The sequence below is a fragment of the Bradyrhizobium sp. Ec3.3 genome (assembly GCF_000472925.1).
Lineage (GTDB): Bacteria > Pseudomonadota > Alphaproteobacteria > Rhizobiales > Xanthobacteraceae > Bradyrhizobium.
The window spans coordinates 110,293-165,926 of sequence record NZ_AXAS01000013.1 but is presented as its reverse complement, the minus strand read 5'-3'; the positions used below and the strand labels follow the sequence as shown (position 1 = coordinate 165,926).

56 protein-coding genes and 1 pseudogene (2 of these 57 only partly in view) are annotated in these 55,634 nt (G+C 64.3%); 29 read left to right on the top strand and 28 right to left on the bottom strand.

The features are described from left to right. The 7 genes from fliG to YUU_RS0115390 all read left to right on the top strand — a co-directional run. On the top strand, window positions 1-306 hold the 3' end of the coding sequence (gene fliG, locus YUU_RS0115420) for a flagellar motor switch protein FliG (RefSeq protein WP_027523200.1). 789 nt of this gene lie to the left of the window's left edge; the window shows 306 of its 1,095 coding nt (coding positions 790-1,095); the start codon falls outside the window, past its left edge; the stop codon is at window positions 304-306. Further along, window positions 306-926, top strand: a complete 621-nt coding sequence (locus tag YUU_RS0115415; RefSeq protein WP_027523199.1) for a FliH/SctL family protein — start codon at window positions 306-308, stop codon at window positions 924-926. The genes fliG and YUU_RS0115415 overlap by 1 nt, the downstream gene beginning before the upstream one ends. 3 nt (window positions 927-929) lie before the next feature. Next, complete coding sequence (fliN, locus tag YUU_RS0115410) at window positions 930-1,280, top strand: flagellar motor switch protein FliN (protein WP_027523198.1); 351 nt, start codon at window positions 930-932, stop codon at window positions 1,278-1,280. Between the two features lie 108 nt (window positions 1,281-1,388). Then, window positions 1,389-2,774: a sigma-54-dependent Fis family transcriptional regulator gene (locus YUU_RS0115405; protein WP_027523197.1), complete on the top strand. Its 1,386-nt coding sequence runs from the start codon at window positions 1,389-1,391 to the stop codon at window positions 2,772-2,774. A 352-nt stretch (window positions 2,775-3,126) separates the two neighbouring features. Further along, window positions 3,127-3,819, top strand: coding sequence for a hypothetical protein (locus tag YUU_RS0115400; RefSeq protein ID WP_027523196.1), 693 nt, complete (start codon window positions 3,127-3,129; stop codon window positions 3,817-3,819). Window positions 3,820-3,821: 2 nt separating this feature from the next. Further along, window positions 3,822-4,910, top strand: a complete 1,089-nt coding sequence (locus YUU_RS50935; protein WP_051389753.1) for a hypothetical protein — start codon at window positions 3,822-3,824, stop codon at window positions 4,908-4,910. A gap of 116 nt (window positions 4,911-5,026) precedes the next feature. After that, window positions 5,027-6,175 carry a M20 family metallopeptidase gene (locus tag YUU_RS0115390; protein ID WP_027523195.1) on the top strand — a complete coding sequence of 383 codons (1,149 nt, stop codon included), beginning with the start codon at window positions 5,027-5,029 and terminating at the stop codon, window positions 6,173-6,175. A gap of 103 nt (window positions 6,176-6,278) precedes the next feature. On the opposite strand, the gene YUU_RS60240 is transcribed toward YUU_RS0115390, so the two are convergent. The 11 genes from YUU_RS60240 to YUU_RS0115335 all read right to left on the bottom strand — a co-directional run bounded on the left by YUU_RS60240 (window position 6,279) and on the right by YUU_RS0115335 (window position 16,098). Further along, window positions 6,279-6,434, bottom strand: coding sequence for a hypothetical protein (locus YUU_RS60240; RefSeq protein ID WP_027523194.1), 156 nt, complete (start codon window positions 6,432-6,434; stop codon window positions 6,279-6,281). Window positions 6,435-6,522: 88 nt separating this feature from the next. Continuing rightward, a complete protein-coding gene (locus tag YUU_RS0115380; protein WP_027523193.1) occupies window positions 6,523-7,104 on the bottom strand; it encodes a flavin reductase family protein in 582 nt (193 codons plus the stop codon). A 32-nt stretch (window positions 7,105-7,136) separates the two neighbouring features. Then, entirely contained in the window at window positions 7,137-7,961 is an 825-nt protein-coding gene (locus YUU_RS0115375) for an ATP-binding cassette domain-containing protein (RefSeq protein WP_027523192.1), read from the bottom strand. A 7-nt stretch (window positions 7,962-7,968) separates the two neighbouring features. Continuing rightward, window positions 7,969-8,775, bottom strand: a complete 807-nt coding sequence (gene ssuC / locus YUU_RS0115370) for an aliphatic sulfonate ABC transporter permease SsuC (RefSeq protein WP_027523191.1) — start codon at window positions 8,773-8,775, stop codon at window positions 7,969-7,971. Further along, entirely contained in the window at window positions 8,772-9,938 is a 1,167-nt protein-coding gene (gene ssuD, locus YUU_RS0115365; RefSeq protein ID WP_027523190.1) for an FMNH2-dependent alkanesulfonate monooxygenase, read from the bottom strand. Before ssuD ends, ssuC begins: the two co-directional genes overlap by 4 nt. Next, window positions 9,935-10,888 carry a sulfonate ABC transporter substrate-binding protein gene (locus YUU_RS0115360; protein WP_027523189.1) on the bottom strand — a complete coding sequence of 318 codons (954 nt, stop codon included), beginning with the start codon at window positions 10,886-10,888 and terminating at the stop codon, window positions 9,935-9,937. Before YUU_RS0115360 ends, ssuD begins: the two co-directional genes overlap by 4 nt. A 38-nt stretch (window positions 10,889-10,926) precedes the next feature. Then, window positions 10,927-11,877: a sulfonate ABC transporter substrate-binding protein gene (locus tag YUU_RS0115355; RefSeq protein WP_027523188.1), complete on the bottom strand. Its 951-nt coding sequence runs from the start codon at window positions 11,875-11,877 to the stop codon at window positions 10,927-10,929. A 221-nt stretch (window positions 11,878-12,098) separates the two neighbouring features. Continuing rightward, a complete protein-coding gene (locus YUU_RS50930; RefSeq protein WP_051389751.1) occupies window positions 12,099-12,593 on the bottom strand; it encodes a hypothetical protein in 495 nt (164 codons plus the stop codon). A 9-nt stretch (window positions 12,594-12,602) separates the two neighbouring features. After that, entirely contained in the window at window positions 12,603-13,772 is a 1,170-nt protein-coding gene (locus tag YUU_RS0115345) for a cytochrome P450 (protein WP_027523187.1), read from the bottom strand. 87 nt (window positions 13,773-13,859) lie between these two features. Beyond that, on the bottom strand, window positions 13,860-14,651 hold the full coding sequence (locus YUU_RS0115340) for a helix-turn-helix transcriptional regulator (RefSeq protein WP_027523186.1): 792 nt from the start codon (window positions 14,649-14,651) through the stop codon (window positions 13,860-13,862). A gap of 241 nt (window positions 14,652-14,892) precedes the next feature. Continuing rightward, complete coding sequence (locus YUU_RS0115335) at window positions 14,893-16,098, bottom strand: LLM class flavin-dependent oxidoreductase (RefSeq protein ID WP_027523185.1); 1,206 nt, start codon at window positions 16,096-16,098, stop codon at window positions 14,893-14,895. A gap of 322 nt (window positions 16,099-16,420) precedes the next feature. Between YUU_RS0115335 and napE the strand changes: the two genes are divergently transcribed. The 6 genes from napE (at window position 16,421) to YUU_RS0115305 (ending at window position 21,894) form a co-directional block, all read left to right on the top strand. Further along, window positions 16,421-16,603, top strand: a complete 183-nt coding sequence (gene napE, locus YUU_RS0115330; protein ID WP_027523184.1) for a periplasmic nitrate reductase, NapE protein — start codon at window positions 16,421-16,423, stop codon at window positions 16,601-16,603. Window positions 16,604-16,628: 25 nt separating this feature from the next. Further along, complete coding sequence (locus YUU_RS0115325) at window positions 16,629-16,943, top strand: chaperone NapD (RefSeq protein WP_027523183.1); 315 nt, start codon at window positions 16,629-16,631, stop codon at window positions 16,941-16,943. A gap of 30 nt (window positions 16,944-16,973) precedes the next feature. Then, complete coding sequence (gene napA / locus YUU_RS0115320) at window positions 16,974-19,478, top strand: nitrate reductase catalytic subunit NapA (protein ID WP_027523182.1); 2,505 nt, start codon at window positions 16,974-16,976, stop codon at window positions 19,476-19,478. A 2-nt stretch (window positions 19,479-19,480) separates the two neighbouring features. Beyond that, complete coding sequence (locus tag YUU_RS0115315; RefSeq protein WP_027523181.1) at window positions 19,481-19,951, top strand: nitrate reductase cytochrome c-type subunit; 471 nt, start codon at window positions 19,481-19,483, stop codon at window positions 19,949-19,951. Beyond that, window positions 19,948-20,613: a NapC/NirT family cytochrome c gene (locus tag YUU_RS0115310; protein WP_027523180.1), complete on the top strand. Its 666-nt coding sequence runs from the start codon at window positions 19,948-19,950 to the stop codon at window positions 20,611-20,613. The genes YUU_RS0115315 and YUU_RS0115310 overlap by 4 nt, the downstream gene beginning before the upstream one ends. A gap of 165 nt (window positions 20,614-20,778) precedes the next feature. Further along, window positions 20,779-21,894, top strand: coding sequence for an ATP-dependent RecD-like DNA helicase (locus YUU_RS0115305; RefSeq protein WP_027523179.1), 1,116 nt, complete (start codon window positions 20,779-20,781; stop codon window positions 21,892-21,894). Window positions 21,895-21,996: 102 nt separating this feature from the next. Here the strand turns inward: YUU_RS0115305 and YUU_RS0115300 are convergent, their stop codons facing one another. Further along, window positions 21,997-23,682 carry a caspase family protein gene (locus tag YUU_RS0115300; protein ID WP_027523178.1) on the bottom strand — a complete coding sequence of 562 codons (1,686 nt, stop codon included), beginning with the start codon at window positions 23,680-23,682 and terminating at the stop codon, window positions 21,997-21,999. A gap of 246 nt (window positions 23,683-23,928) precedes the next feature. Between YUU_RS0115300 and msrA the strand changes: the two genes are divergently transcribed. The 4 genes from msrA (at window position 23,929) to YUU_RS0115280 (ending at window position 25,834) form a co-directional block, all read left to right on the top strand. Beyond that, a complete protein-coding gene (gene msrA / locus YUU_RS0115295) occupies window positions 23,929-24,639 on the top strand; it encodes a peptide-methionine (S)-S-oxide reductase MsrA (protein WP_027523177.1) in 711 nt (236 codons plus the stop codon). Window positions 24,640-24,653: 14 nt separating this feature from the next. Continuing rightward, complete coding sequence (gene msrB / locus YUU_RS0115290) at window positions 24,654-25,073, top strand: peptide-methionine (R)-S-oxide reductase MsrB (protein ID WP_027523176.1); 420 nt, start codon at window positions 24,654-24,656, stop codon at window positions 25,071-25,073. A gap of 104 nt (window positions 25,074-25,177) precedes the next feature. After that, window positions 25,178-25,342, top strand: a complete 165-nt coding sequence (locus YUU_RS56375) for a DUF3309 family protein (RefSeq protein WP_080586674.1) — start codon at window positions 25,178-25,180, stop codon at window positions 25,340-25,342. A 204-nt stretch (window positions 25,343-25,546) separates the two neighbouring features. After that, window positions 25,547-25,834 carry a hypothetical protein gene (locus YUU_RS0115280; RefSeq protein WP_027523175.1) on the top strand — a complete coding sequence of 96 codons (288 nt, stop codon included), beginning with the start codon at window positions 25,547-25,549 and terminating at the stop codon, window positions 25,832-25,834. Window positions 25,835-26,045: 211 nt separating this feature from the next. Here YUU_RS0115280 and YUU_RS0115275 read toward each other — a convergent pair whose 3' ends face one another. Both YUU_RS0115275 and YUU_RS0115270 read right to left on the bottom strand, forming a co-directional pair. Next, a complete protein-coding gene (locus tag YUU_RS0115275) occupies window positions 26,046-26,597 on the bottom strand; it encodes a DUF4112 domain-containing protein (RefSeq protein WP_027523174.1) in 552 nt (183 codons plus the stop codon). A 78-nt stretch (window positions 26,598-26,675) separates the two neighbouring features. Then, window positions 26,676-27,101: a DUF5413 family protein gene (locus tag YUU_RS0115270; RefSeq protein ID WP_027523173.1), complete on the bottom strand. Its 426-nt coding sequence runs from the start codon at window positions 27,099-27,101 to the stop codon at window positions 26,676-26,678. Between the two features lie 150 nt (window positions 27,102-27,251). Between YUU_RS0115270 and YUU_RS0115265 the strand changes: the two genes are divergently transcribed. The 4 genes from YUU_RS0115265 to YUU_RS0115250 all read left to right on the top strand — a co-directional run bounded on the left by YUU_RS0115265 (window position 27,252) and on the right by YUU_RS0115250 (window position 29,666). Next, window positions 27,252-27,494, top strand: coding sequence for a hypothetical protein (locus YUU_RS0115265; RefSeq protein WP_035662404.1), 243 nt, complete (start codon window positions 27,252-27,254; stop codon window positions 27,492-27,494). 72 nt (window positions 27,495-27,566) lie between these two features. After that, complete coding sequence (locus YUU_RS0115260) at window positions 27,567-27,773, top strand: hypothetical protein (protein WP_027523171.1); 207 nt, start codon at window positions 27,567-27,569, stop codon at window positions 27,771-27,773. Window positions 27,774-28,026: 253 nt separating this feature from the next. Further along, on the top strand, window positions 28,027-28,299 hold the full coding sequence (locus YUU_RS50925; protein WP_035662401.1) for a hypothetical protein: 273 nt from the start codon (window positions 28,027-28,029) through the stop codon (window positions 28,297-28,299). Between the two features lie 86 nt (window positions 28,300-28,385). Continuing rightward, window positions 28,386-29,666, top strand: coding sequence for a hypothetical protein (locus YUU_RS0115250; RefSeq protein ID WP_051389750.1), 1,281 nt, complete (start codon window positions 28,386-28,388; stop codon window positions 29,664-29,666). A gap of 66 nt (window positions 29,667-29,732) precedes the next feature. On the opposite strand, the gene YUU_RS0115245 is transcribed toward YUU_RS0115250, so the two are convergent. Both YUU_RS0115245 and YUU_RS0115240 read right to left on the bottom strand, forming a co-directional pair. Beyond that, window positions 29,733-31,346 carry a hypothetical protein gene (locus YUU_RS0115245; protein WP_027523168.1) on the bottom strand — a complete coding sequence of 538 codons (1,614 nt, stop codon included), beginning with the start codon at window positions 31,344-31,346 and terminating at the stop codon, window positions 29,733-29,735. A gap of 37 nt (window positions 31,347-31,383) precedes the next feature. Beyond that, the gene (locus YUU_RS0115240) at window positions 31,384-32,676 is read right to left on the bottom strand and encodes an adenylosuccinate synthase (RefSeq protein WP_027523167.1); all 1,293 of its coding nucleotides are present in this window, start codon (window positions 32,674-32,676) and stop codon (window positions 31,384-31,386) included. 317 nt (window positions 32,677-32,993) lie between these two features. On the opposite strand from YUU_RS0115240, the pseudogene YUU_RS56370 reads away from it, so the two are divergent. The 3 genes and pseudogenes from YUU_RS56370 to YUU_RS0115220 form a co-directional block, all read left to right on the top strand. Beyond that, window positions 32,994-33,946: pseudogene (locus YUU_RS56370) on the top strand (cation-transporting P-type ATPase); the annotation flags it as partial. 367 nt (window positions 33,947-34,313) lie between these two features. Beyond that, window positions 34,314-35,246: a DMT family transporter gene (locus YUU_RS0115225; RefSeq protein ID WP_027523164.1), complete on the top strand. Its 933-nt coding sequence runs from the start codon at window positions 34,314-34,316 to the stop codon at window positions 35,244-35,246. A 348-nt stretch (window positions 35,247-35,594) separates the two neighbouring features. Further along, complete coding sequence (locus tag YUU_RS0115220) at window positions 35,595-36,530, top strand: DMT family transporter (RefSeq protein ID WP_027523163.1); 936 nt, start codon at window positions 35,595-35,597, stop codon at window positions 36,528-36,530. A gap of 149 nt (window positions 36,531-36,679) precedes the next feature. Here the strand turns inward: YUU_RS0115220 and YUU_RS0115215 are convergent, their stop codons facing one another. Then, window positions 36,680-38,365, bottom strand: a complete 1,686-nt coding sequence (locus YUU_RS0115215; RefSeq protein WP_027523162.1) for a methyl-accepting chemotaxis protein — start codon at window positions 38,363-38,365, stop codon at window positions 36,680-36,682. A 260-nt stretch (window positions 38,366-38,625) separates the two neighbouring features. On the opposite strand from YUU_RS0115215, the gene YUU_RS0115210 reads away from it, so the two are divergent. From YUU_RS0115210 to YUU_RS0115195, 4 genes are all read left to right on the top strand, one after another. Then, window positions 38,626-39,669, top strand: a complete 1,044-nt coding sequence (locus YUU_RS0115210; RefSeq protein ID WP_027523161.1) for a C-terminal binding protein — start codon at window positions 38,626-38,628, stop codon at window positions 39,667-39,669. Window positions 39,670-39,782: 113 nt separating this feature from the next. Beyond that, window positions 39,783-41,120 (top strand): ABC transporter substrate-binding protein, encoded by a 1,338-nt coding sequence (locus YUU_RS0115205; protein WP_027523160.1) that lies wholly within the window; start codon window positions 39,783-39,785, stop codon window positions 41,118-41,120. Between the two features lie 127 nt (window positions 41,121-41,247). Further along, window positions 41,248-42,204: a carbohydrate ABC transporter permease gene (locus YUU_RS0115200; RefSeq protein ID WP_027523159.1), complete on the top strand. Its 957-nt coding sequence runs from the start codon at window positions 41,248-41,250 to the stop codon at window positions 42,202-42,204. Continuing rightward, window positions 42,197-43,093, top strand: coding sequence for a carbohydrate ABC transporter permease (locus YUU_RS0115195; protein WP_027523158.1), 897 nt, complete (start codon window positions 42,197-42,199; stop codon window positions 43,091-43,093). Before YUU_RS0115200 ends, YUU_RS0115195 begins: the two co-directional genes overlap by 8 nt. 43 nt (window positions 43,094-43,136) lie before the next feature. Here YUU_RS0115195 and YUU_RS0115190 read toward each other — a convergent pair whose 3' ends face one another. Then, window positions 43,137-44,825, bottom strand: a complete 1,689-nt coding sequence (locus YUU_RS0115190) for a mucoidy inhibitor MuiA family protein (protein ID WP_027523157.1) — start codon at window positions 44,823-44,825, stop codon at window positions 43,137-43,139. Window positions 44,826-44,995: 170 nt separating this feature from the next. After that, on the bottom strand, window positions 44,996-45,625 hold the full coding sequence (locus YUU_RS0115185) for a response regulator transcription factor (RefSeq protein ID WP_027523156.1): 630 nt from the start codon (window positions 45,623-45,625) through the stop codon (window positions 44,996-44,998). A gap of 203 nt (window positions 45,626-45,828) precedes the next feature. On the opposite strand from YUU_RS0115185, the gene YUU_RS0115180 reads away from it, so the two are divergent. Further along, window positions 45,829-46,899, top strand: coding sequence for an AraC family transcriptional regulator (locus YUU_RS0115180; RefSeq protein ID WP_027523155.1), 1,071 nt, complete (start codon window positions 45,829-45,831; stop codon window positions 46,897-46,899). On the opposite strand, the gene YUU_RS0115175 is transcribed toward YUU_RS0115180, so the two are convergent. The 9 genes from YUU_RS0115175 to YUU_RS0115130 form a co-directional block, all read right to left on the bottom strand. Further along, window positions 46,900-48,069 carry an acetyl-CoA C-acyltransferase gene (locus tag YUU_RS0115175; protein ID WP_027523154.1) on the bottom strand — a complete coding sequence of 390 codons (1,170 nt, stop codon included), beginning with the start codon at window positions 48,067-48,069 and terminating at the stop codon, window positions 46,900-46,902. 252 nt (window positions 48,070-48,321) lie between these two features. Beyond that, window positions 48,322-49,911: a phosphoglycerate dehydrogenase gene (gene serA, locus YUU_RS0115165; RefSeq protein ID WP_027523153.1), complete on the bottom strand. Its 1,590-nt coding sequence runs from the start codon at window positions 49,909-49,911 to the stop codon at window positions 48,322-48,324. Between the two features lie 221 nt (window positions 49,912-50,132). Next, a complete protein-coding gene (locus YUU_RS0115160; RefSeq protein WP_027523152.1) occupies window positions 50,133-51,305 on the bottom strand; it encodes a phosphoserine transaminase in 1,173 nt (390 codons plus the stop codon). Between the two features lie 79 nt (window positions 51,306-51,384). Beyond that, window positions 51,385-51,651, bottom strand: a complete 267-nt coding sequence (locus YUU_RS0115155; RefSeq protein ID WP_245288016.1) for a hypothetical protein — start codon at window positions 51,649-51,651, stop codon at window positions 51,385-51,387. A gap of 90 nt (window positions 51,652-51,741) precedes the next feature. Further along, window positions 51,742-52,209, bottom strand: a complete 468-nt coding sequence (locus tag YUU_RS0115150) for a GNAT family N-acetyltransferase (RefSeq protein WP_027523150.1) — start codon at window positions 52,207-52,209, stop codon at window positions 51,742-51,744. 14 nt (window positions 52,210-52,223) lie between these two features. Further along, complete coding sequence (locus YUU_RS0115145; RefSeq protein ID WP_027523149.1) at window positions 52,224-52,814, bottom strand: glutathione S-transferase family protein; 591 nt, start codon at window positions 52,812-52,814, stop codon at window positions 52,224-52,226. A 73-nt stretch (window positions 52,815-52,887) separates the two neighbouring features. After that, entirely contained in the window at window positions 52,888-53,712 is an 825-nt protein-coding gene (locus YUU_RS0115140) for an outer membrane protein (protein WP_027523148.1), read from the bottom strand. Between the two features lie 170 nt (window positions 53,713-53,882). Continuing rightward, on the bottom strand, window positions 53,883-54,710 hold the full coding sequence (locus YUU_RS0115135) for an outer membrane protein (protein WP_027523147.1): 828 nt from the start codon (window positions 54,708-54,710) through the stop codon (window positions 53,883-53,885). 226 nt (window positions 54,711-54,936) lie between these two features. Beyond that, window positions 54,937-55,634 carry the 3' portion of an MFS transporter gene (locus tag YUU_RS0115130; RefSeq protein ID WP_027523146.1) on the bottom strand. Its footprint extends 556 nt past the window's final position, so 698 of the gene's 1,254 nt are visible here — the last part of the coding sequence; the start codon falls outside the window, past its right edge; it ends in the stop codon at window positions 54,937-54,939.

Here is a 55,634-nt window from a genome sequence, read left to right as displayed (position 1 = left end):
TTCACCTTCGACGACCTCGTCAAGCTGGACTCCGGCTCCGCGCAGACGTTGATGCGCAACGTCGACAAGGACAAGCTCGCCGTCGCGCTGAAGAGCGCGAACGAGGACGTCCGCAACTTCTTCTTCGGCAACATGTCTTCGCGCGCCGCCAAGATGCTGCAGGACGATATGGCGGCGATGGGACCGGTCCGGTTGCGCGATGTCGACGAGGCGCAGGCGCTGCTGGTCAACCTCGCCAAGGACCTCGCCGCCAAGGGCGAGATCATGCTGACCAAGAACCGCGCTGACGACGAATTGGTGTACTGATGGCGGCACCCGCGAAATTCCTGTTCGACAACGACTTCTCCGCACCCGACCGGACGCGCGAGAAGGCTGCGAGTGCAGCCGAGGTCGCGCAGAAGATCGCGGCCGCCGAGGCGCGCGCCTACCAGGCCGGCTTCGACGCCGGACAGCGCGAGGCCAAGGCCGAGAGCGACCGCCGGGTCGCGCTCGCCATGGAGGAGATCAACATCTCGGTCAGGGGCATCGCGTCGGGCATCGGCAATATCGAGGCCAGGATGGAGACCGAGGCGGTCGACGTCGCGGTCGCGGTGGCGCGCAAGCTGTGCGCCGACCTGATCGCCGCCGAGCCGCTCGGCGAGATCGTCGCGCTGGTCAAGGACTGCTTCTCGCACCTGGTCGCGACGCCGCACCTGGTCGTCCGCATCAACGACGCGCTCTACGAGAGCGCGCGCGAGCGGATCGAGCGGCTCGCCAAGCAGAGCGGGTTCGAGGGCCGGCTGGTGATCCTGGCCGAGCCGGAGATTGCAACCGGCGACTGCCGGATCGAATGGGCCGATGGCGGCGTCGTGCTCGAGCGCGGCGCCATTCTCGGCAAGATCGACGAACTCGTCGGACGCTATCTCGCGTCCCGCAAGGGGAATTAAGCCATGAGCGACACCGACGGGCAGGTCCCGCTTCCCGATCTCAACGGCCCGATGGCGCCGACGGGCACCGATGTCGGCTACAACGAGGACGAATACGCGGCCCGCGTCGCCGCCGACCTCGAGGCGGTGTTCGACGTGCCGGTGCAGGTTTCCGCCGTGCTCGGCCGCTCCAAGATGGACGTCGGCGAGCTGTTGAAGCTCGGTCCCGGCACCGTGCTCGAGCTCGACCGGCGCGTCGGCGAGGCCATCGACATCTACGTCAACAACCGCCTCGTCGCTCGCGGCGAGGTGGTGCTGGTCGAGGACAAGCTCGGCGTGACCATGACCGAAATCATCAGGACCGAACGCAGTTGATTTGTTTTGAGCATGATCTCTTCGGAAAACCGCTACACACTTTTCCGGATCATGCTTTAGCGCAAGGAATGACGCGCAGCAGCGCGAACAGACGGACAGGAGACTGACATGCGGCTTCTCATCGTTGGCACACTGAAGGGCCAGCTCACCACCGCCACCAAGATCGCGATGGAGAACGGCGCCACCGTGACCCACGCCGAGGACCACGAGCAGGCAATGCGCGTGCTGCGCGGCGGCAAGGGCGCCGACCTGCTGCTGGTCGACGTCGCCCTCGACATCCGCGATCTCGTGATGCGGCTGGAAGCCGAGCACATCCACGCTCCGATCGTCGCCTGCGGCATCACCAACGACGCCCGCGCCGCGGTCGCCGCGATCCACGCCGGCGCCAAGGAATACATCCCGCTGCCGCCGGAGCCGGAGCTGATCGCCGCGGTGCTCGCCGCCGTGGCCAACGATTCCCGCGAACTCATCTATCGCGACGACGCCATGGCGCGCGTGGTCAAGCTCGCCCAGCAGATCGCCGGCTCGGACGCTTCGGTGATGGTCACCGGCGAATCCGGTACCGGCAAGGAGGTGCTGGCACGCTACGTCCATACACGCTCGGCCCGCGCCAAACGCCCCTTCATCTCCATCAATTGCGCCGCGATCCCCGAGCATCTCCTGGAATCCGAGCTGTTCGGCCACGAGAAGGGCGCGTTCACCGGCGCGGTCGCCCGCCGTATCGGCAAGTTCGAGGAGGCGACCGGCGGCACGCTGCTGCTCGACGAAATCTCCGAGATGGACGTCCGCCTGCAGTCAAAACTGCTCCGCGCGATCCAGGAGCGCGTGATCGACCGCGTCGGCGGCACCAAGCCCGTCCCCGTCGACATCCGCATCATCGCGACCTCGAACCGCAACCTGGCGGAAGCCGTGCGCGAAGGCACGTTCCGCGAGGATCTCTTGTTCCGCCTCAACGTCGTGAACCTGAAGATCCCGCCGCTGCGCGAGCGTCCCGCCGACATCCTCGAACTCGCCCAGCATTTCGTCAAGAAATATGCCGATGCCAACGGCGTCCCGCTGCGCCCCATTTCCGCGGAAGCGCGCCGAGTGCTCTCGACCAACCGCTGGCAGGGCAACGTCCGCGAGCTCGAGAACACCATGCACCGCGCGGTGCTGATGGCGCAGGGCGACGAGATCGGCGCTGACGCCATCATCACGCCGGACGGCGACCGCCTCGACGTCGCAAGGACCGCGCCGGCGGTAGCGCACGCCACGATGGCAGCGGAGCAGGTGACGCGGGCGCTGGTGGGGCGCACCGTCGCCGACGTCGAGCGCGATTTGATCCTCGAGACGCTGAAGCATTGCCTCGGCAACCGGACCCACGCCGCCAACATCCTCGGCATCTCGATCCGCACGCTGCGCAACAAGCTCAACGAATATGCCGACGGCGGCATCCCGATCCCGCCCGCCGGCACGCCCGGCGAATATCCCCGCATGCCGGCGATGGGGGCTTAGCCCCGCACAAGTGCTGAGGTCAGGAGTGCCCGGGGCTTGCCCCCGAGCGTTTTCTTTGCGGGCGAACACATTCGCCATAGGCCCCCACGCAAAATATCGAAAACAACCCCATGCAAAGTAGCCGATGGCCGGCAGCGAACGCCTCGCGCCTCCGCAAGATTTGACGCGTCGGGCAGTCTCGAACCGACGTGCGCCGCACGGTCAGCGCTCGCGCACCGTTCGGGAGAATGCTGATCCGTAATCCTCAACGGTTGCCATGCCGAACCTCGGATGTCGAAGCAGCGACTATACAAGCATGCGATAGCCGCTGCACCGCTGAGATCGACTACACCGACTATCAATGCGAGGGTTTATGAATCGCGAAAATCCCATTCTCTCCTTCGCCCGGGATTTCTCGGGAGATGATGCCGCGATCATGGCTCAAGTGGAGGCCTGGATCGCCAATCCGCCGGAAGACCAGGAGACGGTCGGCTTTTATGGAGGGGATGACTACGAGCCAACCACGCGAAGCTTTCTGGCAACGGTCGTCCTGCTCCGCAACCAGGATAAAATCTCTTCGGCCGAGGACAAATACCTCATCGAGATATTCGGCCGCTGGCGTGACGACGGGGTCATCGATCCCACGGCTCTTCGGCCCGCAGTCAAGGCCGTCTTCGGGCCGTTCATCACGCAGGATGAGGTCCCGGACCTTTCTGACGAGGACACGACTTCCGCGTATCGCAGGACCGTGTGGTCTCTCTATGCTCAAGCGACCGAGGAGCTCGAGCAACACATCGGCTCCCGCGGCCGGGTCCTGCTTTCCATCGATGCGACCGACGGCGACACGATGTTTTTCGCGCTGGTGAAACGAGAGATCGCGCAGCGCTGGCGCGACAAGGCCCTCAGCGAGCAGGACGGCTATCGCGCCGGCGTGCGCTCGCCGATGTGGGACCGGTTCTGGGACTATATGGGCTATGCCTTGGGGCCCTATTGGGCAACCGAGGACCATGAGGGCTACCCGCCCGGAACGCGCATGCGCAGCGAGACGATACCGTTTGCCGAATAGACGTGATCGTCAAATCTCGGAAATGGCTGATCGCGACGGCGGGGGGAGCCGTCGTCGCTGCGATCGGCTCTGCCATCTATATCAGCGCTGATGTCGCGTGCACGCAAGCCCAGCCTTGTCCGACGAAATCAAGTGCCGATGCGGTGAGCGCTGACGGCTCGGTCGTGTTGGGGACCGTTCGCCATCGCCCGTTCCGCTGGACCAGCGCTACCGGCTTGACCGGCTTCGACGAGCTGACGTCAGCCAATGCCGTGAATGGCGACGGCTCGGTGATCGTTGGCAGTGGGAAAGTTGCGGCGGATCGTAAAGCCTCTCACGCCCTTCGCTGGGCCAGTGGCGGCGGCACGACCGATCTCGGCACCCTGGGAGGACCTTCGTCCAGCGCCACTGGTGTCAGCGCGGACGGTTCGGTCGTGGTCGGGTCCGCCCAGATCCCCGATACCTCCGACGATAGGTCCCACATCTCCCACGCATTCCGCTGGACCAGCAGCACCGGCATGGTCGATCTCGGCACGCTCGGAGGACACAAATCCAGCGCGCGCGGTGTAAGCGCCGACGGCGCGGTGGTAGTGGGGTCGAGCCACACTCCCGAGCAGGATGAACACGCCTTTCGCTGGACCAGCGATACCGGCATGATCGATCTGGGAACGCTCGGAGGCCCCACTTCCAGCGCCCACGACACAAGCGCAGACGGATCGGTGGTCGTTGGAAATAGTATGACCTCGCCCTGGGACGGCTATCACGCCTTTCGCTGGACACGCAGCACAGGCATGGTCGATCTGGGCACGCTCGGCGGGAGGGAATCCAATGCGCTTGCGGTGAGCGCGGATGGCTCGGTGGTGGTGGGATATGCCGAGATCGCCGATGGGAAAGCGCATGCCTTTCGCTGGACCGCCGAAGCCGGCATGCTCGACCTCGACACCCCCGGAGGAGCGGAATCGTACGCCTCTGGAATTAGCGCTGACGGTACGACCATTGTGGGAAGAAGCGTGGCCGACGATGCAGCGTTTCACGCATTTCGCTGGACCGCGCCCAACCCCGGTCGACCTTCGGCACGCATGGAAAGGATTGTTCCTCCGTCGATGGAATAGCTTCGCGCTCTGGCTTGCGGGGCATGGCCGACTTGCAAGGCCGGGCTCCGTTCGGGGACTAGGTCGCGGATGCGATACGCCGTATAAGCGCCGCGAGACAAACTCGCGGAGCGCAAATGGCAGAGACTAAAATCACCGATTGGCTGGCGTCGCAGAAGCAGGCGATGATCGACCTGCTGCGCGACGTCGTGAACATCGATTCCGGATCCTACGACAAGGAAGGCGTCGACGCCGTCGGCGCGCGCTTCGAGCGGCATTTTGCCGAGCACGGCATTTCGAGCTGGCGTGAGCCGAACGGCACCTATGGCGACGCGCTTCATGCGACCGTGGCCAAGCCCGGCAGCAACGAAAAGCCGATCCTGCTGATGGGACATCGCGACACGGTGTTCGGCAAAGGCGAGGCCGAACGACGCCCCTTCACGATTCTGGACGGCCGCGCCTATGGCCCGGGGGTCGCGGACATGAAGGCCGGCCTCGTGATGAACGTGTTCGTGGCCGCGGCCTTCCACAAATTCGGCGGCAGCCCTCACCCTATCAAGGTCCTGATCACCTCGGATGAGGAGATCGCCTCGCCCTCCTCGCGCCCGGTGATCGAGCGCGAGGGACGTTCCGCGCGCGCCGTCTACAATTCCGAGCCGGGGCGGCCGACCGGGAACGTGGTCACGAGCCGCAAGGGCGGCATCTTCATGCACCTTGCCGTCACCGGCAAGGCCGCGCATTCCGGCGCGAATTTTGCGGCCGGCGTGAGCGCGATCGGCGAGCTCGCGCACAAGATCGTCCACATCCACGCGCTGACCGATCTGTCCAAGGGGATCACCCTGAACGTCGGGCTGATCGCGGGCGGACAGTCCGTGAATACGACGGCGCCCCATGCCGAGGGCCAGATCGATCTGCGTTACGTCGAGCCTGCGGATCGCGAGGCGGTGATGGCCGCGATCGAGAAGATCGTCGCCACCTCTTACGTGCCCGGCACGAGCGCCACGCTGACGATCAAGGGCGAGTTCGTGCCGGCGGTTCAGAGCGAGGCGTCGAAGACGCTGTTTTGGGGTTACCAGGGCGCCGCCCGCGACGTCGGGCTGACCACGCTCACCGGCGAGTTCTCCGGCGGCTGCGCCGATTCAGGCTTCACCGCCGCCGTCGGCACGCCGACGATCTGCGGCGTCGGCCCGGTCGGCGGGCTTGCGCACACGCCGGAGGAATATCTCGAGCTCGACAGCATCGTCCCCCGCGCGCAGGCGCTGGCGCTGGCGATCTTGCGGAGTTGAACGCTCTCGTAGGGTGGGTTAGCCGAAGGCGTAACCCACCACTTCTCTCTTCGCGCGGAAAGCAAGTGGTGGGTTACGCTTCGCTAACCCACCCTACGCCTGCTCAAGAATAGCTCGGCGCGTCGGGATTGCGGAAGATGTGGATGGGGTCGCCGGGCACGATGTGCCGGCCGGTGAACATCGCATAGGCGTAGAGCGCGAGATAGGCAATCGCGAGCGCGCCGACGGCGTAGAAGGCCCAGGTCGCAACGCGTTTCATGCCGGCTCCATCGCCTCCTCCGGGAGGCTCTGGCAGGGCTTCTAGATCGAGGGAAACGAAAAGGCCAGCCCGGAAGGCCATCCGGCGGTCAAATGACGCGCCGGCCCCGCGCGGGAACACTGACCTCGGCGAGCCTCGCCGCATCCTCATCCTGATCGACCGCGACGTACTGTCCGTGCCAATAGGCAAGCGCCGCGCTGCGGGTCGAGCTCCGGATGTCACGCGCGCGTCCAATGACGATGCCATGCGAGTGGCGCTCGACGATCTCCTCGACCTCGCAATCGAGCGCGGCCAGCGCGCCGGCAAGCAGCGGGACGCCGGAGACGGCAGTCACCCAGTCACTGCCGGCGAAACGGTCGGCGCCCTTCAGCCCGCCCTTGCCGGCGAAGCGCTCGGCGATGTCGAGCTGGTCGGCGTTGAGGATGTTCACGCCGAAGGCACCATGGCGCTTGATCAGCGGGAAAGACGAGGCGTCGCGGTTGATGCTGACGAGCAGTGTCGGCGGATCGACCGACAGCGACGTCACCGAAGTCACCGTCATGCCGGTGATGTCCCTGCCGCGCCCGGCCGTGATGACGCTGACACCGCCGGTGAGATGGCGCATGGCGCCGCGGAAATCGGCGGCGGAGATCGTGGTGTCGGTCATGATATGGCGGGCAATCACGTTCATGGCATGCTCCCTGAAATCAGGGCCTCTATTATCTAGGTACGATCGTCCGCCGAGAGAAGATGGCGCAGGATGGAGCCTTCGAGGCCCGCAAGCTCCACCGAGCCGCGCTCGCGCGGCCGCGGGGCATTGACCGTGGCGTCATGCGCGATGCGGCCTTCCTCGATCACGAGCACGCGATCGGCCAGCGCAACGGCTTCCGCGACGTCGTGCGTCACCAGGATCGCCGTAAACCCCTGGTCGCGCCAGACGCGCTCCAGCAGCCGCTGCATCGAGATGCGGGTCAAGGCATCGAGCGCGCCCAGCGGCTCGTCGAAGGCCAGCACGCGGGGCTGGCTGACGAGCGCGCGCGCCAGTGCCACGCGCTGCTTCTGGCCGCCCGACAACACCGAGGGCCATTGGTCGCGCTTGTCGGCGAGCCCGACCTCGGTCAGCGCGTGCTCGGCGCGCGGATGCGCATCCTGTGAGGCGCGATCGCGCCCCAAACCGACCTCGACATTCGAGAGCACCCGCGCCCATGGCAACAGCCGCGGCTCCTGGAACATCACCCTGATATCCTCGGGCCGCGCCGCCTCACCAAAGCTGATGGCCCCGGCATCGATTTTGTCGAGGCCGGCGATCAGCCGCAGCAGCGTGCTCTTGCCACAACCACTTTTACCGACGATCGCCACGAACTGGCCGGCGGGGATGTGCAGGTCGATGCCGCGCAGCACCTCGTTGTCGCCGAAGGACTTGCGCAAGTTGCGGATCGTGAGCGGCAAGCCAAGTGCCGGCCGGTCCTCGCGCCGGCGCCGGGCCTGCGGCGTGATGCGAGCCCGCTCGTTGCGTTCGGTTTCTGGAAGGAGGAGAGCTGTCTGCATTTTTGTCTCAACGTTTCTGGAAGGCGGGGTGCCAGGCAAGCGTCAGGCGCTCAAGCAGGTGCGAGGCGGTGTCGGCGAGCTTGCCGAGCAGGGCGTAGATCAGGATCGACAGCACGACGACGTCGATCAGCATGAACTCGCGCGCCTGCATCGCCATGTAGCCGAGGCCGGAGGACGCCGCGATGGTCTCGGCGACGATCAGCGTCAGCCACATGATGCCGAGCGCGAAGCGGATGCCGACGAAGATCGATGGCAGCGCGCCGGGAAAGATCACCCGGCGGAACAATTCGCCGTCGCTCATGCCGTAGATGCGGCCCATCTCGATGAGCTGCGGGTCCACTGTGCGAATGCCGTGCAGCGTGTTGAGATAGATCGGGAAGAACACGCCGAGCGCCACCAAGAACAGCTTTGCGCTCTCGTCGATGCCGAACCAGAGGATGACAAGCGGGATCAGAGCCAGGTGCGGCACGTTGCGCACCATCTGAAGCGTCGTATCGGTCAGCTTTGCGGAGAGCTGCGAGAGGCCGTTGGCCAGACCAAAGGCGAAGCCGATGCTGCCGCCGATGAGGAAGCCGATCGAGGCGCGCCAGAAGCTGACCCAGATGTTGCGGACGAGCTCACCGGAGAGCAGCAGCTTCCAGCCCGCGAGCGCGACGTCGCTCGGTGCCGGCAAGACGCGCGTCGGCACGAGACCGATGACGCTGGCGATCTGCCAGATCACGATGATGACGAGCGGCACGATCCACTGGATCAGGCCGTCGGCGCGCGGCAGGCCGAAGCTGCGCCGAAGGGGAATGCTGTCGATAAGGCTCATGACTGCGAGACCTGCTTCTGCGGACGGAAATCGCTGCCGACGGTCTCGCCGAACGGCCCGCCGTTGAAGTGAAGCTTCGTCACGTTGCTCGGCAGCTCGAGCGAGAGCAGCGGGAAGACCAGCTCGGCGAATCGATAGGCTTCCTCGAGATGCGGATAGCCCGACAGGATGAAGGTATCGATGCCTAGGTCCTGATACTCCTTGATGCGCGCGGCGACGGTCTGAGGATCGCCGACCAGCGCGGTGCCCGCGCCGCCGCGCACGAGGCCGACACCGGCCCAGAGGTTCGGGCTGATCTCGAGCTTGTCGCGGCGACCGCCATGAAGCTGCGCCATGCGCTGCTGGCCGATCGAGTCCATGCGCGCAAAGTTCTTCTGCGCGAGCGCGATGGTCTCGTCGCTGACATGCTTGATCAGCTCGTTGGCAGCCTGCCAGGCCTCTTCATTTGTCTCGCGGACGATGACATGCAGGCGGATGCCGAAGGACAGCTTGCGCCCGCGCTGAGCCGCGACCGCCTTCACCTTGGCGATCTTCTCGGCGACCTGCGCCGGCGGCTCGCCCCAGGTGAGATACTTGTCGACGGCATCGACGGCGACGTCGATGCCGGCATCCGACGAGCCGCCGAAATAGAGCGGCGGACGCGGCGACTGCACTGGATGGAACAGCAGCTTGCCGTCTTCGATGCGGATGTGCTTGCCCTCGACATTCACGGTCTTGCCGGCAAGCAGGTCGCTATAGACGTTGAGGAACTCGCGGGTAACCTCGTAGCGCTCATCATGGGCGAGGAATATGCCGTCACCCTTGTTCTCGACGGGGTCGCCCCCGGTGACGACGTTCACCAGCAACCGGCCGTTGGTGACGCGGTCGAGCGTGGCCGTCATGCGCGCGGCGACGCTTGGCGATTGCAGGCCGGGCCTGACAGCCACGAGATAGCGCAGCCGCTCGGTGAAGGGCGCAACCGCGGAAGCCACGATCCAGGAATCCTCGCAGCTCCGTCCCGTCGGTAGTAGCACGCCGTAATAGCCGAGCCGGTCAGCCGCCTGCGCGATCTGGCGCAGGTAGTTGAAATTCACCTCGCGGCCGCCGATGCCGGTGCCGAGATAGCGGCCGTCGCCGTGGGTCGGCAGGAACCATAGTATGTTGGCGTTACCTTGCTTGCTCATGTTCCTGGCCTCCGCGCTACGTCGGAAATCTTGATTGCTTTGGGAATCAGGTTGAGCGCGAAAAACGCGTCCGCAACCTGCTGCTGATCGGCGATCACAGATTCGGTGATCGGCTTGATGCCGTAGGACTGCCGCTTCAGCGCCACCTCGACCACGGGGACCGACAATCCGATCGACGGCGCCAGTTGCTCGGCCACCGCATGGATGTCGCCCTTGGCCCAGTCATCGACGGCGCTCAGCTCGGCCAGCACGGCGTCGACGATCTTTGGATTGGCCTCGATGAACTTCTTCGAGGAGAAATAGAACTGGTAGTTCGCGACGATACCGGCGCCATCCGCCAGCGTCCTCGCACCGGTCGCGGCCTCCGCGGCCGACTGGAACGGATCCCAGATTACCCAGGCATCCACCGAGCCGCGCTCGAAGGCGGCGCGGGCATCCGCCGGCGCCAGGAACACCGGCTCGATCTCGGAGTATTTCACGCCGGCCTTCTCCAGCGCCTTGACCAGGAGATAGTGGACGTTGGAGCCCTTGTTCAGTGCGACCTTCTTGCCCCTGAGATCGGCGACCGACTTCAGCAGGCTATCCTTCGGCACCAGGATCGCCTCGCCCTTCGGCGCCGGCAGCTCATAGGCAACATACTGGATCGGCGCGCCGGCAGCCTGCGCGAAGATCGGTGGGGCCTCGCCAGTGTTGCCGAAATCGATCGCGCCGACATTGAGCGCTTCGAGCAGCGGCGGACCGGAGGGGAATTCCGTCCACACCACCTTGTAGCCTTCCGCCGCAAGCTTCGGCTCCAGCGTGCCCTTGCTCTTGAGCAGCACCAGCCTGCCGTATTTCTGGTAGCCAATGCGAACGACCTTGTCCTGGCCGTAGGATGTGCCAACCGCGGCCGCCACGATGCCAAGCGACAGGACGATGGCCGCGATCACGCGCTGAATGATACGCCTCATGTTCAAACCTTTTGAAGTGGGAAGGCTGGTCGGCACGATCAGGTCGCCGCGCTGCGCCAGACGATATCCCTGATAACGATGGGCTTCGGGATCAGGCCGAGCTTGTGAAAGCGGTCGGCGACGCCCTGCTGGGTCGCGATGATGTCCTCGGTGACGGGACCGACGACGAAGGCCGAGCGATTGGCCGCAATGGTCTGGATGTCGAGGGGAATGCCCGTCACCGCGGCCAGCGATTTGGCGACCTCATCGCGGTGCTGCTCGGCCCAGCGCGCCGTCGCTGTCGACACGTCGACGATCTGCTGGAGGATCGGGCCATGGTTCTTCGCGAAATCGCGGTTGGCGATAAAGAAGGAGTTGCTCTTGGTGACCTCGCACGCATTGATCAGGATGCGGCCGTTCTGCTTGGTCTCGCCGATCGCAAAATACGGATCCCAGATCGCCCATGCATCGATGCTGCCATTGGCAAAGGCAGGGCCGGCGTCCGGCGGCGTCAGATAGACCGGCGTGATGTCGGCATAGGTGAGGCCAGCCTTCTCCAGCGTCTGCACCACGATGTTGTGCGCGCTGGAACCCTTGGTGAAGCCAATGCGCTTGCCCTTCAGCTCCGCGATCGATTGGATTGGTGAATCCTTGGGCACCAAAATGCCCTGCCCGTTGGTGATGGGCTGGCCTGCCGCATAAACGATCGCGGCGCCCGCGGCCTGGGCAAACACCGGCGGGGAATCGCCGACCGCGCCGTAGTCGACGCTGCCGACATTCATCGCCTCCATCATCGGCGGGCCGGACGAGAACTCGACCCATTTCACCTCGATGCCCTGGGACGCGAAATGTTTTTCCAGCGCGGCCTGCTGGCGCGTGATGACGAGCACGCCGTTCTTCTGGTAGCCGACACGAATTTCCTTCACGGTGCCTTGCGCGCTTGCACGCGAGGACAACGCAGCCAGCGCTGCCGTTCCAAGAGAGAATTTCAGGAAGTCCCGACGCTGCATTCCCAACTCCCGACCGCGCGCGGCCGTGCATTTCATTGCGATGCGGGAATGATGGTGCGCCTTACGGAAGCTGTCGAGACGCCCGGAAAAATAGCGACGCGCGCACTGCGCTTGCGGCAATGCGCGTGATTAATCTTTCAATTGCCAAAGCGAATGCAGAGAGAAATTTTCCGCACGCGAACGTGAAGCTGCGGGCAAAGCAGTCCCGGATGGGCAATCATCTACTCAGCGCTGCGTTTACTGCCCAGGTAAGGCCCGCGCGACCAGGGAGTGGAGGGGCCATAGCAATTCTCGAGCACCATGCGGTTCGGCGCGAGGAATTTGGCGGGACAACGGCGCCATGGTGACGCCCGGCGCTTGCCGTCATCGAACGTATCGACGTCGGAGAACGATATGATCGGCCGGCGCCAGTGGTAGCGCCCATCCTGTTGCCAACCGTCGCAGCCGCCGCGGTCGCACGCGGTATGAAAACGCTCCATTACGCCATGCCGCTTGAAGCACCAGGTGCGCGTGCCCCACTCCTTTCCTGGCGGCGTTTGCGCCCTCGGCCAAGGCGAGGTCTGGGTCCAGCAGCCGGAAATCCAGGGCAGACGCGCGGCGCGCGCAGGAACAACGAGCGACGATGCAAGCAGCGCCAAGGCGCCGGTCAGAAGAGCCGTTTGCCGCAGCAATTTGGTGGAGCACTCATAGGACACGTCGTTTGTGTCGCCGAGCAACCCTGCGGTTCAAGCATCCCACCTCACCGGCAGATTGAGCAAGCCGCGGAACGCCCAGCCGCCGATCCGCACTGGCTCGTCGTCGGCGATCTGCAAGTTCTTTGCCCTCGCGAACACCGTCGGCAGGGCGACGTCGGCGATCATGGCGCGCGAGGCCCAGGCGCCGGCGCAGAAATGCGGGCCGGCACCGAAGGCGACGCTCTTCGACACGTCGCGCCGCACGTCGAATTCATCGGCACGGTCAAAATGCCTCTCGTCGCGATTGGCCGAGCCGAACATCAGGAACACGCGCTCATTGGTCTCGAACGAGACGTCGCGGATGGCCCACGGCTTTGCAATTCGCCGCGGCGACATGCCGATCGGCGAAATCCAGCGCGCATATTCCTCGAACGCCTGGAGCCAGGACACGTCGCCGCGCCGGACAAGCTCGAACTGGTCCGGATGGGTGAGGAGCGCCCAGACAGTACCGGCGATGGCCTTGCGCGGCTCGTTCTGGCCACCGGAGATCGCCAGCTTGACGTTGGCGCGCACACTCTGCATCGGCATGCCGGATGCCAGCATCACGCCGAGCAGGCTCTGGTCTGGATTTTTCTGCATGACAGGCAGCATGTCGTCAATCGCGACGTCGATGCCGGCGGTGGCCGCATGGCAGCGCGCTTCCACGGCGGGATCACCGGCATAGTTCGCGATGCCGTCGATCATTCCTTGCGACCAGGCATCCATCTCCGCAAAGCCAATATTGGTGAGGCCCGTGATCGACTTCAGGCATTCGCCCGAAAACGGCAGCGCGAAATCGCGCATGAAATCGATCCGCGCGCCCGGCTCGATGCCATTGATGATGCGATCGGCATGAGCTTGGAACTGCGCGGTCCAGTGCGCCTTCACCGTTCTGGGCGAAACCGCGGGAAACAGCGCGCGGCGCTCGACCTGATGCGCCTCGCCGTCCTTGCGCATCATGTTGTGGCCCATCAGCTTGTTCATGAGCCCCTCGGGCTGGTGCGAGGAGAACACGTCGATCTGCTTCTCGGAGATCGAGATGTCGTCGCGGCTCGCGAGCAGCGTCGAGCCGAGTTGCGGCACGAAGGCGATCGGCGCCTCCTTCCGCATCTTCGCAAGCATCGGATAAGGATCCTGCCAGAACGAGACCGGGTCGATGTCGATGCGTGGCGCGGTGCTCAAGCCTGGCTCCTTTAGGCCTTTGTTTCCTCAGCGTGCAAGCTAGCCCCGTCCGGAGCCAGCGTCTGTCCCCAGCGATTGGGACAGGCGTCAGTTCAGGCTGCGCGGGCCGGCGAGGAGCCGCAGCACGATAGCGAACAGCTCGTTCTGCGAGGAGATGCCGAGCCTCTCATAGGCACGCTTGCGATAGGTCAGCGTCGAATGCAGGCTGATGCCGAGCGCCTGCGAGATGGCCTCGGAGCTCAAACCAAGCAGGATGCGGCGACAGACCTCCTGCTCACGGCGGGTGAGGTCGGCGAGCGGCGCGCGGGTTGCGAACAACGCGGCGAGATTCTGCTCCAGCGTCGATGTCGTGGCTTGCTGGAAATGCCGCGCGACGCTCGCGCCGATCGCCGGCGCAATGTGTTGCAAGCGGTCGAGCTGAGTGTCGGTGAAGCGGCCTTGCGCAGCGATGCGATAGAAGTTGACGTAGAAACAGGTGTCGTCGACCCAGATTGCGGTCGCAACCTTGTCGACGATGCCGGAGTCCTGGAAGAAGATCTTTCGGTAGCGCGCATCGTACATCCGCGGTGCGAAGGCCGGCAGCATGATCGGCCCCGCCCTCTCCTGCCCCTCAAACAATGCATCTCGGTTCGGATCGGATTCGTGGAACTGCCCGGCATAGGCGGCGCCGAGATCGCCGCCGATCGGGATGTTGCCGGCGTCGAGCAGGCAGCATGCGCCGCCGCTTCGGGTCAGCGCAAACACCATGCAATGGCCGACGCCGGCCTGGCCGCGCAAGGTGTCGATCAGCACATCAGGGAAATCGGGCCGGCCGATCGCGAGCACCGCGGACGTGACATCGCCAGCCGCAAGATTTGCGGGCATCGCCTGAGGCCGCATTGCTTTCCTCCGCCAAGTATCTTTTGGCGGAGGTTATCAGCAACGGCGGCGCGCCGGAAGGCGCCGCCATCCGCTGCCTCATGGGTCCCGGCTCTGCGTCGCAACGCTACGCATTGCGCCGCGTCCGGGACACGAAAGTAGCGAGTCCGTGGATAGTCTCGTGCCCCGGACGCAGCGCAGCGTCACTTCGGCGGTGTGCTGCTGAGCCGGGGCCCATGCCGAACAGCGCGCGGCGACCTTACTACACCGCCACCGCCTTCGCCGGCGGCACGTTGATGGCGAGCTTGCCGTAGCGGTCAGTGAAGGCCTGCGTGTCGATTTCTTCGAGCTCGATCTCGCCGCTCATCACGCCCTTCTTCCAGGCCTCCTGCTTCGGATCGTTCTGGAACTCCGGCATCACCTCGCGCGCGAAGAGGTCCAGCGACTCGCAGATGTGCTCGTGGCTGTTCTTGCCGGCCTGGTTGAGCAGGATCACCTGGTCGATGTGGGAGGTGCGGAAACGCCGCAGCTTTTTGCGGATGGTTTCCGGCGAGCCGATCAGGCCGCCGCGCAGCGCGGCCTCCTGCGCTTCCGGATTATCTCGCTTCCATTTGTTGTACTCGTCCCACATGTTGACGGTGCCGGGCGCCGGCCGCTGGCGGTTTTGCGACGCGCCGTAGAAGCGCAAGGCGAACTGGAAGAAGGTTGCGCCATCGGCCCGCGCGCGTGCCTCCTCATCCGTCTTCGCGCACATGAAGAACGACACCAGCGCCATGTTGGGGTTGATCTCGTAGTCTGCCAATTTGTGCAGCCGCTTGGTCATCGCGTTGTAATAGGCGTGCACCCAGGCGTGCGCGGCGTCCGCGCTGACGAACTGGAAGCCGAGCGCGCCAAAGCCGTGGCGGCCGGCGCGCTCGATGGTCGGAAGCTGCGAGCAGGCCATCCAGAGCGGCGGATGAGGCTTCTGCACCGGCTTCGGCACGACATTGCGCAGGGGCATGTCGAAATATTTGCCGTGATGCTCGCTGCCGCCGTCTCTAAACATCGGGAAGATCGCGCGCACCGCCTCCTCGAAGATCTCCTTCTTCGTCTCCATGTCGCGGCCGAACGGCTCGAGCTCGGTGATCGAGGCGCTCTCGCCCATGCCGAACTCGCAGCGGCCGTTCGAAAGCAGATCGAGCACCGCGACACGCTCGGCGACGCGCGCGGGATGGTTGGTGGTGAGCTGGAGGATGCCGTGGCCGAGCCGGATCCGTTGGGTGCGCTGGCTTGCGGCGGCGAGGAAGGATTCCGGCGATGGCGAGTGTGAATATTCCTCCAGGAAATGATGCTCGACCACCCAGGCGTGGTCGTAGTCGAGTCGGTCGGCGAGTTCCATCTGCGTCAGGGCATTCTGGTAGAGCCGGAGCTCGTCGCCCGCCCCCCACGGACGCGGCAATTGCAGCTCATAGAAGATGCCGAACTTCATGACGCCTCTCCCGAGATTGTTTTTGTTGCGGGCATTTTATTGAGCGAGGCGGCCCTGTCCATGGCGGCCCAATTCCGCCGGACGGGACGTTGTTGAGCGTACGCAGGCGAAGGCAGAAGACCCACGAAAGCGCAAAATATCGAAAACAACCCGATGCAAAGTAGCCGATAGCTTCCCGGCCCGCTCGTCGCAGACGTGCGGCGAAGTGCCCGCAGACGCAAACCGTTGATTCAGATCAAGGCAATCTGCCGCCCGATACCTATGGTTCGTCGAGGCAACGGCCCGGAAGCCGTCCAATTCCCAAATTTCAGAGAGACCGAATATGTCGGCCCCTGACGACACGACTGGGCGCGTGCGCCGCAAGCGCATGGAGATCTTTGCATTCCTGTTCCTGACCGCGGTTGTGATGCCCGCACTCGCGGTCGGAACGGTCGGCAGCTACGGGCTCGCCGTGTGGATCTACCAGATGTTCGCAGGCCCTCCCGGCCCGCCTCCCCCACATTGAATCCCCGCAGCGAGAGACCGAGATCATGGCCCTAGCCAAACTCAACCGCCGCGCATTGATCACCGGCCGGGTGCTCAGCGCCGACCGCGTCGTGCCTCCGCCCGGAGGCGAGATCGCCAGCATTCTGGTGCAGGCGCGCCCCGAGCGCCTCGCCGAGGTCGAGGCCGACATCACGGCATTGCCCGGCTGCGAAATCCACGGCCGCGATGCGCGCGGCAAGCTCGTCGTCGTGGTGGAGGCGCCGGATGCCGGCAGCCTCGGCACCATGCTCAACGACATCCAGTCCATGCCGCACGTCTATTCCGCGGCGCTGGTCTTTCACGCCATCGAAACTGCTTGAGACCGCGTCGCTGACGCCGGGAGAACCGTTATGACCGCACCGAAGATCGACCGCCGCCAGATGCTGAAGCTGGAGGCCGCTGCGATCGCAGCCGCCGCCGCGGGCATGCCGGCACCGGCGCTCGCCGCCAACCTCGTCACCGAACGTGACGGCAGCGAATTGAAATGGGACAAGGCCGCCTGCCGCTTCTGCGGCACCGGCTGCTCCGTCATGGTCGCGACCAAGGACAACCGCGTGGTCGCTACCCACGGCGACATCAAGGCCGAGGTCAATCGCGGCCTCAACTGTGTCAAGGGCTACTTCCTCTCCAAGATCATGTACGGCCATGATCGCCTGACGCAACCGATGCTGCGCAAGACAGGCGGCAAATATGACAAGAACGGCGAGTTCACGCCGGTGTCGTGGGACGAAGCCTTCGACATCATGGCCGAGAAATGGAAGGACGCGCTGAAGAAGCGTGGGCCCAGCGGCGTCGGCATGTTCGGCTCCGGCCAGTGGACGATCTGGGAAGGCTATGCCGCCTCAAAGCTGTTCAAGGCCGGCTTCCGCACCAACAATATCGATCCCAATGCGCGCCACTGCATGGCCTCGGCGGTCGCCGGCATGATGCGCACCTTCGGCATCGACGAACCGGCCGGCTGCTATGACGACATCGAGGCCACCGATGCCTTCGTGCTGTGGGGCTCCAACATGGCGGAGATGCACCCCATCCTGTGGACGCGGCTGACCGACCGCCGCCTCTCGGCACCCCATGTCCGCGTCGCCGTGCTCTCGACCTTCGAGCACCGCTCGTTCGATCTTGCCGATATCGGCATGGTGTTCGTGCCGCAGACCGACCTCTACATCCTCAACGCGATCGCCAACCACATCATCAAGACCGGCCGCGTCAGCAAGGATTTCGTCGCAGCGCATACCGTGTTCAAGCGCGGCCAGACCGACATCGGCTACGGCCTGCGGCCCGAACATCCGCTTCAGAAGAAGGCAACCGGCGCGGCCAAGGCCAACGACTCCACCGACATGACCTACGACGAATACGTAAAGTTCGTGTCGGACTACACGCTGGAGAAGGCGGCAAAAATGTCCGGCGTGCCGCTCAACCGGCTGGAGGCGCTGGCCGAGCTCTACGCCGATCCCAAGACCAAGGTGGTCTCGTTCTGGACCATGGGCTTCAACCAGCACACCCGCGGTGTCTGGTGCAACAACCTCGTCTACAACATCCATCTCTTGACCGGAAAGATCGCCTCGCCGGGCAACAGCCCGTTCTCGCTGACTGGCCAGCCATCAGCCTGCGGCACCGCGCGCGAGGTCGGCACCTTCTCGCATCGCCTGCCGGCCGACATGGTCGTCACCAACAAGGAGCATCGCGACAAGACAGAGCACATCTGGCTCTTGCCCGAGGGCACCATCCCCGACAAGCCCGGCTATCACGCCGTGCTGCAGAGCCGGATGCTGAAAGACGGCCTGCTCAACGCCTATTGGGTGCAGGTCAACAACAACCTGCAAGCGGGACCCAACATCAACGAGGAAACCTATCCGGGCTTCCGCAACCCCGACAATTTCATCGTGGTCTCGGATGCCTACCCGACCGTGACGGCGCTCGCGGCCGACCTCATCCTGCCGACGGCGATGTGGGTTGAGAAGGAAGGCGCCTATGGCAACGCCGAGCGACGCACGCAATTCTGGCATCAGCTCGTCTCGGCTCCCGGCGAATCCAAATCCGATCTCTGGCAGCTCATGGAGTTTTCAAAACGCTTCAAGATCGAGGAGGTCTGGCCCGAAGAGCTGATCGCCAAGAAGCCGGAATATCGCGGCAAGACGCTGTTCGACGTGCTGTACAAGAACGGGCAGGTCGACAAATTCCCGACCTCGGAGATCGAGGAGGGCTACGCCAACGACGAGTCCAAGGCGTTCGGCTTCTACGTGCAGAAGGGGTTGTTCGAGGAGTATGCCGCCTTCGGCCGCGGCCATGGTCACGACCTTGCGCCGTTCGAAAGCTATCACCGCGAGCGTGGCCTGCGCTGGCCCGTCGTCAACGGCCAGGAGACCAAATGGCGTTTCCGCGAAGGCAGCGATCCCTATGTGAAGCAGGGCACGGACGTGCAGTTCTACGGCTACCCCGACGGCAAGGCGCGCATCTTCGCGCTGCCTTTCGAGCCGGCGGCGGAATCGCCGGACAATGACTATCCGTACTGGCTCTCGACCGGCCGCGTGCTGGAGCACTGGCATTCCGGCACCATGACGCGCCGCGTGCCCGAGCTCTACAAGGCGTTCCCCGAGGCCGTCTGCTTCATGCATCCCGACGACGCGCAGGACGCAAAACTGCGCCGCGGCGACGAGGTGAAGGTCGTGTCCCGCCGCGGCTACATCCGCGCTCGCGTCGAGACGCGGGGCCGCGACCGGCCGCCGCGCGGGCTGGTGTTCGTGCCCTGGTTCGACGAGTCCAAGCTGATCAACAAGGTGACGCTGGACGCCACCGACCCGATCTCGCTGCAAACCGACTTCAAGAAATGCGCCGTGCGCATCGAGCGGGTGTGACCATGATGAAACGATCCGGAATCGTCCTTCTGGCGCTCGCTATTGCCGCGGGCGCGAGTTCGCTGACCGCGCAGACGGTGACCTCGGGCCTGCGCGGGCCGACCCCGCTCAACGACGAAGGGCCGGCTCCGCCGATGCTGCCGAACCGCAACACCTCCGAAAGGGAGTCGCGCAACTATCCGGAGCAGCCGCCGGTGATCCCGCATTCGATCGACGGCTACCAGATCGACCTCAACAGCAACAAGTGCCTGTCCTGCCATGCGCGCTCGCGCACGGCGGAATCACAGGCGCCGATGGTCTCGATCACGCATTTCATGGACCGTGACGGCCAGTTCCTGGCCTCGATCTCGCCGCGGCGCTTCTTCTGCACGGAATGCCACGTGCCGCAGAACACCGCCACGCCGCCTGTCAGCAACGACTTCACCGACATCGACACGCTGCTCTCGCGTTCAAGCCCCGGTGGCCGCCGATGACGACGACCGCCGGAGACCCGAATGTAGACCCCAATGCAGATCCGAAGACCAGGCGCGGCTTTCTCGCCCGAACCTGGGATTTCGCGCTCGAGCTCTGGGGCGTGCTGACGCGGCCGAGCACGGTATTCGCATTGGGTACGCTGGTGCTCGCGGGCTTCGTGGCCGGCGTCATCTTCTGGGGCGGCTTCAACACCGCGCTGGAGCTGACCAATACGGAAAAGTTCTGTACCGGCTGCCATGAGATGAAGGACAACGTCTACGCCGAGCTGAAGTCGACCATCCACTTCAGCAACCGCTCCGGCGTGCGCGCGACCTGCCCGGACTGCCACGTCCCGCACAACTGGACCGACAAGATCGCGCGCAAGATGCAGGCCTCCAAGGAAGTCTGGGGCAAGATTTTCGGCACGATCGACACCCGCGAGAAATTCGTCGACCACCGGCTCGAGCTCGCGGCGCATGAATGGGCGCGCTTCAAGGCCAATGACTCGCTGGAATGCCGCAACTGCCACAGTGCCGATTCCATGGACATCACCAAGCAGTCGCCGCGGGCGTCCGTCGCGCATCAGCGCTTCCTGTTCACGGGCGAGAAAACCTGCATCGACTGCCATAAGGGCATCGCCCACCACCTGCCCGACATGCGCGGCGTTCCCGGCTGGCAATAGGGCAAAGCGCGATGTCATCGCGCTTTAGTTGTTGTTTGAGCATGATCTTTTCGGAAAACCGCTGCGCACTTTTCCGGATCATGCGCCGCGGCTTGAACCGGCGGGGGGAATGGTTAGTTTTGGGGACTGGCGAATCGATCATTTTCGCCCTCCCTCAAGACGAAAATGCCGACATTTACCCCGCATCAGGATGCCGCCCTCAACGCCGTTGCCGACTGGCTCAAGGCAAAGCCCGGCCGTAACGGCACGCCGCCGATCTTCCGGCTGTTCGGCTTTGCCGGAACCGGCAAGACGACGCTGGCGCGGCATATCGCCGACGGCGTCGACGGCGAGGTGAAGTTTGCCGCCTTCACCGGCAAGGCGGCGCTCGTCATGCGCAACAAGGGTTGCGACAACGCCTCCACCATCCATTCGCTGATCTACCGCGCCCGTGAATCCGGCGAGGAGCAGCCGAGCTTCGAACTGTGGGACGATGCGCCGGCCTCGAAGGCGAAGCTAATCGTGATCGACGAATGCTCGATGGTCGATGCCGAACTCGGCCGCGACCTGATGTCGTTCGACTGCCCGCTGCTCGTGCTCGGAGACCCCGCACAGTTGCCGCCGATCCAGGGCGGCGGCTTCTTCACCAATACCGAGCCCGACGCGATGCTGACCGAGGTGCATCGCCAGGCGCAGGACGATCCGATCGTGCGGATGTCGATGGACATCCGCGAGGGTCGGGAGCTCGAAATCGGCCGCTATGGCGAGAGCGAGGTGGTCTCGCGCAAGGAGCTCGATCCTGACCGCGTCATGAGCGCCGACCAGATCCTGGTCGGCCGCAACAACACCCGCCGCGCCTACAACATGCGCGTGCGCCAGCGCCAGAATATCGAAGACCAGTTTCCGGTCGCCGGCGACAAGCTGGTGTGCCTGCGCAACAACCGCAAGAAGGGCCTGTTCAATGGCGGCCTGTGGCGCGTGAAGTCGCGCAACACCTCGCGCTCGAAGTCGCGGATCCTCAGCATGCGGCTGTCGCCGGACGAGGACTTCGGTCACAAGGTCACGAAGGTCTCGGTGCGCGCGGATTGCTTCGAGGGCGGCATCGAGCAGATCGCCTGGGAGCAGCGCAAGCCCTATGACGAGTTCGACTACGGCTACGTGCTGACCGTGCACAAGTCGCAGGGCTCGCAATGGGACGATGTCGTGCTGTTCGACGAGAGCTTTGCGTTCCAGGACAGCCGCGCCAGGTGGCTCTACACCGGCATCACAAGGGCGGCCAAGCGGCTCAGCGTGGTGGTGTGATGCTGTAGGGTGGGCAAAGGCGCGAAGCGCCGTGCCCACCATCCATCCAAATGCGCGGAGAAATGGTGGGCACGCTTCGCTTTGCCCACCCTACGAAATCCCTCATTTGCCCGCCACGAAGTAAAAATCCTCGCTGCCGGGCGGCGAGCCGTAGGTGAAGGGTTGCTGCACGTGCTTGGTCTGGAGCCAGACGTCGTCACGGACGATGTCGAAGAGCTTGCGGACCTCCACATTCGGCTGCCGCACGTCACGCGCGAGCGCGAGCGCGAACGGGCTGTCGTTGCCGTCGCCATCCATCGCGGTCTCACCGTGCTTGGCGGCGTAGACCACCATGAAACCCACACTGGGCTCGATGTTGGAAAAACCCTTGTCGACCAGCTTGAGCGCCAGCGTGTGCTGCATGGTCGGCGCGAAGGGATTGTCGCGACAGGCATCGAGGATCACGAGTCGCAGCTTGTGCGCGCCGCCGACCGCCGCGATCACCTGCTCCAGCGCCACGGCTTCGGTCTCCGCGTCCTTGTCGACCGCGAGCCTTGCATCGACCGGCACCAGATAGTTCACGCCGCCGATCTCGAAGCCATGGCCGGCATAATAGACCACCGCCCAATCGGCCTTCTCCGCATCCGCCGCAAAGCTGCGAAGCGTCTCGAAGAACTGGTCCCGGGAAAGATCAGTCGAGATCGTGACGGTCTGGAAGCCGACGTCGCGTAGCGCGCTGGCGATCAGCTTGGCGTCGCGCGGCGGATTGGAGAGCGCATGAACGTTGCGGTAGGCGCCGTTGCCGATCACCAGCGCCACACGGCGCAGGGTCGAGCGCGTCGAAGGCGTCTTGGGCTCGAGCCCGGCCAGGCGGCTCCGCGCGCCGGTACGCGCCATCGCGACGTCGATCTCGTCGAACGGGGTGAGCGCAAAGGCGGCGGCGCGGTAGTCGGCGCGCGCCTGCGCGAGATCCTGCTTGCGCTCGAACACCTGGCCGCGGCCGGCATGGGCGCGGACGTTGTTCGGATTCATCTCGAGGATGGCGTTGTAGTCGTTCAGCGCGGAATCGAGGTCGCCCTTGGCGAGGTAGGCATCAGCGCGGTTGGCGAGCGCATACTGGTTCTTCGGCTGCTTCCCCAGGACGTTGTTGCAATCGGCGAGCGCCTCGTCGAAGCGCCGCATCGCGGCAAAGGTGACGCAGCGATGGTTGGGAATTTGCAGCGCATTCGGATCGATCTTCTGCGCGTCAGCAAAGTCGGCGAGCGCGCCGTCGTAATTCTTCATGAAGGTCCGCGTCCGCGCGCGGTTGGTGTGACCGACCAGCAGATTGGGCGTGTATTTGATGGCGAGATTGAAATCGTCGAGCGCGCTCTGGAGCGCGCCCTTGCGCAAGTACAGCGTGCCGCGGTCATTATAGGCGCCGCCATAGTTGGGGCGCTTCTGAAGGGCGAGGTTGTAGTCGGCCATCGCCAGATCATCCTGGCCCTTGCGCTGATGGGCCTGGGCCTGGCCGTCGAGCGCGACCATGTTGTCGGGATCGGCGTCGCGCGCCGCGGCGAAGGCTTCGAGGGCGTGGTCGAAGTCGCGCTTGTTCAGAAGCGTGAAGCCCCGCACGGTCAGCGCGATGGACTTGTCCTTCCCGGTCACGCGGTCCGAGCCGAGCAGGTTTTCGCAGGCTGTGAACCGCGTCGGCAGGTCGATCTTGCGCTCGCGGCAGGTCTCGAGATCATCGCCAAGCTGGGGGTCGGCCAGGACGGCCGGCGCAGATGACAGCAGGATGAGAAGGATCAGGGAAACGACGCGCAACATTTTCGTCGAACAAGCTCCACCGCCACTCATTCTATGTCGGTCATCCAAGAGAGGGGTTCATCCCGGCCCGATTTTCCGCGTTCCGGCGACGCTAGCATGGCTTCTTCACGGGCTCGTGTCTGCCAGCGCGTAACATCCGGCCCGCGCGTCCGTATCTTGGGCAGGCCCGAAAGCGGCGGCCTGCCGGGCTGTTCGCCCGGCCCCAACCACCCTAGACTGTCGCTACCGACCGAACGAGGATCCGCCATGAGCCGACCCGCCTTCCATTCCCTCCCTCTGCTCGCCGCCACCGCCGCGCTGGCGCTGGCCTTCGCCGCGCCTTCGCGGGCTGCGGAAGATGCGGTGGTGATCCCTGCCCCCGCCGTCGACGCTGCGCCCACAAGCGGTATCCAGACCGCGGTCGTGGCCGGCGGCTGCTTCTGGGGCGTTCAGGGCGTGTTCCAGCACACCGCCGGCGTCGTCAACGCGGTCTCCGGCTATGCCGGCGGCACCAAGGCGAGCGCCGACTATCACACGGTCTCGTCGGGCACGACTGGCCACGCAGAGTCCGTCGAGATCAAATACGATCCGAAGAAGATCTCCTACGGCAAGATCCTCCAGATCTTCTTCTCCGTCGTGCACGATCCGACCCAGCTCAACCGCCAGGGCCCCGACACAGGCACGCAATATCGCTCGGCGATCTTCACCACCTCCGACGAGCAGAAGAAGATCGCGGACGGCTACATCGCGCAGCTCAATGCCGCCAGGGTCTTCAGTAAGCCGATCGTGACCAAGGTCGGCGCGCTGGAGGCGTTCTATCCGGCGGAGGCCTATCACCAGGATTATCTGACGTTGCATCCGAACCAGCCCTACATCGCCTACAACGACATCCCGAAGGTCGAGAACCTGAAAAAGCTGTTCGCGGATAACTATATCGAGAAGCCGACGCTGGTCAGCGCCAGCAAGGCCACCAACTGACGAACGGGAGATCCATGCCCGACACCAAGACACCCACGAACGAAACCAAGGTCGCCAAGAGCGAGGAGCAGTGGCGGCGCGAGCTCACGCCGATGCAGTATGCGGTACTCCGCGAAAAGGCGACCGAGCGTCCCTTCTCGGGCGAGTACGAGCACGACCACCGCGCCGGCACCTACGTTTGCGCCGGCTGCGGCAACGTGCTGTTCGAGTCCGACGCCAAATTCGATTCCGGCTGCGGCTGGCCGAGCTTCACCCAGCCGGCGGTCGAGAGCCATATCGACGAGGAAACGGACTCAAGCCACGGCATGATCCGCACCGAGGTGCTGTGCTCCAATTGCAGCGGCCATCTCGGCCATGTCTTCGCCGACGGCCCGGCGCCCACGGGCCTGCGCTACTGCATCAATTCGGCGGCGCTGAAGCTCAAGCCGAGATAATGGCAAGAGCCGGGTTCCGGCATGGAACCCGGCGGCCGGATGTGCTTTTCTCTTCTGACGGTGCGGCCGGAGGCGCATTCCGGCGGACCGTCAGGGAGGACGCCATGACCCTCGGAACCATCCTGATCATCCTGGTGATTATCTACCTCCTGGGCGGCATGTCCGGCCGATTTGGCGGCTATGGCTATGGCATGGGCCATTCCGGCATGGGGATTGGCGGCGTGGTCCTGGTGGTGCTGATCGTGCTGCTGCTTCTTGGCAAGCTGTAAACCATCCAAGCTATTGAATTTATTAAACTTATTTCCTTTGCGTGGCTGCCATGCGTGGATTCATCATCTCCGTTCGCAGGGGTCGCATTTCCGTCAAATCGGCCTATATTAGAGGGCGAAAATGCCATGGCCGCCCGATTGCGGCCCGCGCTCAACAAACCCCACACGCGCCTGTAACCGAAGAAGATCACGAGGTCTTTGACCATGCGTCCACTGCGTCCGTTCAACTTCAATACCTCCGCCGAGCTTTTCCCCGCCGCGATCCGCAAGAAGAAGCGTGCGGGCTTCACCTATCGGCGGTTCGGCACCGCGGCCGAAGCCGTGCGCTTTGCGATCGAGGAATTGCCGACGGACTCACTGAACGGCGCGTACCTCCAGGTCGAAGAAGCTCGCTTCGACCAGAATGGCATCCGCTCGCTCTATGAGAGCGAGGCGTTCCCGCTGCCGCGCCGCCGCAAGCCGGCCGCGAACACCGACGCCGACGCGGCGTAAGCTTTTCTCATCCTCCGATGCGCAATGAGCGCGGTAGCCGAAAGGTTACCGCGCTTTTCGCGTCTAAAGCGCAATGAGATCAGGATGAATCGTCATCGCGCTTTAGGCTGTTGTTTGAGCATGATCTCCGCGCAAACGCGTACCGCGTTTGTCGCGAGGGAAAACCGCTCCACACTTTGCGCTAACGCGGCGCTCCGGTCCGGATCATGCTCTAGCGCGGCTGCTTGTCCAGCCAGCGGCGCAACAGGCGGACGTTGCGCATGTTGGCGCGGAACATGACGTCGAAGGCATCGCCTGCGAACGGCACCATGCCGACCACGCCGTCGACCGCGACATTGCCGAGCATCCGCGCCGTGATGTACCAGGGCGCGCCCAGCGCGCGGGCCTCGCGCACCAGCCACAGCGAGATCGCTGTTGTGATGATGTCGCCGATGACAGGGATCAAGCCGATCAGGCCGTCGATGCCGTAGCGGATATTGGTGCCGGGCAGGATGAAGGCGACGTCGAGCAGCTTTGCGATCGCCTCGAGCCGCGCCAGCCGCTGCTCGCGCGTCAGATTGCCGAACGGATTGGTTTGGCCAAATTCTTGGCCGAACTCTTGGCCGAATTCGCGAAAGCCCTCTCCGAGCGTCTCGGGACGGATCTCGCGGCCGTCCTGATCGATGATCGGCCCACGCGCCTCATCGCCCGAGAAGGCCGCGCGCGAGGTCCTCCCCGAGCGGGGACGGCGCGTTGCAAGAATATCGTCGTCAGACATCGTCATTCGTTGAGCGTCATCGCTTGGGCAAACGCGCATGCGCCGCTTCGGTTGCTGCGCCGCGCCCAATCGCCGCCCCTGCCCTCAGGTTGGCGCCGGAGCCGGTTGCGACTCCTCGACATATTTATGCACGAGCCATGACGAAATCACGCTCGGCACGAAACCGACGAGGCCATAGAGGATCCATTGCACCGCGCCGGTATCCGCCCCGCGCGAGCCATAGGTGATAGCGGCGAGCACGAACGCGAACAGGCCAACCAGCAGCATCCGCAGCACCGGCCCGATCCGCTTGATGTGGACCAGGATGTCGTCGACCGCGCCGATCATCAGCGAGGGAAGGAAGCCGAACAAATAGCTGTATTGCAGGGTCTTGAAGAACACCACGAACAGCTTGCCGACCTCGCCCAAATTGGTCTGGGCCCAATAGCCGGACTGGTAGGTCGTCGTCAGCAGCAGCAGGAAACCACCGACAAACGGGCCCACCAGCGCAAAAACCAGATACCGTTTCATCAATTACCCCTCACCTCAAGACCCGCCCCGTTATAGCAGCGCCCTGAGAAGCTTGGATAGCCGGGTCGGGGCGGCCGGGGAACAAGTGGCAGGCCGCCGGGTTCTGTGAACGCACCACATGTCTGCCCTTTCAGGAGATTGGATTTGGCCATGCGTTGGATGACCCTGTTCCTGGCAACGATTACGCTCACCGCATCCGGCCTCACAAGCCCGCCGGCATTCGCGCAAGGTCATGCTGGAACCCCAGGAGAGCAGCAGGCCTGCTCGCGCGACGCCGAGCGCCTGTGCCGCAAGGATCTCGGCAATGACGGGGCGGTCCAGTCCTGCCTCCAGGCGAACCGGGCCAGGCTCTCGCGCTCCTGCCGCAAGGTGTTCGAGAGCCACGGCATGTAAGGCGCTTGCGGCGCCCTAAGCGCGATGACGATTCATCCTGACCTCATCGCGCCTTAAGACGGAGATGCCACGATGCTGCGCGACGAACAGCTCGCGATCCTCAGGGACATTAGCCAGTCCATCGCCTTCGCCGACGACCGCCATGGCGAGATCGAGGAGCTCATCATCGAAGGCTATGTCATGAAGGACGGAGACCTGTTCGAGCTGACGTCCAAAGGCGTCACGGCGATCGAGGAGCATGCCGCGGCTCTCGCTGACGCGCCCTCGGCGCGTGCGTGAGGCAAGCGTTGCCGTGACGAACGCGCAACAATCGTGAAATCGTTCACACGAACCATTGAAGCTTCGCAGCATTCGCGCATAATCGAATCGGGGCGGCGCAGCACTTTCGATTCGAAATCTCAAGCGTAATCGAGCAACCACACCGGGGGCATCTCCCCGCGTGTCGGACCTGACGTGCGGCAGCGCAAGCCGCGTGCGGCGCCTCCAATGCACAAGCGGCCAACACCGCCAAAATCTTGGGGATGCATCTCACATGTCTAGTTACCGGATCGGGAAGATCGCCACTTTCGCCGCCATTGCCGCAACTGCCACCGTGCTTCACGCCGCACCCGGCCTCGCCTTCTCGTCCGAGGCGCAACAGATGTGCACCAGCGACGCCATGCGGCTGTGCGCCAGCGAAATCCCCTACATCTCCCGGGTCACTGCCTGCATGGTCCGCAACAAGCACCATGTCAGCCCGGGCTGCCGCGCCGTGATGGACCGCGAGGCCGCCGCCGCGCGCAAGCGGGAAGCTGCCGCGAACTGATCCCTCGCGCGCACTGCAAGTTGAGCGGCGTCCTGTCGCGATCGACGCTATGCTGAGGCCCGGCCAAGAGAGCTGGAGCAACAGACATGGCGAAGATTTGGGCGAGGATCCTGATCGCGGGCGGCTGGCGGCAATTCCTTATCCCGGCGAGCACAGCCGCCTTGCTGGCACTGGCGCCTTGCGCGGCGCCCGCCCAGCAGGCCGGCGTCAACTTTCCGGATGGCCCCGGCAAGAACACCGTCGTCGGCATCTGCGGCTCCTGCCACGACATCGGCCGGCTCACGGCGGGCTACTCGCCCGAAGGCTGGCACACCGTCATCCGCATGATGCAGAATTTTGGCGCGCCGATCCCGCCGGAGGAGGTCGCCGGGATCACCGACTATCTCATCAAGAGCTTTCCGGAACGGCCACGGCCGGCGGCAGCGCTGATCGCCGGCGACACGCAGATCGACATCAAGGAGTGGCCGGTCGCCACCGAGGGCTCGCGGCCGCACGATCCGCTCGCCGCTCGTGACGGATCGCTGTGGTACTCGGGCCAGCTCGCCAACGTGCTCGGCCGCCTCGATCCCGCCAGCGGCGCGATCCGCGAATACAAGCTCAATCCACAGACCGGTCCGCACGGGCTGAAGGAGGACAAGGACGGCAACATCTGGTTCACCGGCAATTTCGCCGGGCTGATCGGCAGGCTCGATCCGAAGACCGGCGACGTCAGGGAGTACCGGCTGCCGGATGCATCGGCCAAGGACCCGCATACGCTCGTCTTCGACCATGACGGCATCATCTGGTTCACCGTGCAAGGCGGCAACAAGGTCGGGCGCCTTGATCCAACGAGCGGCGAGATCAGGCTCGTCACGCCGCCGACGGCGAACGCGCGGCCCTACGGCATCGTGGTGAATGCGAAGAACGCCGTCTGGTTCGTCGAGTTCGGCGCACCGAAGATCGCAACCATCGATTCGAAGACGATGGAGATCCGCGAGTACCTGTTGCCGGATGCGGCCGCCCGCCCGCGCCGGCTCGCTGTCGGCCCCGACGATGCGATCTGGTATGTCGATTTCGCTCGCGGCTTTCTCGGCCGGCTCGATCCCACAACGGGCATGGTGAAGGAATGGGCTTCACCGAGCGGGCCGAAGTCGCAGCCTTACGGCATCGTCTTCACCAAGGGCGCAGTCTGGTACAGCGAGTCCGCCGCAAAACCCAACACCATCGTCCGCTTCGATCCCGCAAGCGAGAAATTCCAGAGCTGGGCGATCCCCGGCGGCGGTGACATCGTCCGCAACATGGACGTCGACCGCAACGGCAACCCGGTGCTGGCCAACAGCCTCGTCAACAAGGTGGGCGTGGTGGAGATCGGCGGGACGGGGCACTAGGTTCTGCGGTCATTCGAGGGCGCGCGAAGCGTGAACCCGGAATGACGAAAGCGGTTGAAGTGTTCCCTACTCCCCCCACGCCGCGAACGCGTCGTTGAAGGCGCGCTCGCCGGGGGCACCCTTCTCGATGGCGATGATGGCGCGACGCTGGTTGGCGTAGACCAACGGCACGTCGAACCAGGAGCGCTCCTTCAGGAGCTGGACGTTGCGCGCGCGATCGGCATCGACGTTGGAGAGGCCGACCAGGAAGAAGCCGTCGGTGACCTTGACTGCGAGGCCCGCGAGCGGCGTGCCGCGCGCCTGCTCGTTCGACTTCATCAGGATGCCAGGCACGTTGGCGACGCCGCCACCGGGGAAGTCCGGCGGCAGGATGAAGGTCAGCTCTGCGGTGTGGCTCGCCGGCAGCGATGAATCCGTGTTGCGACGGAACGACATCGTCATCTTGAACTTGCGGTCGGGGATGTCGATGTCGGCGCGCACGGCGACGTCGGCCTTCTGATTGCCCGAGGCCTTGATCGGCTCGGTCCGCCAGACCACGGTGCCGACATATTGCTTGCCCTTGGGATCGGACGGATCCTCGTCATAGAGCACGACCTTCTGCGCCACCGGCGCGGCCGGCTGCTCGGTCGACGAGGGCTGGCCGACGCGATCCGGGATCTTCGGCTTCGGCGCCGGCTGCGACGTATCCTTCGGCGCCTCGACGACCTGCGTCTGTGATGGCTTGAACAGGCCGCTCACGGTCTGCACCGCCTGCTTGCCCCAGAGGATGCCGGCACCGACCAGGATTAGCACGATGCCGACGGCGATCGCGCTCTTGAACGGGAAGGTGGAGCCGGAGCGGCGCTTCTTGGTGTCGCGGTCGAGGACCGGGATGTGCGGGCGCGGCGCGGACGGCCGGGGCGCGTAGCGCTCGGCTTCCTCGATCGACTCGTCATAGGAATACGGAACGTCCGGCGGCTCCCCGCCGCGGTTCTCCAGATTCGGCTCGAGCCGGTCGAACTCCGGCGAGGGCGACGGCACGTTGGCGTAGGTGCGGCGCGCGGCGCGGTTGGCTTGCGCTGCGGCCCGGCCGAGATCGTCGGCATCCGCGGTGATGTCGCGAAAGCCGCGAACGCCCGGCGCCTGCGGTGGTGCGCCCTCCGGGGGACGGCGCGAGGTGGAGCGATCGCGCGCCGCAGGCGGCGCCGGCGGCGGCTCGGGCATCGGGGGCGGAGCCTGCGGGCGCGGAGGACGCGACTGGCGCTGGGCGTCGCGGTCTCCGAGATCGTCCCCGCCAAGCGGGGGACGCTCGTTGCGCGACGGCGGCGGCGCCGCGGGACGCGGGGGGCGCGGTGCGGGCGATGAGGCCGAAGGCGGCGCAACGGGCAGAGCGCCCTCGGCGGCGCGGGCACTGGCCCGACGGAAGGCATCACCACTGCCGCCGCCGGTGCGGGGGCCGCCGCCCGGGCGCGAGGCCTCGCGGGCGCGCTGGGCGGCTTCCGATTCGACCTTGCGGACGGCCTCTTCCAGCGACAGGCGCTCGCGCGTGATCTCGGATTCGGAGAGCGGTGGCTGCACGCTGCGGAGCTGCGCGATCAGCGCCGTGCGCGCCCGTTCATAGAGCGCGCGGCGGCTTTCGCCGGGAGCATTGGGGTCCAGGGCGGCAATAGCACGGGCGATTAGCGGATAGTAATCAGCCATTTCAACTCAACTATGCGCCTGTCCCGGTAAGATATCGTTAAGCCTCAAACGGGTTTTGTACCAGAATAGTATCTTCACGTTCGGGGCTCGTGGAAAGAAGTGCGACCGGGCAGCCCACCAGTTCCTCGATCCGGCGCACATATTTGATCGCCTGGGCCGGCAGATCCGCCCAGGAGCGGGCATTTGCGGTCGGCTCCTTCCAGCCTTCGATGGTCTCGTAGATCGGCTCGACCCGGGCCTGCGCGCCCTCGCCGGCCGGCAGGTGGTCGATCTCCTTGCCGTCCAGCCGATAGCCGGTGCAGACCTCGATCGACTCGAAGCCGTCGAGAATGTCGAGCTTGGTCAGCGCCAGCCCGTTGATGCCGCAGGTCCGCACGGTCTGGCGAACCAACACGGCGTCGAACCAACCGCAGCGGCGCTTGCGCCCGGTATTGACCCCGAACTCGCGGCCACGGCGGCCGATCTCCTCGCCGATCTCGTTCGTGAGCTCGGTCGGAAACGGCCCCTGGCCGACCCGGGTCGTATAGGCCTTGCAGATGCCGAGCACATAGCCGACGCCGTTCGGACCGAGGCCGGTTCCGGTCGCGGCCTGCGCCGCCACCGTGTTCGACGAGGTGACGTAAGGATAGGTGCCATGGTCGACGTCGAGGAGGGCGCCCTGTGCACCTTCGAACAGGATACGCTTGCCTTCGCGGCGCTTGATGTCGAGCAGCCGCCACACCGTCTCGGCATAGGGCAGGAGCTGCGGCGCCAGCGCGGTCAGATCGCGCAGGATGGCGGCCGCGTCGAACTCCTCCAGATTGAGGCCGCGGCGCAGCGCGTTGTGATGCGCCAGCAGACGGTCGATCTTGTGCGGGAGCGTGTCGAGGTCGGCGAGGTCCATCAGCCGGATCGCGCGACGGCCGACCTTGTCCTCATAGGCGGGGCCGATGCCGCGGCGCGTGGTGCCAATCGCGGTCGCCGAATTGGAACTCTCGCGAAGTGCGTCGAGTTCGCGATGCAATGGCAGGATCAGGGTGACGTTCTCTGCCACGCGCAAATTCTCCGGGCCGACCGCGACGCCCTGACCGCGCAGCTTGGCAACCTCGTCGAGGAAGGCCTGCGGATCGAACACCACGCCGTTACCTATCACCGACAGTTTCGACGATCGCAGCACACCGGAGGGCAGGAGCGCGAGCTTGTAGGTCTCGCCGTTGATGACCAGCGTATGGCCGGCGTTATGGCCGCCCTGGAAACGCGCGACGATGTCGGCCTGCTCCGACAACCAGTCGACGATCTTGCCTTTTCCCTCGTCGCCCCACTGGGCGCCGACGACGACAACATTGGCCATTCGCGGGTATTCCCTATGCAAGATTTAGATGCGCCCAGCCCAATCCACGGCCGGGGGCCGCTCGCATGCGAGGCAGCCAACCGGATATCGGAAGCAGCCTCTCTAGGCAAGCAAGAACGGGGCCTTTTCGAGGCCTAAAGCGCGATCCAAGCCTTTGATATCCCCTTAAAATCCGGAAAGGTTCGGGACCGCGCCGGCAAGCTCGGGAACCGCTGAATTGATACGCATCAACCGCTCCGTTCGCCGGTTGCCTAAGGGATGGCTGTCACCTCCACCCCTTACCTTTTGCAGGCCATAACGCCTCTTTCGGACATGCCGTGACGGAACCATCGGGAAACCAGGCCAGCCAGTTCTGGCGCCTTTCAGCCGACGCGCTCGCCCGGCAGCTCGGCTGCGGCTTGCAGGGGCTGGCCACGCATGATGCCGCCGAACGACTCAGCCGCTTCGGCCCGAACAGCGACGCGCCGCCGCGCATCGAGGCCGCGATGCGCGCGATCGTGCGACGGCTCTTCGAGCCCTTGTCGCTGATCCTGCTGGTCGCCGGCATCATCTCGATGCTGACCGGCGACGACATCGGCGGGCTGATCATCGTGCTGATCCTGACGCTGTCGATCGGGCTCGACACCATCCAGGAAGGACATGCAGTCCGGGCCGCCGAAATCCTCCGCCGCTCGGTGGCGCTGAAGGCCGAGGTCAAGCGCGACGGCGCGTTCTGCCAGATCGACGTCGAGCAGGTCGTGCCCGGCGACATCCTGCGCATCCGTGCCGGCGACATCATCCCGGCGGACGCGCTGATCATCGACGGCACGGCGTTGCTGTTTGCCGTTGCACTTGCGGTCGGGCTGACGCCGGAGCTGCTGCCGATGATCACCACGGTGACCTTGTCGCGCGGCGCATGGCCCGCCGCAAGGTGATCGTCAAGCGCCTCGCGGCGATCCACGACCTCGGCGCCATGACGGTGCTGTGCACGGACAAGACGGGCACGCTGACCTCGGCCGAGATCACGCTTGCGCAGAGTCTCGACGCCTACGGCAAGGAGGATGCGCGCGCTGTAAAGCTCGGTGCCATTGCGGCTTCGCTCGGCGGCGACCGCGGCTCGCTCGATGCGGCGCTGGTCGCCGGCTGCGTGGGCGCCGCGCAAGGCTGGACACTCGCGGGCCGCCAGGTGTTCGATTTCTCCCGGCGATTGGGATCGGTGCTGGCGAGCGGTCCCGAAGGCGCGCTGCTGATCGTCAAGGGCGCGCCGGAGGCAGTGCTCGAACTCTGCACGATCGACGATGCCACCTGCTCAACAACCTGCTCTACGATCTCTCCGAGCTCGGCATTCCCTTTGACCGCGTCTCGGCGCAGGCAACCGCGCAGCCGCAGGTGTGGAGCATGTCGCGCCTGGTGCGCTTCGCCGCGATCATGGGCCCCCTGTCGTCGGTGTTCGATTTCCTGACCTTTGGATCCGCACCGGGCGGAAGAGTTGAAGCGAGGGTTCCCCGCGCATCGAAGCCGCGCATGGACGCGATGCGCCGGGCCCCATTGATATCAGGTCGATTTCCGTGTCTGTGAGCGGGCCGGGAATGACCCGGCCCGGGGCGCACCACCGGGCCGGACGCCCCGGCGCATGAACCGGGGCCATAACAATCACAATGTCCGCCGCCGACCAGACCACGCGCCTTGCCGCACCCGACCGGCACTGGATCGCCAACCAGCCTTATCTCCTGCTCAGCATCACCGCGCTGTGCTGGGCCGGCAATGCCATTGTCGGTCGGCTTGCCGCCGGCCACATCCCGCCCGTGACGCTGTCCTTCCTGCGCTGGCTCTTCGCCTTCCTTTTGGTGCTGCCGTTTGCCTGGACGCATCTGGTCAAGGACTGGCCGGCGATCCGCCGCAAGCTCGGCCTGATGATCGTGCTGTCGATCACCGGCATCGGCGCCTTCAACACGCTGCAATATTGGGCGCTGGAGCATACGCAGGCGCTGAACACGCTGCTGCTGCAATCGGCCGCCCCGCTGGTCGTGGCGCTGTGGTCGCTGATCATCCTGGGCGTCCGGCTCACGGCGATGCAGGCCTTGGGCGTTTTGCTCTCGCTGTGCGGCGTGCTGACCATCCTCTTGCATGGCGATCTCACCACACTCTCCAACATCGAGTTCAACAAGGGCGACCTGATCTTCATGGTCGCCCTGGTGATCTTCGCGCTCTATTCGGTGCTGACGTTGAAGCGGCCCGCGATCCACGGCCTGTCATTTCTTGCCTTCACCTTCGGCTGCGGCGCGGCGTGCCTTATGCCGCTGGAGATATGGGAGTTGTCGGCCCGTCCCGTGATGAAGCTCGATCTGCCGAACATTCTGACACTGGTTTATGTCGCGGTGTTTCCCTCGACGCTCGCCTATCTCTGCTTCAACCGAGGCGTTGCGCTGATCGGCGCCAACCGCGCCGCGCCGTTCTTCCACGTGGTGCCGGTGTTCGGCTCGATCATGGCGATAATCTTCCTGGGTGAACTGCCGCAGGCCTTCCATTTCATCGGCTTTGCGCTGGTACTGTCGGGCGTATTCGTGGCCTCGCGCAAGCAGGCGAGCTGAGTTCGACTTTTCTTTCTTCCTTCTCCCCTTGTGAGAAGGTGGCATAGGCGGCCTTCGGCCGCCGTTCTTAAGAGAACGCCGAAGTGCAGCTTCGGCTATCGCGCCGGATGAGGGGTTGCTTCCGCGAGTTCAATCGCGAAAGATTCGCAGGCGGATAGAGACCCCTCGCCCGTCTCGCCGCTGCGCGGCGAGCCACCCTCTCCCACAAGAGGAGAGGGTGAGATCAAGCGCCGATGTTCAACATATTAACCGCCAAAGCCACCTCCGTGATCTCCACTGCATTGTAGCATTGCGGCGATGGGACTTGTGGTGCGGCTGTAATCCGGCGCAAGTTCCTCACGAAAACCAATGACGATCGCTTCGCCCGCGCCATCGGCCTCGAATCCGGCCGGCTGGCTCAACAACCAGCCCTATCTGCTGCTGAGCCTGAGCTCGCTGTTCTGGGCCGGCAACATCGTGCTCGCGCGCCATGTCGGCGCGCATGTACCGCCGCTCACATTGACCACGATCCGCTGGTTCGGCGTCTTCCTCATCCTGCTGCCATTTTCGTGGCCGCATCTGAGGCGCGACTGGAAGGCATTGCGCGCGCATCTGCCGCTGATGCTGTTCCTGTCGCTGGTCGGCTTCGCCTTCAACAACGCGATCTCGTTCTGGGCCCTGCAATATACGGAGGCGCTGAATGCGCTGCTGATCCAGTCGGCCGGACCCTTGTTCGTGGCGCTGTGGTCGCTGGTGCTGTTCGGCGTCCGCCTGACGGCCGCACAGCTCGCCGGCATCGCGATCTCGCTGCTCGGCGTCCTCATCATCATCCTGCGCGGCGATCTCGCGGCGCTAGCCGGCATCAGCTTCAACCGGGGCGACATCATGTTCGCCTCCTCGCTGGTGGCGTTCGGGCTCTATTCCGCCTTCATCCCGCGCCGGCCAAAAATCCATCAGCTCTCCTTCCTGTCCTTCACCACCTGCTGCGGGGCGATGATGCTGCTGCCGGCCGCGGTGTGGGAGTTCTCCGCGGGCAACGTCTTGAAGCTGGATGCGACGACGTTGGCGACATTCGCCTACATCCTGATCTTCCCCTCGACGCTCGCCTATCTCTTCTTCAATCGCGGCGTGGCGCTGATCGGACCGAACCGTGCCGCACCGTTCTTTCATCTGGTGCCGGTGTTCGGCTCGGCGATGGCGATCCTCCTGCTCGGCGAAAGGCTGCAACTCTTCCATCTCGTCGGCTACGCGCTGGTGCTCGCCGGCGTCGTGATCGCATCGCGGCAGGGCTCGGCGTCGAAATAATTCCGCGCTGAGGGATCACGGCCAGTTGTGATGCTCTCGTAGGGTGGGCAGAGCGAAGCGTACCCACCATCAAGCATCCAAGGCCTCGAAAGAAGCGGTGGGCACGACGCTTGCGCGTCTTTGCCCACCCTACGAAATCATCGCGGATATCACGCGGCCCGCACCTTGGCGAGGAAGCCGTCGACGGCGCTTCGCAGTGCGCCGGACTGATTGTCGAGCTCGCGTGCGTTCGACAGGACGTCGGAGGCTGCCGTACCCGTCGCCTTGGCCGCCGAGGTCACGCTGCCGATATGGGCGTTGATCTCGCTGGAGCCGGCTGCGACCGACTGGATGTTGCGGGCGATCTCGCGCGTCGCCTCGCCCTGCTGCTCGATCGACGCAGAGATGCCCGCGGTAATCTCGCTCATCTCGGCGATCGTCTGGGTAATGCCAGCAATGGCGGCGACCGCGTCGCTGGTCGAGGTCTGCATCGCTGCGACCTGGGCGGAGATTTCCTCGGTGGCCTTCGCGGTCTGGTTGGCGAGCGCTTTGACCTCGGAGGCGACGACCGCGAAGCCGCGACCGGATTCGCCGGCGCGCGCCGCTTCGATGGTGGCGTTGAGCGCGAGCAGGTTGGTCTGCGCCGCGATCGAGTGGATGAGCTTGACGACCTCGCCGATCTTCTCGGCGCCGGAGGACAGCACCTGCACGGTGGTGTTGGTGCGCTCGGCGTCGCTGACCGCCTTGCTGGCCACTTCCGTGGAGCGCGTCACTTGGCGGGAGATTTCAGCGACCGAGCTCGACAGCTCTTCGGCGGCGGCCGCAACCGTGCCGACATTGCCGGACGCCTTTTGCGAGGCGGCACCGACGGTGGCCGCCCGCGCGCTGGCATCGCTCGCGGTCGCGGTCATCGACTGCGCCGTGGTCTGCATGCCGGCGGCAGCCGAGGAGACCGAGCGCACGATGCCGTTCACGCTGCGCTCGAAGTCGCTGGCGATGCCTTCCATCGCGCTGCGGCGCTCCGCCACGGCGCGTTCCTTGGCAACTGCCTCGGTCTTTTCGAGATCCCGGATGCGGATCGCATTGTCCTTGAATATCTGCACGGTCGAGGCCATCGCACCGACCTCGTCGCCACGACCGACGCCGGGGATGTCGCCCTCGAGCTTGCCGTCGGCGAGCTCGTTCATGCGCGTGCCGAGCCTGTTCAGCGGCAGGCTGATGCTGCGGCCGAGCAGCCAGGCAACGCTGCCTGCAACGATGACAATGCCGAGCATGGACAGGCCGAGGAGCCAGTAGACCGGGCCCATCTTCTCGTCGATATCCTCGAGATAGGCTCCGGTGCCGAGATACATGTCGAAACCGGGAACCGCGACGGCATAGCCGAGCTTGCGGATCGGCTTCTCCTGACCGGGCTTCACATATTCATAGAACAGCAGGATCTCGCCGTTGGCTTTGACACCGTCCATCAGCTCCCTGGACAGCTTGCGGCCGTTCGTCTCCACGTCCATGCGGTTCATGCCGATCTGCTTCGGATCGGGCGCGAGCTGCGTGATGCCGTCATAGGTCGTGCCGAACAGATAGCCGGAACCCCTGTCATAGGTCATGGCGTTGCCGTAGCGGCGAAGTTCGGCCAGCGCGGCCTCCTTCGTCATCTCGCCGACGTTGACCCGCTTCATCAAAGTGGTCGCATAGTTGCGGGCCAAATCGACGATCGCCTTGGTCTGATCGATGCGCGCATTCACCATCTCGCGCTTCATCAGATATCCGGCCAGAACCCCGGAGATGCAGAGGCCGAACAAGGTGACGCCGACAAGGATGCCAAGCTTGGGGGCGATCTTCAGGTTGCTCAACTTCACGAGGCGGCTCCGGCAGATAAGGGGAAACGGCACGCGGGTGGGTCGATCGAATTTGAATCAATTTTTAGTGTGGGACCCATTAGCAACTTGTTACGATGGCTCCGTAGAAGCCCGCAGAGGAGGCAAAAACCCGCCAACACCGCAATCTGCGACAACCGACGATTGTACGCGTCACGCTCGATTTCGCGTAAAAGACGAAACGATCCGGCGCAAAAGCAGGGTCATACAACAAGAACCGACAAACCAAATCGGAGCAGGAAATGCCGAAATTCAGGGTGGTGACGCCGAAGGGCGCGAGCTTCACGGTGGCGGGAAGCGATTATTCCTTCGAGCGGGAGGCGCTCGACCCGATCGACGCGGAGATCGTCGAAGCGCCGGCCAACGAGACAGAGTTCATTGCCGCGGCCCGGACGGCCGATGCGATCTACGCCAAGGGCATCCCGATCACCAAGACCATCATCGACGCGCTGGAAAACTGCAAGGCGATCACGCTCGGCTCCGTCGGAGTCGACAGCGTCGATGTAAAGGCGGCAACTGCCCGCGGCATTCCCGTGACCAACATCCCCGATACCTTCATCGAGGAGGTTGCCGACCACGCCATGATGTTGCTGCTTGCGGGCTTCCGCCGCCTGGTCGAGCAGGACCGGATGGTGCGCAGCGGGCGCTGGGCCGAGGGCCGGCCGGCACTTCTGAAGATTCCGCGACTGATGGGACAGACGCTCGGCTTCATCTCCTTCGGCCGTGTCGCGCGCGCGGTCGCCAAGCGCGCCGCACCCTTCGGCCTGCGGATGATGGCCTACGATCCCTTCATCCAGGAAACGCTGATGTACGATCACGGCGTGATGCCGGCCACGCTGAACGAGGTGCTGTCGCAATCGGACTTCGTCTCGATGCACGCGCCCGCCCGGCCCGAGGTGCATCACATGCTGACCGAGAAGCATTTCCGACAGATGAAGAAGGGCTCGGTCTTCATCAACACCGGGCGCGGCGCCACCGTGGACGAGGAAAGTCTCATCAAGGCCTTGCAAGAAGGCTGGATCGCGCATGCCGCGCTCGACGTACTGGAGAAGGAACCGCCCTCGCACAACAATCCCCTGCTCGGCATGGAGAACGTGACCCTGACCGCCCATGTCGCCTCGGCCTCGGCACGCTTTGACGAAGCGCGCAAGCGGCGCGTGGGCTACGAATTGTCACTGGTGCTTCAGGGGATGTGGCCGGTAAGCTGCGTCAATCCGTCAGTGCTGCAAAACACGGCGCTGCGACGCTGGCAGCCCGTCAGCATGGATCGCGGTCCGAACAGCTAAGCCTGTGATGCGCCTTCGGATGAATTGGAGATCGGTTCGCGTGAAAGAATAAGCCAGATAGAAGACCCTTCACCGGCGATCAACGCCGGGAAGGGACAAAAAGGGAGGAACTGATGAGGAACGACATCACCCGTCGTGATGCAATCGGGCTTGGGCTGTCCGTTGCGGCCTTTGCAGCCACCGGCGCTGCAGCGCAAACGCCATCCAACATCAAAGCCGCCGACGTCGCAGCGCCGTCGCTGCCAATCGAGAAGGGGGCAAGCTTGCGCATGCTGCGGCCGGTGCGCTTCGTCCAGCCGGACGAGGATGTGTTCCGGTCCAATGCAAAGCGCTTCACCGACAAGACCGGCATCGAGGTGAAAGTGGATTTCGTCGGCTGGGAGGACATCAACCAGCAGACCGCGGTGACCGCGAATTCCGGCGCCGGTCCCGACATCATCATCGGCTTTTCCGATGCTCCGCACATCTATGTCGACAAGCTCATCGAGCTGTCGGACGTCGCCGAATATCTCGGCAAGCGCTATGGCGGCTGGCTGTTCCTGGCGGAGAAATACGGCAAGCGCGCCAAGAGCAACAACTGGATCGGCCTGCCGTTCGGCGCGACCGGCGGCCCCCTGGTCTATCGCAAGTCGATCATCCAGGCCGCCGGCTTCGACAAGGTGCCGGACGATCACGCCGGCTTCCTCGATCTCTGCCAGAAACTCCAGAAGGCGGGAAAGCCGGCGGGGTTCGCGCTCGGCAATGCCGTAGGCGACGGCAACGGTTTCGCGAGCTGGATGCTGTGGTCGTTTGGTGGATCGCTGCTCGACGTCGACGGCAATCTCACGATCAACAGCAAGGAGACCGTGGAAGCGCTGAAATATGTGAAGCAGCTCTATCCGATGTTCATTGCTGGCACGACGTCTTGGAACGACGTCAGCAACAACCGCGCCTATTCGTCCGAGGAAATCTCGCTGACGGCGAACGGCATTTCACTGTACTTCTCGCTGAAGAACGACACGGCGACCGCGAAGATCGCCGAGGACACGGAACATCAGTTCTTGCCGAAGGGGGTCGCCAAGTCATCGCCCATGGGCGGCCTGACGCTGAACGCGATGGTGTTCAAACACAGCCCCTATCCGAATGCGGCGAAGGCGTTCCTACAATTCATGATGGAGAAGGAGCAGTACGATCCCTGGCTGATCGCCAACAGCGGCTACTGGGCGCAGCCGCTCGCCAATTACGCGGAGTCCGCAGTGTGGTCGGGCGATCCGAAGCTCCGCATCTTCAAGGACACGATGTCGAACCGCTACTGGGACGGTTACCAGGGCCCGATCTCGACTGCGACCGGCGCCATCCGTGCCGATTACGTGCTGGTGCAGATGTTCGCCTCGGTCGCGACCGATGCCGCAACGCCGGAGCAGGCGGCCGCGGAAGCCGAGCGCCGGGCGAAGCGATATTTCCGCAGGTAGCAAGTACTGTCATTGCGAGGAGCGAAGCCACGAAGCAATCCAGACTGTATCCGCGGAGCCAGACTGGATTGCTTCGCTTCGCTCGCAATGACGGTGTGGTGACAGTTCGAGATAGGACAGCCAGCCGATGTCCGTGACCACACTGCCCTCCCCCGCGCTCGCCCAGCGGCAGCAATCATGGCTCGTGCGCCTGTTCGACTACAGGCCGTTCCTGATCGTGATGTGCCTTGCACCCGCGATCGGCCTGCTGGCGGTCTTCCTCACCTATCCGCTGGGCCTGGGCATCTGGCTCGCCTTCACCGATACGACGATCGGCCGGCGCGGCATCTTCGTCGGGCTCGAGAACTTCCAGTATCTGCTCACCGATCCCCTGTGGTGGGGCGCCGTGTTCTACAGCATCTTCTACACGGCCGTCGCGACGTTCGGAAAGTTCGCGCTGGGCTTCTGGCTGGCGCTGCTGCTTAACAACCACTTCCCGTTCAAGAGCCTGCTGCGCGCGATCGTGCTGTTGCCATGGATCGTCCCGACGGTGCTCTCGGCGCTGGCATTCTGGTGGATCTACGATCCGCAATTCTCGATCATCTCCTATCTCCTCGTCGACGTACTGCATTGGCGCACCACCAACATCGATTTCCTCGGCACACCCTGGCCGGCGCGGTTCTCGCTGATCGCGGCGAACATCTGGCGCGGCATTCCCTTCGTCGCGATCTCGCTGCTTGCGGGCCTCCAGACCATCTCGCCCTCGCTCTATGAGGCCGCGATGCTCGACGGCGCCAGCGCCTGGCAGCGCTTCCGCTACATCACCTTCCCGATGATGATGCCGATCCTCGCCATCGTCATGACCTTCTCGATCATCTTCACCTTCACCGATTTCCAGCTCGTCTATGCCATCACCCGCGGCGGCCCCGTGAACTCGACGCATCTGCTTGCGACGCTGGCTTTCCAGCGCGGTATCGCCGGCGGCGAGCTCGGCGAAGGCGCGGCGATCGCGGTTTCGATGATCCCGTTCCTGGTGTTCGCGACGCTGTTTTCCTATTTTGGCCTGGCGCGGCGCAAATGGCAGCAGGGAGAAGCCAATGACTGACGCTGTCGCCCAACCTGCCGCCGTTGCCAACGCAGCGCCCGACACCATGGCCTGGGATTCCCGCGCGCGGCGGGTGATGATGATCTATCTGCCGCTCAGCTGCTTCGTGCTGATCCTGCTGTTTCCGTTCTACTGGATGGCGGTCACGGCGTTCAAGCCGAACGCCGAGCTGTTGAACTACAAGGCGCACAATCCGTTCTGGATCACCTCACCGACGCTGGCGCACATCAAGCACCTCCTGATCGACACGGCGTATCCGCGCTGGCTGAAGACGACGATGTTCGTCGCGATCGGCGCGACCACGCTGTCGCTGTTCGCGAGCACGCTGGCGGCCTATGCAATCGAACGCCTGCGCTTCCGCGGCAGCCCCTATGTCGGCCTCGGCATCTATCTCGCCTATCTGGTGCCACCGTCGATCCTGTTCATTCCGCTCGCGACCGTGGTGGTGCAGTTCGGCCTGTTCGACAGCCCGCTGGCGCTGATCCTGGTCTATCCGACCTTCCTGGTCCCGTTCTGCACCTGGCTCCTGATCGGCTATTTCAAGTCGATCCCCTATGAGCTCGAGGAATGCGCGCTGGTCGACGGCGCGACGCGGCTGCAGATCCTGCGGCGGATCACGCTGCCGCTCGCCGTGCCGGGCCTGATCTCGGCCGGCATCTTCTCCTTCACGCTGTCCTGGAACGAGTTCATCTATGCGCTCGCGTTTATCCAGAGCGGCGCCAACAAGACGGTGCCGGTCGCGATCCTGACCGAGCTCGTCACCGGCGACGTCTATCAATGGGGAGCGCTGATGGCGGGCTCGCTGCTCGGCTCGCTGCCGGTCGCGATCTTCTACTCGCTATTTGTGGATTACTACGTCTCCTCGCTGACCGGCGCGGTCAAGGAGTAGCAAGACGCGTGCCCCGCCTTCGCGGGGCACGCAGCGAGCCAGCTCAGCCCGCCGGCGTCATGACGATGCCCTTGTCCTTGGGCCAGCGTACGCGCCAGCCGAACTTGATCTCCTTGACTTCGCCGGGCTTGGCGTCGAACGCCCATTCCAGCACGCCGCGCTTGTCGCGCAGGTTGGTCGACGTGGGCGGCGTGGTCGCGGACAGCATCTCGACCGCGATGTCCTCGTTCTCGCTGATCGGAAGCTGATCCTCGATCGCGATCCGGATCGGGAAATCGTGACCATTGCGTACCGTGGTCCGGAACGAGCGCGTATCAGTCTTTGACGAAGAGATCACGCCCGCCGTGCCCTCGTTCTGCCGGATCACCGAACGCTCGATCTTGATCTTGTCGTCGGCGCCGAAGCCGAGGCGGATCGCCTCAGTCCGCGCGGCGGTGGAGAACTTGCTGCGGCCGACGAACACGCCGTCGCGGAAGATCGCGACCTTGCCGGGCAAGAGGTTGGTGTCGTCGGAGAGCTTGAACGAGGCTTCTAGATAGGCGGTCGGATCCACCACCGGCGCGGCCCGGATCGCGAGGTCCGGCGTCACCGTCATGCTGGAGATCAGCAGGCTCTTGGCGCCTTCATTGGCCCCTAAGCTGACGCGGCCTGCGATCTGATAGACGGCCTGGAAATCGCCGATCTCGGCATTGGCCTGCTGCTCTTCGGCGCGCTGGCGCGGTTCGAGCGGCTCAGCGACTTTGGACATTGGCGCAGGCTGTTCCAATTTATCTTGGAAGGCGGTCGTGGACGCGGACCGCGAAAAATCCGCGGACGTCCCCAGCGCCAGCGGCTTCGCAGGCTGAGGATAGCGGACGACCAGCGAATTCAGCTCCGGCGCACTGCCGCCGCGACTGACACGAACGGTGGAGACGCCGAGGCTGACATTCGACCAGTCCTCGCCGGTCGACTGTGTGATTTCCGCGCGACGCACCAGTTCGAGCTGCGGCTTGTGATCCCGGGTGCCGGTGTCGAGGCGGGCATCGTAAAGCGGCGCCCAGCGCGCATTGCGCACATTGTAGGTCACCCGCAGCGTCGCTTTGGTCGCGGCCGCAGAGGCCACGTCGACGCGCACCTCCAGCTTGCTCGGCGGCTTGGCCGCGCGATCGGCTTCGAGCTGGGCGATCTGGCGATCGATCTCGCGCTGCTTTCGCATGGCATCGCGGATCGCGGTGTCGGCGGAGGCGATCTCCTCGGCTACCGCAGAGAAGGCCGCGCGCCACTCGGCAACCGGCCGGGCCTCGCCCTTCTCGCCGATACCGGCCGGGGACGCCTCGGCAAAGCGTTCGGCAAACTTGCGCCGGGCGTTGGCGGCCTCGATCGCGCCCTGCAAATCCGCGCGCTGGTCCTTCAAGGTCTCGATGCGCTTGTCAAGCTCCGGCAGATTGACGCGAGCCGCTTGGCGCGGTGGCCGCGCGTCGATGGTGCCGATGGTGAGCTTTGCACCCGCCTCGCCCTCAACCCGCAAGGAGGAGGTGTCGAGGCCGAGCGGAAAATCTTTTGCGACCAGCGTCGAGTCACCCGACGGCAGGTCCAGCGTGATGACGCGGGTGACGCTCGCGCCATCCGGATAGACCGTGACGGCGTCGATGGCCGACGTCGCATCCAGATCGGCCGCCCATGACGGCAGCGCAATCGCCGCCGTGACCAGGACCAGACTCGTCGTCGCCAGACTCTTCGCGATAGTCCGCATGAATTTCCCTCCTGCCAATGGCGCCGCACCGCCAGCCGGATGCGGCGATAAACGCCTCGCCAAAGTGGTGAGACGCGGCAGGGAAGGAACCGGTTCGATTGGGGTTTCCGTGCGGCGGCAGCGCGGCGGCCCGGTGACCGCGGAACGCGTCATCTGGCCGCGCCGTCGCTTCAGCCTTGGTTCAGCCTTGATTCACCCTGGCCGTAAATGCGGCGAAGCATATCCGTGACGTTCTTCGCGCCGGCCTTTTTCAGGATGCTCGCGCGGTAGCCTTCAACCGTCCGCGCGCTCAGGCGCATCACCCGGGCGATCTCCTTATTGGTGTAGCCGGCCGCGAGGTGCTCCAGGACCTCGCCTTCGCGCCCAGTGAGTGGCTCGCAACCGGCGAGCCAGCGCCGCCGGTTCGAATCCGGCTGAGCGAATTCGTCGATCGCGGCGTCGATCCGGTCGACAATCTCATGGCTCTGGAACGGCTTCTCGATGAAATCGGACGCACCGCACTTGATGGCATCGACCGCCATGGCAATGCTGCCATTAGCCGACGTCACCACGATCGGCGCCATGCAATTTTCCTCGCGCAGCCGCTTCAGCACGTCGAAGCCGGATTGATCCGGCGCCTGCATCTCGAGCAGGACACAGGCCGGCATGCGCACCTTCGCCTCCGACAAGAGAGACGCACCATCGGCGAAGCAGATGACCTCATAGGCCTTCTGCTCGAGCGCCATAGAAAGTTGTTCGCGGGAGGACGCGTCAGTATCGATGACGAATACCTCACCCTTGGAAAGCGTGTTTCCCGGCATCATCCTGCTCAGCAATGTCTTGGTCAAATGGGCCGAGACGGCGTCGGGGCTGCATCGCCCTGCCGCGCCGTCGTGAACCGGCATCCGCGCCGGTGCTTCGGTTTTCGATATGTATGTTCAGCCCGGTTCCGGGATTTGACTGATTGGGACAGAAATTTTACATTTCGGGACAACTGCAGGAATGGCTGGCAGGAGCGGTTCGCATGACCGATCTCATTCGCAGCGCAGGCCTTGCCTACTATCCGGAGGTCGCCCGGTCGGTCGGGCTCGATCCGAAGCAGATGATGCGCAAGGTCAGGCTTCCGCTGACCTGCCTTGAAAAGCCCGACATTCGTATCGCCGTCGCCGGTCTTCGCCGCCTGCTCGAAATCTCGGCAGAAGCTTCAGGTGCCGAAGATTTCGGCTTGCGCCTCGCCGAGCTCGGCGGCCTGACTAATCTCGGGCCGGTCGGACTGATCGTTCGCGAGCAGGCCACCATTGGCGATGCGATCGCGGCGCTGTCGCGCTTCATCCATATCCATCACGAGGGCATGCGGCTCGACGTCACGCGCGACAAGAAGATCGTGACCATCACGATGCATCTGCGTGGACGGCGCCCACGTGCGCCGCGCCAGTCCATCGACATGGCGCTCGGCAGCATCCACCGCATCATCCACTCGCTGTTCGGCAGCGACTGGCGGCCGCAGGAGGTTCACCTTCACTATCCGCCGCCCCGCGACCGCAAGCGCTATCGCGAGTTCTTCGGCTGCCCGGTGACCTTCAGCGCCGCGAGCAACGCGCTTCTGCTGTCAGCCCATGACATGGATCGCCGGATCCCGAGCGCGCATCCCCTGGTCGCGAGCTATCTGCGCAAGCGTATCGAGGCTCTCGATACACGGCCTGCGAGCTGGGACGAGAAGGTCGACGAAGTCGTGCACTCGCTGCTCCCAGGCGGCGAGTGCACGGTCGAGCGCGTGGCCGAGCATCTGGCCTGCACCCGCCGCACCATCCATCGGCACCTTGCCGAATGCGGCACCACTTTTTCCGAGATCCTCGACGCACAGCGCGTCGAGCTCGTGACCCGGCTGATCGAAGAACCCGGCCGGCCGCTCTCGGCGATCGCCGAGCAGCTCGGCTTTTCCGCGCAAAGCGCCATGGCGCGCTGGTTCCGTCATCACTTCGGCTGCACCATCACCGACTGGCGCAAGGGCAAGCGGCCAGCGATGGCGCAGGAAAAAGGCATGGCGCTTGGGAGCGCCATGCCTTCGTCGTCGCGTGCCGCGGTGTCGGCTTAGCTAGTAGATCTCGAACAGGCCTGCGCCGCCCTGGCCGCCGCCGATGCACATCGTCACCACGCCCCACTTCGCCTTGCGGCGGTGACCTTCCTGCAAGAGGTGACCGGTGAGACGCGCGCCGGTCATGCCGAAGGGATGGCCGATCGCGATCGAGCCGCCGTTGACGTTGTACTTGGTGGGGTCGATGCCGAGCTTGTCGCGGCAATACAGGCACTGGCTGGCGAAGGCTTCGTTGAGCTCCCAGAGATCGATGTCGTCGATCTTCAGGCCGGTACGCTTCAACAGCTTCGGGATCGCGAAGACCGGACCGATGCCCATCTCGTCCGGCTCGCAGCCGGCGGTCGCCCAGGCGACGAAGCGGCCCAGCGGCTGAAGGCCACGCTTCTCCGCGTCCTTGGCTTCCATCAGCACGACGGCAGCAGCGCCATCGGAGAGCTGGCTGGCGTTGCCGGCGGTAACGAACTTGCCGGGCCCCTTGACCGGCTCGAGCTTGGCGAGACCTTCCATCGTGGTCTCCGGCCGGTTGCACTCGTCGCGGTCGACGACGTAGTCGACGATCGACTCGGCCTTGGTCTGCTTGTCGACCACCTTCATCCTGGTCTTCATCGGGACGATCTCGTCCTTGAACTTGTTCGCCTGCTGGGCAGCCGCCATGCGCCGCTGCGATTCCAGCGAGAACTCGTCCTGATATTCGCGACTGAGCTTGTAGCGCTCGGCGACGATATCGGCGGTGTCGATCATCGCCATGAAGATATCGGGCGCGACCTTCAGCAGTTCCGGATCGATCGATTCCTTCGGCGAGCCGCCGCCGGGAATCGAGATGCTCTCGACACCGCCGGCGACGATGCAATCGGCGCCATCGGAGCGGATCGAGTTGGCCGCCATCGCGATGGTCTGGAGCCCCGAGGAGCAGAATCGGTTCACCGATACGCCGGCCGTCGACTTGGGCAGACCGGCGAGAAGCGCGGACTGACGGCCGATATTCGGCGCACCGTGGGCGCAATTGCCGAGATAGCAATCCTCGACATAGTCCTTCTCGACGCCGGCGCGATCGACCGCGTGATGGATGGCGTGGGCCGCGAGAGACATCGGAGGGGTGATGTTGAACCCGCCGCGAGCGGACTTCGCCAGCCCCGTGCGCGCATAGGAAACGATGACGGCTTCACGCATTGTTTTCTCCCTGTTCGGACGACTTGGAATGCTCGTTATTGCGCCATTGGTACACAAACTTGGCGGTCGCAGGAAAGATAAAGGGCGGCGCGGGCATAAGAAAAACGCCGCCTCCGGAGACGGAGGCGGCGCTTGTTCCGCGGGTCGGAATATATGATACCCGTCATTCTGGGGCGCGCGTGAGCGCGAACCCGGAATCTCGAGATTCCGGGTTCGATGCTTCGCATCGCCCCGGAATGACAAGATCCTTAATCAGAACGTCAGCGCCTTCGCCTGCTTGACCTGCGGCAGCGCCTGCACCTTGGCGAGCAGATCCGCCGGCACCGCACCGTCGACCTCGACGAGCGCAATGGCATCGCCGCCCTGCTCGACGCGGCCGAGATGGAAGGTCGCGATGTTGATCTTGGCATCGCCGAGGAGGCTTGCGAACTTGCCGATGAAGCCCGGCTTGTCCTCGTTGGTGACGTAGATCATCGACTTGCCGAACTCGGCATCGACGCGGATGCCCTTGATGTCGACCAGCCGCGGCTTGCCGTCGTGATAGACGGTGCCGGAGACCGAGCGCTCCTGGCGTTCGGTTGCGACCGTCACGGTGATGAGGCTTTCATAGTCGCTCTGCGCAGCGCGGGTCACTTCGTCCACCACCATGCCGCGCTCCTTGGCGACCACAGGCGCGGACACGACGTTGACCTCGCCCAGCATCGGCCGCAGCAGGCCCGACAGCACGGCGGAGGTCAGCGCCTTGATCTTCATCTCGGCGACATGACCCTCATAGGTGATCGTGACCTTCGAGATGCCGGTCTCGGTGAGCTGGCCGGCGAACGAGCCGAGCTTCTCGGCGAGCGCGATGAAGGGCTTCAGCTTCGGCGCTTCTTCGGCGGTGATCGAGGGGAAGTTGATGGCGTTGGAGATCGCGCCGGACAACAGATAGTCCGACATCTGCTCGGCGACCTGCAGGGCGACGTTCTCCTGCGCCTCGGTGGTGGAGGCGCCGAGGTGCGGCGTGCAGATCACGTTGGGATGGCCGAACAGCACGTTCGAGGTCGCGGGCTCCTCGATGAATACGTCGAAGGCAGCGCCGGCAATGTGCTTGGCGTTCAGCGCTTCCACCACCGCCTGCTCATCGACCAGGCCGCCGCGGGCGCAGTTGATCAGGCGCACGCCTTTCTTCATCTTGGCGATCGCGGCCGTGTCGATGATGTTCTTGGTCTTCTCGGTGAGCGGGGTGTGCAGGGTGATGAAGTCGGCGCGCTTGAGCAGGTCATCGAGATCGACCTTCTCGACGCCGATGTCCTTGGCGCGCTCCGGCGACAGGAAGGGATCGAAGGCGACGACCTTCATGCGCAGGCCAAGCGCGCGGTCGCAGACGATCGAGCCGATATTGCCGCAGCCGATCACCCCTAACACCTTGCCGGTGATCTCGACGCCCATGAAGCGGTTCTTCTCCCACTTGCCGGACTGGGTGGAGGCGTCGGCCTGCGGAATTTCGCGCGCCAGCGCCAGCATCAGGGTGATGGCGTGCTCGGCGGTCGTGATCGAATTGCCGAACGGCGTGTTCATCACGATGATGCCCTTGGCAGTGGCCGCCGGGATCTCGACGTTGTCGACGCCGATGCCGGCGCGGCCGATCACCTTGAGGTTGGTCGCCTTCTCGATGATCTTGGCGGTCGCCTTCGTCGCCGAACGGATCGCAAGGCCGTCATAATTGCCGATGATCTCGGCAAGCTTGTCCTTGTCCTTGCCGAGGTTGGGCTGGAAGTCGACCTCGACGCCGCGATCCCTAAAGATCTGCACGGCGGCGGGAGAGAGCGCGTCGGAAATGAGAACTTTGGGTTTGGACATTGGAATGCTTCCTTCACCGTCGCTAAGGGAGGATCGGCCTGCGAGAGCCGGAATGGGTAGAGCGTCTCGGAGATTGCGTACTCTCCCTCTCCCCGTTCTTACGGGGAGAGGGTGGGGTGAGGGGCGCCACAGGCGAGGTGCTCGCGGAGAGAACCCCTCACCCGGATCGCTGCGCGATCCGGCCTCTCCCCGTAGGGACGGGGAGAGGCCAAGAAAGAATCTTACGCCGCCTTCGGCAGCGCGGCCTTGGTCTCGGCGAAGGCCCAGTCGATCCACTGGGTCAGAAGCTCGACATCCTTCGCTTCCACCGTGGCACCGCACCAGATGCGCAGACCCACGGGCGCGTCGCGATAATACGCGAAGTCGAAGCCCGCGCCTTCCTTCTCGACCTGCGCGACCAGCTTCTTGCAGAACTCGGCCTGCGCGTCGGACGAGAGCGAGGTGATCGCAGGATCAGTGAACTTCAGGCACACCGAAGTGTTGGAGCGGATTGCAGCATCCTTTGCCAGGAAGTCGATCCACGGCGTCTTCGCCTTCCAGTCGGCGAGCACCTTGGTGTTGGCGTCGGCGCGCGCGATCAGCGCCTTCAGGCCGCCGATCGACTTCGCCCAGTTCAGCGCGTCGAGATAGTCCTCGACGCAGAGCATCGACGGCGTGTTGATGGTCTCGCCGACGAAAATGCCTTCGTTGATCTTGCCGCCCTTGGTCATGCGGAAAATCTTCGGCAACGGCCACGCCGGCTTGTAGGTCTCGAGACGCTCCACCGCGCGGGGCGAGAGGATCAGCATGCCGTGCGCGGCCTCGCCGCCGAGCGCCTTCTGCCAGGAGAAGGTGACGACGTCGAGCTTGGGCCAATCGAGAGCTTGGGCGAACGCTGCCGAGGTGGCGTCGCAAATGGTCAGGCCTTCGCGGGTCGCGCTGATCCAGTCGGCGTTCGGCACGCGCACACCGGAGGTGGTGCCGTTCCAGGTGAAGACGACGTCGCTCTTCTGATCGACCTTGGAGAGATCCGGGATTTCACCGTAAGCCGCGTTGAGCTTGGTGACATCCTTGAGCTTCAATTCCTTGACGATGTCGCTGACCCAGCCTTCGCCGAAGGATTCCCACGCGAGCGTGGTGACGGGGCGTGCGCCAAGCAGCGACCACAGCGCCATCTCGACCGCGCCGGTGTCGGAGGCCGGAACGATGCCGATGCGGTAGTCGGCCGGCACTTCAAGCACTTCGCGCGTCAGATCGATCGCGAGCTTGAGCTTGGTCTTGCCGATCTTCGCACGATGCGAACGGCCGAGAGCTGCGTCTTTGAGATTTTGGGCGGTCCAGCCGGGGCGCTTGGCACAGGGGCCGGAGGAGAAATGCGGCACGAGGGGCCGCGAAGCGGGCTTCGCTGCAGTCATGATCTACCCTTCCAGATAGTAAGCCTCCCGTTGGGGGGAGGTGTCCCGCGGCGGCTAATACGGGAAACGGGCAGAATCGTCAAGGAAGTTTGGGCGTCTCACGGTGGAGTGATGCCGTTTCCGCCGCCTTCTCAGGAGCTTCCACCGCATTCAGCAAGCCCGTCGCCTCGCTGATCAGCTGCGCGGCCCGGCGCCGGCTGGCGACCTTCAAAATGCATTTGTCGTCGGCCTGCACGACGTAGTCGTTGCCGACCTTGATGAACGAATAGCTTGTCATCGAAATCCCCGAACCGACCGAGCCCGGTGTCCAGACGCAACCTAGCACCGATCGTTCCCTGGCGAACATGAACGAACGCCCGGTAGTTTATCAGCCCTTAACCGAAACGGATGCGCAGGCGGATTTTGCAGACGATGCAACGGCCGCGCGGAAGGTGCGTCAAAAGCGGACAGTCATGCCGACATGGCTCGCGGTGAATCCGAGCCGTTTGTAGAAGCGCTGCGCATCGACGCGGCTCTGATGCGTCAGCAGCTCGACCAAGTTACAGCCCTTCGCGCGAGCCTCCGCGACGGCCCATTGCACGAGCTGCTCGCCGATGCCGCGGCTGCGGCAGTCGGAGGCGACGCGCACGTCCTCCAGGAGACCACGCGAACCGCCTTGCGAGCTCAGGCCCGGCAGGATGGCGAGTTGCAGGCTGCCGACCACCCTGCCCGTGCCGTCCACCGCGACCACGAGCGTCAGACCGGGATTTTTGTCGACCGCATCGAACGCCCTGAAATAGGACTCCGGCAACGGCTCCTCCAGGCGCTCACGCGCGCGGCCGAGATGATCGTCGGCGAGCATCGCGATGATCGCGGCAACGTCCTCGCGGCGGGCACGGCGGATCGAAATGATGTCGGCGGTCATGACGGGCTCCGAGCTCAGCGCGCCGGCGGAAGACCAAGATAGCTCTCGGTCTCGGCAATCCACCGGCGGATCGCAACAAGGCGGCCGAGATCAAAACCGCCTTCATGGGCGAGGCGGGTATAGGCCAGCAGCGAGACGTCGGCGAGCGAGATCGCCTCGCCGACGAAGCAGCGGCTGGTGGCCAGATGCTGCTCCATGCGGTCGAGCGCCGCATAGCCGCGCTTGACCTTCTCCGGGTCGAGCTCGGAAGCGTCCTTGCCGAGATAGACCATCTGGAAGCGGCACACCGCGACATAGGGCTCGTGGCTGTACTGCTCCCAGAACAGCCATTCATCCATCTTGGCCGCTGCAAAGCCATCGCGCGGAATGAGGTCGCTATCTCGGGCAAGATAGCGGATGATCGCATTGGACTGCGCCAGCGTGCGGCCGTCGTCGAATGCAATGGTCGGCACCTGGCCGGCGCCGTTCATCGCCAGGAATTGCGGCGTGCGCGTTTCGCCCTTGCTTGTGTTGATTTCGATCCAGCGATAGGGCAGCGCGAGCTTGTCGCAGACCCACTTCACCTTCAGGCAATTGCCGGAGTTCGTATCGCCGTAGATCTTCATCGCCGCTGCTCCCATCGCAGCGACAAAAGCATCAGGGCGGCGCGGTCCTGTCAACCGGCGCCATGCGCTGCGGTCAGAACTTGTAGCCGAGACCGGCGCGGACGGTGTTGATGCTGGTATCGACCTGGGAAGTGAAGCGGATATATTCCCACTCTGCGCGCAAGAAGAGACCGCCCGTGAGGGTCATGTCCACGCCAAGGCCGCCCGTATAGCCGTAGATCAGGTGGTTGTGCACGGCGTCCGTCGCGCTCAGCGGCGTGAGTGCGGTGAATGGCCCCAACTGTGACGAGGCAATCGCGTCATTGACGGTGACCGAGCGCGTGATGTCGGCATTACCGAGCGCGAAGCCGCCGAACATGTAGGGCAGGAAACAGCCCCAGGCATAGGCGGCGCGGCCACGGAACGTCGCCATGTCCTTGATCGAGATCGAGGCGGACGACGCCACGGCGACGTCGTGGAAATTGCCGTCGGAGAGCGCGCTGCCGCTGACGAGCTCCTTGAACGCGCTGGACGAGCCGCCGAACGAGCCGTGCAGGTAGCTGACCTCAAGACCCAGAACGACGTCTTCCCATTGTCCGTTGTATCCGAAAAAGACCCCGTAGCCGCCGGAGCGACTCGAGTTCTTGCCGAGCCCGAGATTCCAGTTGGCGACGTCCATCTCCTGGATCACGTTGTGGTCGAGCAGCGCGGCGAGCATGGTGGAGTTCGAGCCGCTGAAATTCTCGTCGGACGAGCCGTAGCCGCCCTGGCCGCCGATGTAGAAGCCCTGCCAGTTGACGCTCGTCCGGCTGAGGCCATCGCTCAAGCTGCCGCGCAGGATCGGGAGATCCGGCATATCGGCTGCCTGCGCGGCGGACACCACGCCCCACATCGCCGCCGCCCACAAAAGCCTACGCATCGCAACGCTCCATCGAACTCGAACTTGTCGCTGATGATCATGGCCCGTTAACCTTAACCAATGGTTGCGTTGCGCGATTTCGGCACGATCAGGCCATGAATTTTACGCAAAGCAAAACGGCGCGGGATGATCCCGCGCCGTTAACCCGTCTTAACCGATTAGGGCTGCGATCAGCCCTTGGTGACCAGCGGCGGCGGCGCGTAGACCGGCGGGCTGTCGAGATTCCAGCGCACGCCGAGCTTCAAATCCTGCGAGGTGATGTGCTTGAACGTCGTCGGATTGAAGACGCTGTTGGTGCCATCGAATGTCTTGAGGTCGCCAGTCAGGCCATCGCCCATATCGAGGTAACGATAGGCAAGCTCAACCGTGAAAGCCGGAGAAACCTTGTAGGCCAGACCGGCATGCGCCGCCCAGGCAAAGTTCCACTTCGCGACGTTATCGCCAAATGCCAGACCGGGCAGCGCACCAGCGCCATTATTGGCGATGCTCGTATCGGTAAAGCCATTGATCGCAACCCGCGCTGTGCCGATGCCGGCGCCGACGAACGGCGTGATGCACCACCAGGTACCGAGATCGACATAGGCGTTGGCCATAACGACCCATTCGTTCTTGGTCGCGTGATAGGTGTCGGTACCGACGCCGCCCGGATAAGTGATGCGGTCGGTGCCGTAGAATTGCGAATTGCCCCGGTACTCACCGGTCACGTCCGCACGGAACCAGTTGTTGAACCGGTAGCCGGCGCCTAGCCCGAAGATTCCAGCGTTGTTGAAGCTGAGGTTCTGCACCGATGAAGTATTGTTGGCATCGAGCACATTGTTCAGCCGGTCAACGCGCTGGTTGCTGAAGCCGATATCGCCGCGCAGATACCAGCCTCCGAAGTCGGCGGGCGGTGCCGGCGCGTACATGGGGGGCGCTGCGATCGGCATATCGGCGGCAAACGCCATCGACGAGATAAAAGTCACCGCACCCGCGGCAAGGAAAGACTTAACGCTACGCATTGGCTTCGTCCTTTTGGCCGGTGAGGCAAAATACGGACGCCTCACTTTCTGGAAACTCACGCGGGGACGATGGCACTAAATGCTTAAGCGCCACTTAACCCTAATTTTTAAGGTTGATTTTTTCCCACCATGCACGCGCATGCGGCGAGAGCGTTGCAAAAATGCGGCGCATGCGCACCTCAATTGCTAACGATGTATGAAGGCGCGGCGCAGCGAAAGAGATGAGTTAACGCGCGTGCTGCGGCAGTTTTGGCAGGAACACGGCCAGCAGACCGATCGCCGGCAGATAGGCGCAGATCTGATAGACGAACTCGATCGAGGTGTGGTCGGCAAGCTTGCCGAGCACGGCCGCGCCAAGGCCACCGATGCCGAAGGCCACGCCGAAGAACACGCCAGAGATCATTCCGAAGCGGTGCGGCACCAGCTCCTGCGCGAACACGATGATCGAGGACGTCGTCGAGGAGATGATCAACCCGATGAACACTGTGAGCACGGCGCTCGCATAGAGTCCGGCATAGGGCAGCGCCAGCGTGAACGGCAGCGCGCCGACGATCGAGATCCAGATCACGATCTTGCGGCCGAAGCGATCGCCGAGCGGTCCGCCGAGGAATGCCCCGACCGCATTCGCTGCGAGGAAGATGAAGAGGTAGATTTGCGCTGCCTGCGTCGACACGCCGAAGCGGTCGATCAGGTAGAAGATGTAGTAGCTCGACAGGCTCGAGACGTAGAGCTGCTTGGAGAATAGGAGCGCCACCAGCACCAGAAGCGCGATCGCGACGCGCCGCGAGCTCGGCCCGTCGGGTTGCGCATGGATCGGCTTCTCCTTCTTCGTCGTGATTTGCGGCGCGTACCAACGGCCGATGCGCCAGAGGATGAGAATCGCAAGGAACGCGATCAAGGAGAACCAGGCGATGCTGCCCTGCC

What these genes read in the sequence shown, in the direction of transcription:
- YUU_RS0115415 (WP_027523199.1), top strand. Translation starts at nt 306, where the DNA reads ATGGCGGCACCCGCGAAATTCCTGTTCGACAACGACTTCTCCGCACCC.
- fliN (WP_027523198.1), top strand. Translation starts at nt 930, where the DNA reads ATGAGCGACACCGACGGGCAGGTCCCGCTTCCCGATCTCAACGGCCCG.
- YUU_RS0115405 (WP_027523197.1), top strand. Translation starts at nt 1,389, where the DNA reads ATGCGGCTTCTCATCGTTGGCACACTGAAGGGCCAGCTCACCACCGCC.
- YUU_RS0115400 (WP_027523196.1), top strand. Translation starts at nt 3,127, where the DNA reads ATGAATCGCGAAAATCCCATTCTCTCCTTCGCCCGGGATTTCTCGGGA.
- YUU_RS0115390 (WP_027523195.1), top strand. Translation starts at nt 5,027, where the DNA reads ATGGCAGAGACTAAAATCACCGATTGGCTGGCGTCGCAGAAGCAGGCG.
- YUU_RS60240 (WP_027523194.1), bottom strand. Translation starts at nt 6,434, where the DNA reads ATGAAACGCGTTGCGACCTGGGCCTTCTACGCCGTCGGCGCGCTCGCG.
- YUU_RS0115380 (WP_027523193.1), bottom strand. Translation starts at nt 7,104, where the DNA reads ATGAACGTGATTGCCCGCCATATCATGACCGACACCACGATCTCCGCC.
- YUU_RS0115375 (WP_027523192.1), bottom strand. Translation starts at nt 7,961, where the DNA reads ATGCAGACAGCTCTCCTCCTTCCAGAAACCGAACGCAACGAGCGGGCT.
- ssuC (WP_027523191.1), bottom strand. Translation starts at nt 8,775, where the DNA reads ATGAGCCTTATCGACAGCATTCCCCTTCGGCGCAGCTTCGGCCTGCCG.
- ssuD (WP_027523190.1), bottom strand. Translation starts at nt 9,938, where the DNA reads ATGAGCAAGCAAGGTAACGCCAACATACTATGGTTCCTGCCGACCCAC.
- YUU_RS0115360 (WP_027523189.1), bottom strand. Translation starts at nt 10,888, where the DNA reads ATGAGGCGTATCATTCAGCGCGTGATCGCGGCCATCGTCCTGTCGCTT.
- YUU_RS0115355 (WP_027523188.1), bottom strand. Translation starts at nt 11,877, where the DNA reads ATGCAGCGTCGGGACTTCCTGAAATTCTCTCTTGGAACGGCAGCGCTG.
- YUU_RS0115340 (WP_027523186.1), bottom strand. Translation starts at nt 14,651, where the DNA reads ATGCGGCCTCAGGCGATGCCCGCAAATCTTGCGGCTGGCGATGTCACG.
- YUU_RS0115335 (WP_027523185.1), bottom strand. Translation starts at nt 16,098, where the DNA reads ATGAAGTTCGGCATCTTCTATGAGCTGCAATTGCCGCGTCCGTGGGGG.
- napE (WP_027523184.1), top strand. Translation starts at nt 16,421, where the DNA reads ATGTCGGCCCCTGACGACACGACTGGGCGCGTGCGCCGCAAGCGCATG.
- YUU_RS0115325 (WP_027523183.1), top strand. Translation starts at nt 16,629, where the DNA reads ATGGCCCTAGCCAAACTCAACCGCCGCGCATTGATCACCGGCCGGGTG.
- napA (WP_027523182.1), top strand. Translation starts at nt 16,974, where the DNA reads ATGACCGCACCGAAGATCGACCGCCGCCAGATGCTGAAGCTGGAGGCC.
- YUU_RS0115315 (WP_027523181.1), top strand. Translation starts at nt 19,481, where the DNA reads ATGATGAAACGATCCGGAATCGTCCTTCTGGCGCTCGCTATTGCCGCG.
- YUU_RS0115310 (WP_027523180.1), top strand. Translation starts at nt 19,948, where the DNA reads ATGACGACGACCGCCGGAGACCCGAATGTAGACCCCAATGCAGATCCG.
- YUU_RS0115305 (WP_027523179.1), top strand. Translation starts at nt 20,779, where the DNA reads ATGCCGACATTTACCCCGCATCAGGATGCCGCCCTCAACGCCGTTGCC.
- YUU_RS0115300 (WP_027523178.1), bottom strand. Translation starts at nt 23,682, where the DNA reads ATGTTGCGCGTCGTTTCCCTGATCCTTCTCATCCTGCTGTCATCTGCG.
- msrA (WP_027523177.1), top strand. Translation starts at nt 23,929, where the DNA reads ATGAGCCGACCCGCCTTCCATTCCCTCCCTCTGCTCGCCGCCACCGCC.
- msrB (WP_027523176.1), top strand. Translation starts at nt 24,654, where the DNA reads ATGCCCGACACCAAGACACCCACGAACGAAACCAAGGTCGCCAAGAGC.
- YUU_RS56375 (WP_080586674.1), top strand. Translation starts at nt 25,178, where the DNA reads ATGACCCTCGGAACCATCCTGATCATCCTGGTGATTATCTACCTCCTG.
- YUU_RS0115280 (WP_027523175.1), top strand. Translation starts at nt 25,547, where the DNA reads ATGCGTCCACTGCGTCCGTTCAACTTCAATACCTCCGCCGAGCTTTTC.
- YUU_RS0115275 (WP_027523174.1), bottom strand. Translation starts at nt 26,597, where the DNA reads ATGACGATGTCTGACGACGATATTCTTGCAACGCGCCGTCCCCGCTCG.
- YUU_RS0115270 (WP_027523173.1), bottom strand. Translation starts at nt 27,101, where the DNA reads ATGAAACGGTATCTGGTTTTTGCGCTGGTGGGCCCGTTTGTCGGTGGT.
- YUU_RS0115265 (WP_035662404.1), top strand. Translation starts at nt 27,252, where the DNA reads ATGCGTTGGATGACCCTGTTCCTGGCAACGATTACGCTCACCGCATCC.
- YUU_RS0115260 (WP_027523171.1), top strand. Translation starts at nt 27,567, where the DNA reads ATGCTGCGCGACGAACAGCTCGCGATCCTCAGGGACATTAGCCAGTCC.
- YUU_RS50925 (WP_035662401.1), top strand. Translation starts at nt 28,027, where the DNA reads ATGTCTAGTTACCGGATCGGGAAGATCGCCACTTTCGCCGCCATTGCC.
- YUU_RS0115250 (WP_051389750.1), top strand. Translation starts at nt 28,386, where the DNA reads ATGGCGAAGATTTGGGCGAGGATCCTGATCGCGGGCGGCTGGCGGCAA.
- YUU_RS0115245 (WP_027523168.1), bottom strand. Translation starts at nt 31,346, where the DNA reads ATGGCTGATTACTATCCGCTAATCGCCCGTGCTATTGCCGCCCTGGAC.
- YUU_RS0115240 (WP_027523167.1), bottom strand. Translation starts at nt 32,676, where the DNA reads ATGGCCAATGTTGTCGTCGTCGGCGCCCAGTGGGGCGACGAGGGAAAA.
- YUU_RS0115225 (WP_027523164.1), top strand. Translation starts at nt 34,314, where the DNA reads ATGTCCGCCGCCGACCAGACCACGCGCCTTGCCGCACCCGACCGGCAC.
- YUU_RS0115220 (WP_027523163.1), top strand. Translation starts at nt 35,595, where the DNA reads ATGACGATCGCTTCGCCCGCGCCATCGGCCTCGAATCCGGCCGGCTGG.
- YUU_RS0115210 (WP_027523161.1), top strand. Translation starts at nt 38,626, where the DNA reads ATGCCGAAATTCAGGGTGGTGACGCCGAAGGGCGCGAGCTTCACGGTG.
- YUU_RS0115205 (WP_027523160.1), top strand. Translation starts at nt 39,783, where the DNA reads ATGAGGAACGACATCACCCGTCGTGATGCAATCGGGCTTGGGCTGTCC.
- YUU_RS0115200 (WP_027523159.1), top strand. Translation starts at nt 41,248, where the DNA reads ATGTCCGTGACCACACTGCCCTCCCCCGCGCTCGCCCAGCGGCAGCAA.
- YUU_RS0115195 (WP_027523158.1), top strand. Translation starts at nt 42,197, where the DNA reads ATGACTGACGCTGTCGCCCAACCTGCCGCCGTTGCCAACGCAGCGCCC.
- YUU_RS0115190 (WP_027523157.1), bottom strand. Translation starts at nt 44,825, where the DNA reads ATGCGGACTATCGCGAAGAGTCTGGCGACGACGAGTCTGGTCCTGGTC.
- YUU_RS0115185 (WP_027523156.1), bottom strand. Translation starts at nt 45,625, where the DNA reads ATGCCGGGAAACACGCTTTCCAAGGGTGAGGTATTCGTCATCGATACT.
- YUU_RS0115180 (WP_027523155.1), top strand. Translation starts at nt 45,829, where the DNA reads ATGACCGATCTCATTCGCAGCGCAGGCCTTGCCTACTATCCGGAGGTC.
- YUU_RS0115175 (WP_027523154.1), bottom strand. Translation starts at nt 48,069, where the DNA reads ATGCGTGAAGCCGTCATCGTTTCCTATGCGCGCACGGGGCTGGCGAAG.
- serA (WP_027523153.1), bottom strand. Translation starts at nt 49,911, where the DNA reads ATGTCCAAACCCAAAGTTCTCATTTCCGACGCGCTCTCTCCCGCCGCC.
- YUU_RS0115160 (WP_027523152.1), bottom strand. Translation starts at nt 51,305, where the DNA reads ATGACTGCAGCGAAGCCCGCTTCGCGGCCCCTCGTGCCGCATTTCTCC.
- YUU_RS0115155 (WP_245288016.1), bottom strand. Translation starts at nt 51,651, where the DNA reads ATGTTCGCCAGGGAACGATCGGTGCTAGGTTGCGTCTGGACACCGGGC.
- YUU_RS0115150 (WP_027523150.1), bottom strand. Translation starts at nt 52,209, where the DNA reads ATGACCGCCGACATCATTTCGATCCGCCGTGCCCGCCGCGAGGACGTT.
- YUU_RS0115145 (WP_027523149.1), bottom strand. Translation starts at nt 52,814, where the DNA reads ATGAAGATCTACGGCGATACGAACTCCGGCAATTGCCTGAAGGTGAAG.
- YUU_RS0115140 (WP_027523148.1), bottom strand. Translation starts at nt 53,712, where the DNA reads ATGCGTAGGCTTTTGTGGGCGGCGGCGATGTGGGGCGTGGTGTCCGCC.
- YUU_RS0115135 (WP_027523147.1), bottom strand. Translation starts at nt 54,710, where the DNA reads ATGCGTAGCGTTAAGTCTTTCCTTGCCGCGGGTGCGGTGACTTTTATC.